General features: G+C 73.0%; 43 protein-coding genes (2 of these 43 only partly in view). 23 read left to right on the plus strand and 20 right to left on the minus strand.

From position 1 onward, the window contains the following. Positions 1–554: the 3' portion of a TerD family protein gene (locus ABD332_RS25525; RefSeq protein ID WP_425552283.1), read on the plus strand. Its footprint begins 19 nt before the window's first position; 554 of the gene's 573 nt are visible here — the last part of the coding sequence; its start codon lies off the left edge, out of view; the stop codon is at positions 552–554. A gap of 157 nt (positions 555–711) precedes the next feature. Here ABD332_RS25525 and ABD332_RS25530 read toward each other — a convergent pair whose 3' ends face one another. The 5 genes from ABD332_RS25530 to ABD332_RS25550 all read right to left on the minus strand — a co-directional run bounded on the left by ABD332_RS25530 (position 712) and on the right by ABD332_RS25550 (position 5448). Further along, entirely contained in the window at positions 712–1335 is a 624-nt protein-coding gene (locus tag ABD332_RS25530; protein WP_344504631.1) for a hypothetical protein, read from the minus strand. A gap of 5 nt (positions 1336–1340) precedes the next feature. Then, entirely contained in the window at positions 1341–2171 is an 831-nt protein-coding gene (locus tag ABD332_RS25535) for a carbohydrate ABC transporter permease (RefSeq protein ID WP_344504632.1), read from the minus strand. After that, a complete protein-coding gene (locus tag ABD332_RS25540; RefSeq protein WP_425552284.1) occupies positions 2168–3127 on the minus strand; it encodes a carbohydrate ABC transporter permease in 960 nt (319 codons plus the stop codon). The genes ABD332_RS25535 and ABD332_RS25540 overlap by 4 nt, the downstream gene beginning before the upstream one ends. A 10-nt stretch (positions 3128–3137) precedes the next feature. Next, complete coding sequence (locus ABD332_RS25545; RefSeq protein ID WP_425552285.1) at positions 3138–4385, minus strand: ABC transporter substrate-binding protein; 1248 nt, start codon at positions 4383–4385, stop codon at positions 3138–3140. A gap of 82 nt (positions 4386–4467) precedes the next feature. Beyond that, complete coding sequence (locus tag ABD332_RS25550) at positions 4468–5448, minus strand: LacI family DNA-binding transcriptional regulator (RefSeq protein ID WP_344504634.1); 981 nt, start codon at positions 5446–5448, stop codon at positions 4468–4470. A gap of 146 nt (positions 5449–5594) precedes the next feature. On the opposite strand from ABD332_RS25550, the gene ABD332_RS25555 reads away from it, so the two are divergent. The 7 genes from ABD332_RS25555 (at position 5595) to ABD332_RS25585 (ending at position 13665) form a co-directional block, all read left to right on the plus strand. Continuing rightward, on the plus strand, positions 5595–6800 hold the full coding sequence (locus ABD332_RS25555) for a Gfo/Idh/MocA family protein (RefSeq protein ID WP_344504635.1): 1206 nt from the start codon (positions 5595–5597) through the stop codon (positions 6798–6800). Then, the gene (gene uxaC, locus ABD332_RS25560) at positions 6793–8214 is read left to right on the plus strand and encodes a glucuronate isomerase (RefSeq protein ID WP_344504636.1); all 1422 of its coding nucleotides are present in this window, start codon (positions 6793–6795) and stop codon (positions 8212–8214) included. Before ABD332_RS25555 ends, uxaC begins: the two co-directional genes overlap by 8 nt. Beyond that, positions 8211–9503, plus strand: a complete 1293-nt coding sequence (locus ABD332_RS25565; RefSeq protein ID WP_344504637.1) for an enolase C-terminal domain-like protein — start codon at positions 8211–8213, stop codon at positions 9501–9503. Before uxaC ends, ABD332_RS25565 begins: the two co-directional genes overlap by 4 nt. Beyond that, on the plus strand, positions 9491–10795 hold the full coding sequence (locus tag ABD332_RS25570; protein ID WP_344504638.1) for a mannitol dehydrogenase family protein: 1305 nt from the start codon (positions 9491–9493) through the stop codon (positions 10793–10795). The genes ABD332_RS25565 and ABD332_RS25570 overlap by 13 nt, the downstream gene beginning before the upstream one ends. Continuing rightward, positions 10792–11808 carry a Gfo/Idh/MocA family protein gene (locus ABD332_RS25575; protein ID WP_344504639.1) on the plus strand — a complete coding sequence of 339 codons (1017 nt, stop codon included), beginning with the start codon at positions 10792–10794 and terminating at the stop codon, positions 11806–11808. The genes ABD332_RS25570 and ABD332_RS25575 overlap by 4 nt, the downstream gene beginning before the upstream one ends. After that, positions 11796–12140, plus strand: coding sequence for a cupin domain-containing protein (locus ABD332_RS25580; protein WP_344504640.1), 345 nt, complete (start codon positions 11796–11798; stop codon positions 12138–12140). The genes ABD332_RS25575 and ABD332_RS25580 overlap by 13 nt, the downstream gene beginning before the upstream one ends. Before the next feature lie 142 nt (positions 12141–12282). Next, complete coding sequence (locus ABD332_RS25585; RefSeq protein WP_344504641.1) at positions 12283–13665, plus strand: pectate lyase; 1383 nt, start codon at positions 12283–12285, stop codon at positions 13663–13665. A gap of 42 nt (positions 13666–13707) precedes the next feature. Here the strand turns inward: ABD332_RS25585 and ABD332_RS25590 are convergent, their stop codons facing one another. The 3 genes from ABD332_RS25590 to ABD332_RS25600 form a co-directional block, all read right to left on the minus strand. Further along, positions 13708–15039 (minus strand): FAD-dependent oxidoreductase, encoded by a 1332-nt coding sequence (locus ABD332_RS25590; protein ID WP_344504642.1) that lies wholly within the window; start codon positions 15037–15039, stop codon positions 13708–13710. A gap of 306 nt (positions 15040–15345) precedes the next feature. Next, complete coding sequence (locus ABD332_RS25595) at positions 15346–16320, minus strand: hypothetical protein (protein WP_344504643.1); 975 nt, start codon at positions 16318–16320, stop codon at positions 15346–15348. Further along, a complete protein-coding gene (locus ABD332_RS25600; RefSeq protein ID WP_344504644.1) occupies positions 16317–17333 on the minus strand; it encodes a nitronate monooxygenase in 1017 nt (338 codons plus the stop codon). Before ABD332_RS25600 ends, ABD332_RS25595 begins: the two co-directional genes overlap by 4 nt. A gap of 95 nt (positions 17334–17428) precedes the next feature. Here ABD332_RS25600 and ABD332_RS25605 point away from each other — a divergent pair, with 95 nt between their 5' ends. The 6 genes from ABD332_RS25605 (at position 17429) to ABD332_RS25630 (ending at position 26470) form a co-directional block, all read left to right on the plus strand. Next, positions 17429–18424: a LacI family DNA-binding transcriptional regulator gene (locus ABD332_RS25605; protein WP_344504645.1), complete on the plus strand. Its 996-nt coding sequence runs from the start codon at positions 17429–17431 to the stop codon at positions 18422–18424. 268 nt (positions 18425–18692) lie between these two features. Then, the gene (locus ABD332_RS25610) at positions 18693–20033 is read left to right on the plus strand and encodes an ABC transporter substrate-binding protein (protein ID WP_344504647.1); all 1341 of its coding nucleotides are present in this window, start codon (positions 18693–18695) and stop codon (positions 20031–20033) included. Positions 20034–20035: 2 nt separating this feature from the next. Then, positions 20036–20959: a carbohydrate ABC transporter permease gene (locus ABD332_RS25615; protein WP_344504648.1), complete on the plus strand. Its 924-nt coding sequence runs from the start codon at positions 20036–20038 to the stop codon at positions 20957–20959. Continuing rightward, complete coding sequence (locus ABD332_RS25620; protein ID WP_344504649.1) at positions 20959–21828, plus strand: carbohydrate ABC transporter permease; 870 nt, start codon at positions 20959–20961, stop codon at positions 21826–21828. The genes ABD332_RS25615 and ABD332_RS25620 overlap by 1 nt, the downstream gene beginning before the upstream one ends. A 35-nt stretch (positions 21829–21863) precedes the next feature. Then, positions 21864–24770 carry a CBM35 domain-containing protein gene (locus ABD332_RS25625; RefSeq protein WP_344504650.1) on the plus strand — a complete coding sequence of 969 codons (2907 nt, stop codon included), beginning with the start codon at positions 21864–21866 and terminating at the stop codon, positions 24768–24770. Between the two features lie 131 nt (positions 24771–24901). Beyond that, positions 24902–26470, plus strand: a complete 1569-nt coding sequence (locus ABD332_RS25630; protein WP_344504651.1) for a glycoside hydrolase family 13 protein — start codon at positions 24902–24904, stop codon at positions 26468–26470. Between the two features lie 263 nt (positions 26471–26733). Here the strand turns inward: ABD332_RS25630 and ABD332_RS25635 are convergent, their stop codons facing one another. Together ABD332_RS25635 and ABD332_RS25640 are read right to left on the minus strand one after the other, a co-directional pair. Further along, positions 26734–29397, minus strand: a complete 2664-nt coding sequence (locus ABD332_RS25635) for an RNA repair domain-containing protein (RefSeq protein ID WP_344504652.1) — start codon at positions 29395–29397, stop codon at positions 26734–26736. Between the two features lie 116 nt (positions 29398–29513). Then, entirely contained in the window at positions 29514–30026 is a 513-nt protein-coding gene (locus ABD332_RS25640; protein WP_344504653.1) for a GNAT family N-acetyltransferase, read from the minus strand. 104 nt (positions 30027–30130) lie between these two features. Here ABD332_RS25640 and ABD332_RS25645 point away from each other — a divergent pair, with 104 nt between their 5' ends. The 5 genes from ABD332_RS25645 to ABD332_RS25665 all read left to right on the plus strand — a co-directional run bounded on the left by ABD332_RS25645 (position 30131) and on the right by ABD332_RS25665 (position 38245). Next, on the plus strand, positions 30131–34285 hold the full coding sequence (locus ABD332_RS25645) for a helix-turn-helix transcriptional regulator (RefSeq protein WP_344504654.1): 4155 nt from the start codon (positions 30131–30133) through the stop codon (positions 34283–34285). Between the two features lie 28 nt (positions 34286–34313). Next, the gene (locus ABD332_RS25650; RefSeq protein WP_344504655.1) at positions 34314–35561 is read left to right on the plus strand and encodes a sensor histidine kinase; all 1248 of its coding nucleotides are present in this window, start codon (positions 34314–34316) and stop codon (positions 35559–35561) included. After that, positions 35558–36223 carry a response regulator gene (locus ABD332_RS25655; RefSeq protein WP_344504656.1) on the plus strand — a complete coding sequence of 222 codons (666 nt, stop codon included), beginning with the start codon at positions 35558–35560 and terminating at the stop codon, positions 36221–36223. The genes ABD332_RS25650 and ABD332_RS25655 overlap by 4 nt, the downstream gene beginning before the upstream one ends. A gap of 98 nt (positions 36224–36321) precedes the next feature. Continuing rightward, positions 36322–37299 carry an alpha/beta hydrolase gene (locus tag ABD332_RS25660; RefSeq protein ID WP_344504657.1) on the plus strand — a complete coding sequence of 326 codons (978 nt, stop codon included), beginning with the start codon at positions 36322–36324 and terminating at the stop codon, positions 37297–37299. A gap of 265 nt (positions 37300–37564) precedes the next feature. Beyond that, a complete protein-coding gene (locus ABD332_RS25665; protein ID WP_344504658.1) occupies positions 37565–38245 on the plus strand; it encodes a class I SAM-dependent methyltransferase in 681 nt (226 codons plus the stop codon). Here the strand turns inward: ABD332_RS25665 and ABD332_RS25670 are convergent. From ABD332_RS25670 to ABD332_RS25695, 6 genes are all read right to left on the minus strand, one after another. Further along, positions 38236–39534: an extracellular solute-binding protein gene (locus ABD332_RS25670; protein WP_344504659.1), complete on the minus strand. Its 1299-nt coding sequence runs from the start codon at positions 39532–39534 to the stop codon at positions 38236–38238. The two genes, ABD332_RS25665 and ABD332_RS25670, sit on opposite strands and share 10 nt — an antisense overlap. A 313-nt stretch (positions 39535–39847) precedes the next feature. Then, on the minus strand, positions 39848–41779 hold the full coding sequence (locus tag ABD332_RS25675; protein WP_344504660.1) for a vWA domain-containing protein: 1932 nt from the start codon (positions 41777–41779) through the stop codon (positions 39848–39850). A 54-nt stretch (positions 41780–41833) separates the two neighbouring features. Continuing rightward, on the minus strand, positions 41834–42514 hold the full coding sequence (locus tag ABD332_RS25680; protein WP_344504661.1) for a response regulator: 681 nt from the start codon (positions 42512–42514) through the stop codon (positions 41834–41836). Continuing rightward, positions 42511–43629, minus strand: a complete 1119-nt coding sequence (locus tag ABD332_RS25685) for a sensor histidine kinase (RefSeq protein WP_344504662.1) — start codon at positions 43627–43629, stop codon at positions 42511–42513. The genes ABD332_RS25680 and ABD332_RS25685 overlap by 4 nt, the downstream gene beginning before the upstream one ends. Beyond that, the gene (locus tag ABD332_RS25690) at positions 43626–44132 is read right to left on the minus strand and encodes a hypothetical protein (RefSeq protein WP_344504663.1); all 507 of its coding nucleotides are present in this window, start codon (positions 44130–44132) and stop codon (positions 43626–43628) included. Before ABD332_RS25690 ends, ABD332_RS25685 begins: the two co-directional genes overlap by 4 nt. Positions 44133–44278: 146 nt before the next feature. Then, positions 44279–46354 (minus strand): M4 family metallopeptidase, encoded by a 2076-nt coding sequence (locus ABD332_RS25695; RefSeq protein WP_344504664.1) that lies wholly within the window; start codon positions 46352–46354, stop codon positions 44279–44281. Positions 46355–46937: 583 nt separating this feature from the next. On the opposite strand from ABD332_RS25695, the gene ABD332_RS25700 reads away from it, so the two are divergent. Further along, positions 46938–48533 carry a bis-aminopropyl spermidine synthase family protein gene (locus ABD332_RS25700; RefSeq protein ID WP_344504665.1) on the plus strand — a complete coding sequence of 532 codons (1596 nt, stop codon included), beginning with the start codon at positions 46938–46940 and terminating at the stop codon, positions 48531–48533. A gap of 20 nt (positions 48534–48553) precedes the next feature. Here the strand turns inward: ABD332_RS25700 and ABD332_RS25705 are convergent, their stop codons facing one another. Continuing rightward, a complete protein-coding gene (locus ABD332_RS25705; protein ID WP_344504666.1) occupies positions 48554–49204 on the minus strand; it encodes a TetR/AcrR family transcriptional regulator in 651 nt (216 codons plus the stop codon). A gap of 104 nt (positions 49205–49308) precedes the next feature. Here ABD332_RS25705 and ABD332_RS25710 point away from each other — a divergent pair, with 104 nt between their 5' ends. Further along, positions 49309–51489: a glycoside hydrolase family 3 C-terminal domain-containing protein gene (locus ABD332_RS25710; protein WP_344504667.1), complete on the plus strand. Its 2181-nt coding sequence runs from the start codon at positions 49309–49311 to the stop codon at positions 51487–51489. Here the strand turns inward: ABD332_RS25710 and ABD332_RS25715 are convergent. Both ABD332_RS25715 and ABD332_RS60095 read right to left on the minus strand, forming a co-directional pair. Further along, the gene (locus ABD332_RS25715; RefSeq protein WP_344504668.1) at positions 51482–51910 is read right to left on the minus strand and encodes a protein phosphatase; all 429 of its coding nucleotides are present in this window, start codon (positions 51908–51910) and stop codon (positions 51482–51484) included. The genes ABD332_RS25710 and ABD332_RS25715 overlap by 8 nt on opposite strands. A 25-nt stretch (positions 51911–51935) precedes the next feature. Beyond that, positions 51936–54809 carry a serine/threonine-protein kinase gene (locus tag ABD332_RS60095; RefSeq protein ID WP_425552286.1) on the minus strand — a complete coding sequence of 958 codons (2874 nt, stop codon included), beginning with the start codon at positions 54807–54809 and terminating at the stop codon, positions 51936–51938. 291 nt (positions 54810–55100) lie between these two features. On the opposite strand from ABD332_RS60095, the gene ABD332_RS25725 reads away from it, so the two are divergent. After that, positions 55101–56528 carry a hypothetical protein gene (locus ABD332_RS25725; RefSeq protein ID WP_344504669.1) on the plus strand — a complete coding sequence of 476 codons (1428 nt, stop codon included), beginning with the start codon at positions 55101–55103 and terminating at the stop codon, positions 56526–56528. Positions 56529–56551: 23 nt separating this feature from the next. Here ABD332_RS25725 and ABD332_RS25730 read toward each other — a convergent pair whose 3' ends face one another. Beyond that, positions 56552–57154, minus strand: coding sequence for a TetR/AcrR family transcriptional regulator (locus tag ABD332_RS25730; RefSeq protein ID WP_344504670.1), 603 nt, complete (start codon positions 57152–57154; stop codon positions 56552–56554). 101 nt (positions 57155–57255) lie between these two features. On the opposite strand from ABD332_RS25730, the gene ABD332_RS25735 reads away from it, so the two are divergent. After that, positions 57256–57671, plus strand: the 5' portion of a protein-coding gene (locus ABD332_RS25735; protein WP_344504671.1) for a dihydrofolate reductase family protein. It continues 166 nt past the right edge of the window; the window shows 416 of its 582 coding nt (coding positions 1–416); the start codon lies at positions 57256–57258; its stop codon lies beyond the right edge, outside the window.

Raw genomic sequence — 57671 nt, forward strand, 5'->3', positions numbered from 1 at the left:
AGTCCGTCTCCCTCGTGAAGGGTGGCGGTGGCACGCTCACCAAGGTCCGCATGGGCCTGGGCTGGGACGCGATGAAGAAGAAGGGCCTGTTCGGCGGGTTGAAGACCCAGTCGATCGACCTGGACGCGTCCTGCCTGCTGTTCGACAGCGCCAACCAGCTCGTCGACCAGGTGTGGTTCCGCCAGCTGCGCAGCAACGACGGCGCCGTCCAGCACACCGGCGACAACGTCACCGGCGCGGGCGAGGGCGACGACGAGAGCATCATCGTCGACCTGGTCGCGCTGTCGCTGAACGTCCGCACGCTGGTGTTCGTGGTCAACTCGTTCACCGGGCAGAGCTTCGCCCAGATCGAGAACGCGTACTGCCGGCTGGTCGACGAGACGAACGGCGCCGAGCTGGCCCGCTTCGACCTCAGCGGCTCGGGCCCGCACACGGCGCAGGTCATGGCCAAGGTCACCCGCGACCAGCAGGGCTGGACGATGACCGCGCTCGGCACCCAGGCCTCGGGGCGCACGTTCCGCGACCTGCTCCCCGCGGTCGCCGGCCACCTCTGATCGAAACCTTCACGACGCCCGTTCCGCGAGACCGCGGGGCGGGCGTCGTGCGTTTCCGGATACCCCGCCGGAGGCCGGAAACGCCCGGAAACGGCGCCGCCCGTGCACGGCGGAATCCGTACACGGGCGGCGGCGGAAATGCGACAGGGAAAGCGATTCAGCCCCGCACCGGGGACGGCCCGGAAACCGTGATCTGCTCGGAATCCGGGGCCGGCTCGGAAAGGCGGCGGGCGGCGATCACGTGCACCGCGAACAACAGGTAGCCGACGAGCAGCGGGGCCGTCACGGGAATCATCGCGCCGATCACGGCGGCGATGGATGACACCCCGGCCACCATCGCCGCCGTGAGCGGTTGCCGCCACACGGTGCCCGCCGCCCAACGCAGCGCACCTGACCATGAACCGTGGTGGGCCAGATGCACGACGCCGAGAGCGCCGGCGGCGAGCAGTGCGGCGGCGACGGCGCCGGTCGCCACGAGCACGGGCAACCCGCCCGGGACCCGGCCTGAGGCGACGGCGCCGAGATTGAACAACAGGAGCCACGCGAGGGTGGCGGCCGCGACCGTGCAGACGGCGCCGGGCAGCAGCGAGCGCACGAACACCCGCCACAGCCGGGACGGCCGCACGGCGGAGCCCTCGATGACGTCGCGGACGGCGACCGAGCCCGCGTGCACGGCCGCGCCGGCGGTGAGCACCGGCAGGCTGCACACCGTGACGGCGATGCCGACCAGGGCGAGGTCGGCCGCCACCGTGACCGTCTCCGTGAACCCGCGACGCGCCACGGCGCTCACCCCTTCAGGCCGGAGGTGTTGATGCCCTCGACGAGCATCTTCTGGAAGGCGAGGAAGAACAGGAAGACCGGCAGCAGCGACAGGACCGACATCGCGAACATCGGCCCGATCTCCGACTGGCCCTGCGAGTCGATGAAGAGCCGCAGCGCGACCGGCACCGTGTACTTCGGCAGGTCCGACACGTACACCAGCTGGCGGAAGAAGTCGTTCCAGGTCCAGATGAACGAGAAGATCGCCGTGGTCACGAGGGCCGGGCGGCTCAGCGGCAGGATCACGTTGCGGAACACCCCGAACGTGGTGCAGCCGTCAATCTTCGCGGCCTCGTCGAGCTCGCGGGGGATGCCGCGCATGAACTGGACCATCAGGAAGACGAAGAACGCCTCGGTGGCCAGGAAGTGCGGCAGGATCAGCGGCAGGTACGGGAACTCGCCGCCGACCAGGTCGAGCTGCCGGAACACGATGAACTGCGGGACGATCAGCACGTGGCCCGGCAGCAGCAGCGTGCCGACCATGACCGCGAACCAGGTGGCCCGCCCGCGGAAGCGCAGCCGGGCGAAGGCGAAGGCGGCGAGCAGGCAGGACAGCGCGTTGCCGACCACGACCAGCAGCGACACGATCGTGCTGTTGAGGAAGAACCGGCCGAAGCTGGTGTCGAGGTGCGACCAGCCCTTCGGGTAGTTGCCGGGGGTGAACGACTCCGGGATGACCCCGGCGTTGCTCAGCATCTCCGGCTGGCTCTTGAGCGAGCTGCCGAGCACCCAGAACAGCGGGTAGAGGATGACCCCGAGCAGCGCGAGGATCACCACCGTGCGCAGGATCGACTTCATCGCTCATCCCCGTAGTGCACCCAGAACCGGCCCGTGCTGAACAGCACGACGGTGAGCAGGCCGACGGCGAGCAGGAACACCCACGCGAGCGCGGAGGCGTAGCCCATCTCGTAGTCGGTGAAGCCCTTGATGTACAGGTAGAGCGTGTACATCAGGGTCGAGTCGACGGGCCCACCGGTGCCGCCGCTGATGACGAACGCCGACGTGAAGCCCTGGAAGCCGTGGATCGTCTCCAGCACGAGGTTGAAGAAGATGACCGGCGACAGGATCGGCAGCGTGATGGACCGGAACTTGCGGAACGCGCCCGCGCCGTCGACCGACGCCGCCTCGTACAGCTCCACCGGGACCTGCTTCAGGCCGGCCAGGAAGATGACCATCGGCGCGCCGAACTGCCAGATCGCCAGCAGGATCAGCGTGCCGAGCGCGTAGTCGGGGTCGTTGACCCAGCCAGGCCCGGCGATGCCGAACACCGACAGCAGCTCGTTGAACGAGCCGTCCCGGCTGAACATCGACACCCAGACGATCGCGAGGGCGACGCTGCCGCCGAGCAGCGACGGCAGGTAGAACAGGCTGCGGTACAGCCCGACGCCGCGGACGGCCTTGTTGAGCAGCAGCGCGACGCCGAGCGCGGCGCCGAGCTTCAGCGGCGTCGCGATGACCGCGAACAGCACCGTGACCTGCACGGCGTGCCAGAACGTCGGATCCTCGGTGAACATCCGCTGGTAGTTGTCGAACCCGACCCAGTTGAGCTCGGACCAGTCCGACAGGATGTCGTAGTCGGTGAAGCTCAGCACCAGCGACATCAGCATCGGGATGGCCGTGATGGTGGCCAGCCCGACGAGCCACGGTGTCAGGAAGAGATAGCCGGCGAGCCCTTCACGACGGGGGCCCCGCGGTTCGATGCGGGGCCCCTTCGCCGCTCGGTGCAAAGGTGCCGGCGCGGTGGTCAGCGCCACTGGAAGAGCCTCACTTCGAGATCGCGGACTTCGCGGCCGTGATGAAGGCCTCGGCGGCCTGCGCGGGGGTGGCCTTGCCGGCCTGCACCGACTCGGCGGCCTTGATGAGCTCGGAGCGCAGCGTGCTGTGCCCCTTCAGCGGGACCTGCGGCGAGGGCCCGAACGTCTTGCCGAGCGTGTTCTCCACCTCGATGGAGGTCTTCATCGACGCGTCGGTGACGGTGCCCAGCACCGAGGCGCGGATGTCGAGGTTCGGCGGCAGGCCGCGGTCGGTGCCGAGGACCTTGCCGACCTCCGGGTCGTTGGCGAGGAAGTTGATGACGTCGACCGCCACGTCCTTCTTGTCACTGCCCCGGTAGACGGAGAAGTAGAGCGCCGCGCGGGCCCACTGCGCCTTGGGGTCGCCGGGGTACGCCACGACGCCGAGCTCGTCCTTCGTGTTCTTCTGAAGCTCGGGCAGCTGGTTCACCCACACCCAGGAGGTAAGCGCTTTCCCGGTCACGACGAGTTGCTTGGTGATGTCTGTGGCGTTGCCCTCGCGGATCACGTCGGCGGTCGGCGTGGCCTTGCGGTCCCGGGCGCCCTTCCACAGGTCGAACCAGGCGGTCACGTCCTGCGCCGTGAAGCCGAGCTCCTTGTCCTTGTACAGGTCCTTGTTCTGCTGGCGCAGCCAGATCCAGAACGCCTTGTAGTCCGCGCTCGGGTCCTGCGTGCCGGGGACCTTCGTGGCCGTGGTCGCCGTCGCGGCCCAGTCGACGAACGCCTCCCACGTCATGCCGGTGGTCGGCAGCGGCTGGTTCGCCGCGGCGAGCTTGGTCTTGTTGAACACCAGGCCCTGCGTGTTCTCGCCGAACGCGACGCCGGCGAGCTTGCCGTCCACGACGCCGTACTTCCACAGGCTCTCGGGGAACTTCGACGTGTCGAGCTTGTTCGACTTCTGGTACGACGTCAGGTCCAGCGTGACGTTGCGCGACGCGTACTCGGTGAGGAAGTTGTCGTCGATCTGGAAGATGTCGGGTGCGTCGTTGCCCGCGGTGAGGGTGGCGAGCTTGTCGAAGTACCCCTGGTTGGCCTGCCACGTCTTCTTGAACGTGACGTTGGGGTGCTTCTTCGTGTAGAGCGCGAGCGCCTCTTCGGTGAGCTTGGCACGGGCGTCGCCGCCCCACCAGAAGATGCTCAGCTCGACGGGCTTGGTCGAGTCGACCGCTGGTGCCTCGCCGCCCTCGTCGCCGCAGGCGGCGAGCGGAGCGAGCAACACGGCTGCGACGGCGGTTGCCAGAAGTCTACGGCGGGGTGTTCCGGACATGGGGTGTCACTCCCTGACGGTGGAAGTCTCGGGATCAATGTGGGTTGGGCCCGGTCGAGTCGCGCACGATGAGCTCCGTCTGGAGCGTCACCAGCGCGTTCGTGCGGCGTTCGTCGTCGTGCTGCAGGAGCATGTCGACGGCCGCCCGCCCGGCGGCCGCGGTCGGGGTGGAGACCGTGGTCAGCTTGGGGCGGATCAGACGGCTGAGCGAGATGTCGTCGATGCCGACGACGCTGAGCTCACCCGGGACGCTGACGCCCCGGTCGTGGAGGGCTTCGAGCAGTCCGATCGCCATGAGGTCGTTGTAGGCCAGCACGGCGGTCGCTCCGGTGGCCAGCACGGCGTCGCACGCGGCGGCGCCGGCGGCCTCGGTCGGTTGGTGCGGTCCGAGCACGTTCAGGTTGGCCCCGGCGGCCTTCGCCGCGGCCGTCGCGGAGCGCCGGATCTCCCGGTTGGTCCATGAGCCACGCGGCCCGCCGAGCAGGGCGAGGTCGGTGTGGCCGAGACCGACGAGGTGCTCGATCGCGGCCTTCGCGCCGTTCGACACGTCCATCACCACCGCGGGGAGCCCGTCGACGGCCCGGTTCACCACGACCAGCGGCACCTCGCGGCGCAGCTTCTCGATCAGGTCGTTGCTCATGCGCGGGCTGCACAGCAGCACGCCGTCGACCTGCTTGGCGAGGGCCTGGACGAGCTGCTCCTCCATGACCGGGTCCTCGTTGGTGTCGGCGACGAAGAGGTGGTAGTCCCGCTGCCGGGCCTGCGACTCCGCCGCCTTGATCAGTGGTGGGAAGAACGGGTTGGCGATGTCGGCGACGATCAGGCCGATGTTGTGCGTCCGCCCGGTGATGAGCGCGCGGGCCGCACGGTTGGGCCGGTAGCCGAGGCTCTCCGCGGTGGACAGCACCCTGCTCCGGGTGTCGGGGTTGACCAGATGCGGTGCTGAGAACGTGCGCGACACGGTGGAGACATGGACGCCGGAGGCGCGGGCTACATCTCGAATAGTGGCGGGCACGGAGTCATTAATGCAAACGGTTGCTGCCATGTCAACGCCTGTGAATGCAGAAAATCCAGGGGTATTGACCCGACGTGCGGCGGTGGAGCACAGTATCGCTGCAACCCTTTGCAGTCGCCTGCAGCAGTTCCAGGGAGCGACAACCGATGCACACCCGCTACGCGATCGTCGGCACCGGATCGCGCGCTGAGATGTTCACGCGCGCACTCACCGGGCCGCATCGCGACACCTGCGCGCTCGTCGCGCTCGCCGATCCGGAGCCGCACCGCCTCGCCGTGCACAACGCGCGGCTGCCGGCGCCGGTCCCCACCTACCCAGCCACCGAGTTCCGCCGCATGCTGCACGAGGAGAAGGTCGACGTCGCGATCGTCACCACCGTGGACCGGGTCCACGACGAGTACATCGTGGCCGCTCTGGAGTCCGGCTGCGACGTGCTCACCGAGAAGCCGATGACGGTCGACGCGCAGCGCTGCGCCAGAATCCTCGACGCGGTGCGGCGAACGGGCCGCCGCGTCCGGGTGACCTTCAACTACCGGTACAACCCACTCCATGAAACTTTCAAGCGACTGATCGCGTCGGGCGAGATCGGCGAGGTCGGATCCGTGCACTTCGAGTGGCTGCTCGACGTGCGGCACGGCGCCGACTACTTCCGCCGCTGGCACCGCGACAAGGCCAACTCCGGCGGCCTGCTCGTGCACAAGTCCGGGCACCACTTCGACCTGGTCAACTGGTGGCTCGACGACGAGCCCGCCGAGGTCTACGCGCAGGGCCGGCTGTTCTTCTACGGCGAGGCCGGCGCCGGCGCCGGCGCGCCCCGGGACCGGTTCGCGCTCGGCAGCGACCCGCACCGCGACGAGCTGTACACCGGCACCAGCGACGGATACCAACGCGACCAGGACGTCTTCGCGCCGGGCGTCACCATCGAGGACGACCTCGCCGTCCTCGTCCGCTACGCGCGCGGCGCCACGATGACCTATCACCTGACCGCCTACGCCCCCTGGGAGGGCTACCGGGTGATGTTCAACGGCAGCAAGGGCCGCCTCGAGCTGGAGGTGGTCGAGAGCGACCACGTCGCGGCCGGGGCCACCGGGCTCATCAAGGGCGACGAGCCGGGCCGGGCCACGCTGCGCGTCCATCCACATTGGAGCGAGCCGCGCGAGATCCCGATCCCTTACGAGCGGGAGGGCCACGGCGGCGGCGACGCCCGCATGCTCGCCGACCTGCTCGGTGCGGGCCCACCGAGCGGCGTCGCCGCAGCCGAGGCCGAGGACGGCGCCCGCGCGCTGCGCATCGGCCTGGCCGCCAACGAGTCCATCGCCCTCGGACTGCCCGTCAGGATTCGCAATGACTAAAACGCTGCTGCACGACGACCAGCTGCTGCCCGCCGAGCCCGGCCTCCGGTCGATCGCGCGGGAGCTGTACCGGCACGCGAAGGACCTCCCGCTCATCAGCCCGCACGGCCACGTCGACCCGGCGATCATCGCCGACGACCGGCCGTTCCCCGACCCGGCCAGGCTCATCGTCGTGCCCGACCACTACGTGACCCGGATGCTCGCCAGCCAGGGCATCGCCCCGCACGAGCTCGGCGTGCCGACCGTCGACGGCAGCCCCACCCAGACCGACGGGCGCACCATCTGGCGGCTCCTCGCCGCCAACTGGCACCTGTTCCGCGGCACCCCGTCGCGGCTGTGGACCGAACGGGTCCTCTGCGACGTCTTCGGCGTCACCGTGCCGCTGCGCGTCGACACCGCCGACCTCGTCTACGACCTGCTGTCCGAGCGTCTCGCCGACCCCGCGTTCCGGCCGCGGGCGCTGTTCGAGCGGTTCAACCTCGAGGTCCTCGCCACCACCGAGTCGCCGCTGTCGGACCTCACCGCGCACGCCAAGCTCGAGGCCGACGGCTGGGGCGGGCCGGGCGGGCGGGTCATCACCACGTTCCGCCCCGACGACGTCGTCGACTTCGAGTGGCCCGGCTGGGCCGGCCGGATCGAGCAGCTCGGCGTGACCACGTTCCCGCAGTTCCTGGAGCGGCTGCGGGAGCGGCGGCAGGCGTTCATCGCGGCCGGCGCCACCTCCAGCGACCATGGCCACCCGACCGCGGCGACCCTGGCGCTACCGGTTGCGCACGCCGCCGCGTTGTTCAACAAAGCCCTCACCGGCAAGGCCGACAGCCGCGACGCCGAGCGCTTCCGCGCGCACATGCTCGTCGAGTTCGCGCGGATGTCCGTCGAGGACGGCCTCGTCATGCAGCTGCACCCGGGCGCGGTCCGCAACCACAACACCGCCCTGTTCGCCCGGCACGGCCGCGACGTCGGCGGTGACATCCCCTCGCCGACGGAGTACGTGCGGTCGCTGAAGCCGCTGCTGGACGCGTTCGGCAATGACCCGCGCTTCCGGGTCGTGCTGTACACGCTGGACGAGACGGTGTTCACGAGGGAGCTCGCGCCGCTCGCCGGCGGCTACTCCGCGGTGTTCCTCGGCGCGCCCTGGTGGTTCCTGGACAGCCCCGAAGGGCTGCGCCGCTTCCGGGAGACGGTCACCGAGACGGCCGGCTTCGCCAACACCGCCGGGTTCGTCGACGACACCCGCGCGTTCTGCTCCATCCCCGTCCGGCACGACGTGGCACGCCGCGTCGACGCCGGGTTCCTGGCGAGGCTCGTCGCCGAGCACCGCCTGCCCCTGGACGAGGCCGCCGAGACGATCGCTGACCTCGCCTACCACCTGCCCAAACGCGTCTACGCGCGCACCGTCGGAGGAGTTCGATGATCACCGGGTTGACCGTCCACGACGTCAGGTTCCCCACCGCCGCGGCGGGTGACGGGTCCGACGCGATCAACCGGGGCGACTACTCCGCCACCTACGTCGAGCTCACCACCGCCGAAGGCGTCACCGGCACCGGGCTCACGTTCACCAACGGCCGCGGCAACGAGATCACCTGCGCCGCCGTGCGGGCCCTCGAGCACCACGTCGTCGGCCACACCGTCGAGGAGCTGTGCACCGCCGAGGGGTCCCGCACCCTCACCGCCGACGTGCAGCTGCGCTGGCTCGGCCCGGAGAAGGGCGTCATCGCCCTCGCCGCCGGCGCCGTCCTCAACGCCGTGTGGGACCTGCGGGCCCGCCTCGCCGGCAAGCCCCTGTGGCAGCTGCTGGCCGAGCTGCCGACCGCGGACCTCCTCGCCGCCGTGGACTTCCAGCACATCACCGACGCCCTCACCCGCGACGAGGCCGCCGCCATCCTCGACAAGGGCCTGCCGGAGTACGAGGAGCGCCTCGCCCACGCGCGCGCCGCCGGCCTGCCCTCCTACACGACGTCGGTCGGCTGGCTCGGCTACCCGGACGACAAGGTCCGCGCGCTGACCCGGCAGGCCGTCGCCGACGGCTGGACCGCGGTGAAGATGAAGGTCGGCGGCGCCATCGACGACGACGTGCGCCGCGCCCGGATCATCCGGTCCGAGATCGGCCCCGACGCGCTGCTCATGCTCGACGCCAACCAGGTGTGGGACGTCGACGAGGCGATCGCCAACCTCGGCCGGCTCGCCGAGGTCGACCCGTACTGGATGGAGGAGCCGACCCACGCCGACGACGTCCTCGGCCACGCCCGCATCCAGCGGGCCCTCGACGGGATCACCGGCGGCCGGTGCCGCGTCGCGACCGGCGAGGTCGCCGCCAACCGGGTCATCTTCAAGCAGCTGCTGCAGGCCGACGCGATCCGCGTCATGCAGATCGACGCGTGCCGGGTCGCCGGCGTCGGCGAGGTCCTCGCCGAGCTGCTCATGGCGGCGAAGTTCGGTGTGCCGGTCTGCCCGCACGCCGGCGGCGTCGGGCTGTGCGAATACGTGCAGCACCTCGCGTTCTTCGACTACCTGCGGATCACCGGCAGCATGGAGGGCCGGATGGTGGAGTACGTCGACCACCTGCACGAGCACTTCACCGACCCGGTCACCGTCGTCGACGGCCGCTACCGGCTGCCGGTCAACCCCGGGTACAGCGTCGAGCTGCGCCCCGAGTCGATCGCCGAGTTCTCCTTCCCGGACGGGCCGGCATGGCGCGCCTGAGCCTCTCGATGCCCCTGAAGGTCGAGCCGCTCGTGCGGCCCGGCGACGTGGGCGCCGGCATCCTCCACTTCGGGCTCGGCGCGTTCCACCGGGCGCACCAGGCGGTGTACATCGAGGACGCGATCGCCAAGGGCGGCGGCGACTGGGGGATCGTCGGCGTCGCGCCCAGCTCCCGGAACGTCCTGGAGGCGCTGCGCGCGCAGGACATGCTGTACAGCGTGCTCACCGTCGACGGGCCGGACGCGAGCGCCCGGGTGGTCGGCGCGTTCGACAGCGTGCTGCACGCCGGGTCCGAGCCGGGTGCCGTCCTCGGCCGCATCGCCGACCCGGCGATCAAGGTCGTCACGTTCACCGTCACCGAGAAGGCCTACGCGCCCGGCTCCGCCGTGCTCGACCTGCTGGTGCGGGGGCTGCGGCTGCGGGAGACTCCGCTGGCGCTGGTCAGCTGCGACAACCTCAACGGCAACGGCGAGCTGCTGCGCGGCCTCGTCGGCGACGCGCTGCAGGACCCCGACGTCATGGAGCTGCTGAGCTTCCCGGGCACGATGGTCGACCGGATCGTGCCGGCCAGTACACCGGAGACCCTGGCGACGGTGGAGTCCCTCATCGGTGCCAGGGACGAGGCCGCCATCGCCGCCGAACCGTTCCGGGAGTGGGTCGTGCAGGACGACTTCCCGGGCGGGCGGCCCGCGCTGGAGCTCGCCGGCGTCACCCTCACCACCGACACCGCACCCTACGAGCTGCGCAAGCTCCGGGCGCTCAACAGCGTGCACTCCGCCCTGGCATACCTGGGCGTCCTCGCCGGCGCGCAGACCATCGACGCCGCCCTCGCGCTGCCCGGCTACCGCGCGGCGATGGAGGCGTTCATCGAGTCCGACATCGCGCCGACGCTGTCGCTGCCCGTTCACGAGTACGGGCAGCAGGTCCTCGGCCGCTTCGCCAACAGCGCGCTGCGCTACCGCACGCTGCAGGTCGCCGGGGACGGCAGCCAGAAGCTCCCGCAACGCCTGCTCGGCACCGTCGCCGACCGGCGCGCCGCGGGGGAGGTGCCGGTGTACGCCGCGCTCGTCCTCGCCGCCTGGATCCGGTTCGTCGGCGGCCGCGCCGACGACGGCACCGAGCTGCCCCTCAACGACCCCTTGGCCGACCGGCTGCGGGGTGCGTCCACGGAGCAGCGGCTCACCATGCTGTCCCCGGGGCTCGCCGACGACGCGCCGCTGCGCGCCGAGATCGAGCGGTGGCTGCGCGACCTGGAGCGGCACGGCGCCGCGGCCACCCTGGCGGCGCTGTGAGCGCCACCCCGACGATCGCGCTCATCGGGGCGTCCGGCCACGGGCGGCGGCACCGGCAGAACATCGCGGCGCTCGGTGACCGGGTCCGTCTCGTCGCCCTCGGCGAGGTCCAGCCGATGTTCGGCGAGGAGCTTCCCGTGTACGACGACCACCGGCTGCTCCTCGCCGAGCACAAGCCGGACTACGTCGTCATCTGCACCCCGCCGCACACCCACCTGGGGATCGCGCTGGACGCCGTGCACGCCGGCGCGGACCTGCTGCTGGAGAAGCCGCCGGTCCTCGACGTCGCCGCGCACGAGCGGCTGTCCGCGGCGCTCGCCGCGACCGGGCGGCGCTGCCAGGTCGGGTTCCAGGCGCTCGGCTCGCCGACCCTGCCCGCGCTCGCGGCGCTGGACCTCGGCGAGCTGAGGCACATCGCGGTCGCCGGCGCGTGGTGGCGGCCGCTGTCGTACTGGACGCGTTCACCGTGGTCCGGCCGGCGCGCCGTCGACGGGGCCCTCGTGAACCCGTTCGCGCACGCGCTCATGCAGGCCCTCGCCATCGGCGGCGTCCGTCCACCGTGGACCCTGGAGCTGGAACGCTTCCGCAGCAGGGACATCGAGGTCGAGGACACCGCCGCGCTGCGGCTCACCCCCGCGGAAGGGCCCGTCGTGACGGTCGCGGTCACCCTCGCCTCGACCGAGTTCATCGCCGGCGACATCACCGTCACCGGCACCCGGGGCACCGCCCACGTGGTGTACCCGGAGGACCGCCTCGACGGCGCCGTCCTGCCGGGCAGGGTGTCGCTGCTGGAGAACCTGCTCTCCGGCGACCCCTTGCTGGCGCCGCTGTCGCGGACCCTGCCCTTCACGACCCTCGCCGAACAGATCATGGCCGCACCCGACCCCGTGCCGCTCGCCGGCGTGGCCCACGACGACGGCGTCGCCCTGCCCGGCATCGCCGACCTCGTGCGCGCCGCCGCCGCGCGGCACGCACTGCTCAGTGAAGTAGGAGACCTGCCATGCGCAAGCTGACCGTCGCCGACCTGCCCGACGGCGGGACCCCCGCCACCCTCGCCGCGATCGGCGCCGGCTGGGGTCCCGTCATCCGCGGCGGCATCAGCCGCTACGACGACGCCGGGCACCGCACCCACGCCGAGTCCGACCGGCACACCCACGACGTCCCCGAGATCTTCACCATCGTGCAGGGCAGCGGCCACGTCGAGATCGACGGCGCGCGGGCGGACACGTTCCGCGCCGGTGACCTGCTCATCATCCCGCCCGGCGAGGACCACCACCTCGTCAGCGACGGCGACGTTCCCCTGGTTTTCACGTGGATGCACCTCGGGAGCCTTGACCAGGCATAGGTGTCGGTCTACGTTGCTACTAGGAAGGCGCTTTCCTGAGCGTTCCGTACAGCGCGCATCGGCTGACCCGCCCAGTCCGCCCACAGAGCCGTACACCCCGTGCACGCGACGCCCCCACCGATCTCCTTTCCGGAGGCATCGCATGGAACCATCCCGCAAGCACCGGCGCCGCCGGTGGCCGATCCTGGCCGCCGGTGTCGCCGCCTTCACCGCCGTCGCCGCGATCAGCATGCAGGTCGCGTTCGCCGCGACGCTGTTCAGCGACACGTTCGCTGACGGAAACACCAACGACTGGTCGAAGTCCGGCGGCACCTGGTCGGTCGTCGACGGCGCGATGCAGCAGAGCAGCGCGGGCAGCGAGAACGCCCGCAACTTCGCCGGCAGCACCTCGTGGACCAACTACACGGTCACCGCCCGGGTGAAGCCGCAGTCCCTGGCGTCGAACGGGTTCGTCGGGCTGCTCGCCCGCGCGAAGAGCTCGACGACCTTCTACCGGCTGGCGCTGCTGCCCGGCAACTCGGTGCAGCTGCAGGCCGTCAACAGCGGCTCGGTCACGGTCCTCGGCTCCGCCAGCCGCACGGTCAGCACCGGCAGCTGGTACACCCTCGGCATCACCGTCTCGGGCAGCAGCATCACCGGCAAGGTCGACGGCGCCACCATCGCCACCGGCACCAGCTCGGTGGCGGCGACCGGCCGGATCGGTGTGCAGACCGGCTACGCGTCGGCGTCCTTCGACGACGTGACGGTGACCGACGCCGCCGGACCTGGAACCAGCAACAGCCCCACCACGCCCGTTCCGACGGTCTCCGACACCCCGCCGACGTCGTCGTCCCCGCCGCCGCCCAGCAGCGGCTGGCCGACGAAGACCGGCGACGCGAGCGTCAGCGGCACCATCCCGGTGTCGGGCACGCTCGACGGTGGGATGAAGCGGTACTGCTGCATCGGTGACGGCGGGCAGAGCGAGAGCCAGGACCCGATGTTCGAGCTGGCCAACGGCGCGACCATCAAGAACGTGATCATCGGCGCGCCGGCCGGTGACGGCATCCACTGCCTCGGCACGTGCACGATCCAGAACGTGTGGTGGGAGGACGTGGGCGAGGACGCCGCGACGTTCCTCGGCACGGGCGGCGGCACCAGTTACGTGATCGGCGGCGGCGCGAAGTCGGCCAGCGACAAGGTGTTCCAGCACAACGGCAACGGCACGGTCAACATCTCCGGCTTCTACGTCGAGAACGCCGGCAAGCTGTACCGCGCCTGCGGCAACTGCACGAACTCCTACCAGCGCAACGTCGTGGTCAGCGACATCATCGTGAAGTCCACGAAGGTGATCGCCGGCATCAACACCAACTGGGGCGACACCGCGCGCTTCAGCCGCATCACGGTGGTGGGCGACAGCTCCCACAAGACGATCATCTGCGACAAGTACAAGGGCGTGCCGAAGGGCAGCGAGCCGAGCCACATCGGCAGCGGCCCGGACAGCACCAACTGCCTGTACAACCCGGACACCGACATCATCTGGGCGTGACCGGTCGGCGGAGGGGCCCCGTGCGGGGGCCCCTCCGTCTGGTTATGCGGAGACCTTCTGCCGCTGCGGCACCTGTACCGCGGCCGGTCGTTTGCGTCCGAACCACAGGGCCCGCGCGACGATGCCCGGGGCGAACAGGGCCGGCGGCGCCTGCATCAGGTTCGCCACCTGCAGGAACCGGCGCCCGACCGCAGCGCTGCGGCCCGACGCGGTCTGGATCTTCGCCACGTACGCGTTGAGGAACCGGGTCTTGCCGGTCCGCTCGCCCTGGACCTCCGGGTTGGCGAGGTCCGCGCCGACGGCGATGTCCCACGGCACGTCGACGACCTTCGCCGCCTTCGCGTAGAACCGGCGCGGCAGCCCCGCCCGGCCGGCCCGCAGCGCGTCGCGCAGCTCGATGGCCTCCGCGGCCGCGACGGTCATGCCCTGCCCGTAAGCGGGGTTGAAGGCGCAGATGGCGTCGCCGATCGCGACGAAGCCGTCCGGGAGGCTGTCCATCCGCTCGTACCGCCGCCGCACGCTCGCCGGCAGCCGCATCCGCAGCGGCGGGCCGAGCGGCTCGGCCGTGCTGAGCAGCTCGTGCACCCGCGGGTCGGCCAGCTTCGCGGTGAACTCCGCGTAGGCGTCGGGGTCGGTCGGCGGCGCCTGGCCCGCGCCGACACCGAGCAGCGTCACCATCCACCGGTCGCCGTCCGCGGCGATCGCGACCGCGCCGAACGGGCGGCCGGCGTTGGGGGAGTTGACGACGGCCGCGAAGTCCTCCCGGCCGGGGACCCGGCGGTAGTCGCGGGACACGTAGACCGTGAGGGGGTCGACCCGCTCCTCGGCGGGCCGCTCGAACCCGAGCGCGGCGAGCCACGTCGGGCCGCGGTTGCCGCGCCCGGTCGCGTCGACGACGAGGTCCGCGGCGATGTCGTGCTCGCTGCCGCCGGCCGGCAGGACCTTCGCGCCGGTGACCTTCCGGCCGTCGAAGAGCAGGCCGGTCGCCTCGTGCCCGTCGAGGATCACGACGTTGGGCAGGGCGCGGACCCGGCGGCGGACCCCGGCCTCGATCAGCGGCCGGCTCACGCACAGCCCGGCCAGCCCCGACGCGACCCGGGGCATCGGCCGGTCGCCGGTGACCCACACGCAGTCGCGCATGAGGTCGACCGGGATCGCGCCCTCGGCGGTCAGCTCGGTGACGATGCCGGGGAAGAGCTCCTCGAGCACCTGCCGGCCCCTGGCCAGGAGCCCGTGCGAGTGCTCGCCCTGCGGCACGCCCTTGCGGCCGGCGGCGCCGGCGGGCAGGGTGTCGCGGTCAAAAATGGTGACGTTCGCAAATGATTCGCTCAGGACACGCGCGGCGAGCAGCCCGGCCATACTTGCTCCGAGCACGACGGCATGACCGGACCGGTCCTTGGGTGACAAGGGATCCTCCGGAGATGTGTGGTTGGCTGTGCGCTCACCGTAGCCACGGCGATTCCATCCACGGAAGCCTTCGTCACCGTCCGCAACGGGACAGTGGCCGCGCTCACGACCATGTATCAGCCCGTACGCTGCACGTTCGCCGCCCGCCTGTCGCGCACCTGACCACCGAGAGCATCCGTCGGGGACCCGAACTCACCGCGCGCCTCCGATGCGGGCCGGGACCAGCGGCGGGCCCTCCGGTGCGGACCGGGACCCGCCGCGCCTGCGGTGCGGTCAGAGCAGCCGGCGCAGGGCCGGGGCGAGGAGGCGGGCCATGGGACGGTCGTCGGGCTGGGCCAGCGCCCAGTTCATCGCGCCGAGCATCCGGTGCGGCGGCGGATCCCCGGCGACCGCGGCCATGATCTCCTCGGCGGGGTAGGCGGCAAGCAGCCGCCGGCCTGTCTCGCCGCCGGGGCCGAACGCCGGGATCGGCACGGGCAGGGCACCGAGCCAGTCCAGGATCTCGGTCAGCGTCGCCCCGGCCGGTGGCGCCGGGTCGTCGGGTCCGGTCTCCTCCGGCACCAGGTCGAGCTTGAACGCCAGGGCCATGAAGAAGCCCGAGAGCTGCCCGGGCACGCCCCACCCGACGAGCCGCAGCCGCAATGCGGTCGGGTCGGCGACGTCGAGATGGTTGTGGAAGCGCTCCGCCTCCCAGGCGACGCTGCCGTGGCCGTGCAGGCGGGCCGTGCCGAGCAGCGCGCCGCCGGCGTCGTGCAGGGTCAGGGTGAGGTTGCCGAGGCAGCGGCAGATGCCGCCGGTGTACCGGCCGGTGGTGGTCTCCCGGCGCAGCGCGTCGAGCTCGGCGGGGTCGGTGACGACGGCCAGGACACCGCCGTCGCCTGCAACACCGTCGCCGGTGTCGGACAGGACGCGCACCGATGCGGTGGCGGGCCACACGCCGGCGAGCCAGCCGGTGACCGCCGCGAGCCGCCGCGGTGGCACCACCGTGCCGACGCTGTATTCGCCGTCGGGCAGGTCCGCGGAAGGATCCCACACGAGGCGGGTCCCGTCGCCGACAGCGATGGCAGCGACCAGCCACGTGGGGTGCGGACTGCCGTCGTGGTACTCGTCGTGCCAGGCGAACCGCTCGCGGACCTCAGCGGCGCCGTGGACCACGCCCCGCTCGTCATCGGCGACACCCAGTGCGTCGAGTGCCGCGGCCGGCGGACCGTCGTGCCAGGTGGGGACGGGGGAGTCGGGCGCGGTCACAGCGACGCCGTCAGGGTGGCGATGACGGCGGCGGCGGGGCCGGTGGCCGCCTGGCGGTGCCCGGTGCCGGCCCACAGGTGCACGCGGTCCGTGTCGCCGGCCGCGGCGGCGGCCCTGCGCAGCGGGGCGGTCAGGTGGTGGACCTGCGGGTAGCCGAGGGGCGCGGTCGCGTCGTGCCGGTCGATGAAGCCGTTGCGCAGCGCCCGCGCCGGCCGGCCCGTGAACGCGCGGGTCACCACCGTGCCGTGCGCCGGCCACCCGGAGGCCGACTCCAGGGCGGCCCGGTGCGGGGCGGAGGTGCCGGCCTCGTCGGTGCGCAGCAGGGCCGTGCCGACCATGGTGGCGGTGGCGCCCGCGTGCAGGGCGGCGGCGACGTCCGCGGAGGTCGCGATGCCGCCGGCGGCGACGACCGGCAGGGGCACGGCGGCCCGGACCGCCGCGACCAGGTCGGGCAGCGGCACCGGCCCCGTTGGCGGCGCCGACGGGGACAGGGTCGCCGAGTGGCCGCCCGCCGCGGGCGCCTGCACCACGAGCGCGTCGACGCCCGCCGCCGCGGCCGCGGCGGCCTCCGGCGGGGTGGTGACGGTCTGCAGGACGAGCGTGCCGGCGCGGCGCAGTGCGGCCACCGTGGACGGCGACGGGATGCCGAACGTGAAGCTGACCGCCGGGACCGGGTCGGTCAGCAGCAGGTCGAGCTTCTCCGCCCAGTGGTCGTCGTCGGCGCCGGCCGGCACCGCGGGCGCCAGGTCGTACACGGCGAACTCCGGCGCCAGCTCGTCCGCATACGCCGCCAGGTCCCCGACGGGACCCTCGGGCGGGGCGAAGAGGTTGACGCCGAACCAGCCGCCGCCAGCCCGGACGGCAGCCCGGACGGAGGCGATCCGCGACGCCAGGGCCGCGGGGGTCAGGTAGCCGGCGGCGAGGAACCCGCCGCCGCACGCGGCGAGCAGTGCGGGGGTGCCGGCGCCGCCGGCCATCGGCGCGGCGAGGACCGGCCCGGGAATCGAGGTCACGTGCCAATGTAACAACTTTCGTGACTACCCTCAGTTGTGCAAGTCGTTGCAAGAGCGGATGGTGTTTTTGCATGACCGTTGGTTAGACTGCTGGCGTGGTCACGAGACTGTCGAAGGTCGCGAAGTACGCCGGCGTGAGCGAGGCGACGGTCAGCCGGGTGCTGCACGACAGGCCCGGGATCGCCGCCGCGACCAGGGATTCCGTGCTGACCGCGCTGGACGTGATGGGCTACCAGCGGCCGTTCCGGCACCGCAGCGAGATGGCCCGGCTGGTCGGCATGGTGCTGCCCGACTTGCACAACCCGATCTTCCCCGCTTACGCGGAGGCGATGGCCGGCGCGCTGTTCCGGCAAGGTCTGGTGCCGGTGCTGTGCACCCGGACCTCCGACGGCGTCTCCGAGGCGCACTACATCGAGATGCTGCTGGCCAGGCAGGTCGCGGGCATCGTGTTCGTCGCCGCGAGCTACGCCGACGCCGGGCCCGAGCAGGCCGAGGCGCTGCGGAAGCGCAAGCTGCCGCTGGTGCTGATCAACCCCGCGGACGAGAACCGGGACGTGCCGCGGGTCGGCGTCGACGACGCGATGGCCGTCGACCTGGCCCTGAGTCACCTGCAGAGCCTCGGCCACCAGCGGATCGGCCTGGTCGTCGGGCCCGGCGGGCACGTGCCGTCGGACCGGAAGGTCGCCGAGTTCCTGGCCCGGGTGAAGGGCCCGTCGCGCAAGCTGGTCGCCCGCACGATGTTCTCGATGGAGGGTGGTCAGGCGGCCACGAACGGCCTGCTCGCGCAGGATGCGACCGCGGTCGTGTGCGCCAGCGACGCCCTGGCGCTCGGCGCCATCCGCGCGGCCCGCAAGCAGGGCCTGGACGTGCCCGCCGACCTGTCGGTGATCGGGTTCGACGACTCGGCGTACATGGCCTACACCGACCCGCCGCTGACCACCCTGCGCCAGCCGATCGAGACGATCGGCGCGGCCGCGGTCACGTCGCTGGTGGCCCAGATCGACGGGCGCAAGGTCGCCCTCGACGAGCAGCTCTACGACCCGGAGCTCATCGTCCGCGACTCCACCGGGCCGGTGAAAAACCGGGTCTGACCTGCGGGAACAGCTACATTTGCAAGACTACGCAAGCGAAGTGGCGAGTTCTTGCATTGGATTGCAAGAAGCTATGGACTTTCTGATGTCCATGGCCCTACTCTCGTCTCCACGCGCCGGTGACAACGGCGCGGACCTCACACGTCGTGAGCGCATCGCGAGCGAGCGCGCCGCCAGCGCGTCGCGTCGCACGTGCGCCGCCAGCGCGTCGTGAGCGAGCAGCCACACCCCCTCGGGCCCGCCGCCCGCTCGTGGAGAGAGAGGCACCATGAAGCGCGTCGCCATAGCCGCCGCCCTGGCAGCATCACTATTTTTGACTGCATGCGGTGACAAGTCGGACGAGACGGAGGCGGCCGGCGGGCCGGTGACGATCACCGTCAACGGCATGCCCGCCGCCACCGACGAGTACAACCGGGCCAACTTCGAGAAGGACGTCAAGGACTTCGAGGCGAAGCACCCCAACATCAAGATCGACGCCAAAGAGGGTCAGATGGACCCGAAGACGTTCAGCGCCAAGCTCGCCGGTGGCCAGCTCGAGGACGTCTTCTACGTCTACTTCACCGACCCGCAGAACCTCATCGCGAAGAAGCAGGTCTCCGACATCACGCCGTACCTGGGCGAGGTGCCGGCGATCAAGGACGTCCGCCCCGTCCTGATGCAGGTCTTCAGCGACGCCAAGGGCAAGGTGTACGGGCTCCCGTCGGCCAACTACTCCCTCGGCCTGATCTACAACCGCACCCTGTTCCAGCAGGCCGGGCTCGACCCCGACAAGCCGCCGGCGACCTGGGCCGACGTCCGCGAGGCCGCCAGGAAGATCACCGCGCTCGGCAACGGCATCACCGGCTACGGCGACTTCAGCAAGAACAACACCGGCGGCTGGCACTTCACCGCCGAGCTGTACTCCGTCGGCGGCGACGTCGCGGTCAAGGACGGCGAGACCTGGAAGGCCGGCTTCAACAACGCCCAGGGCAAGCAGGTGCTGCAGCAGCTCAAGGACATGCGGTTCACGGACAAGTCGATGGCCGAGAAGCAGGCCCTCGAGTACGCCGACCTGCTGACCCACATGGCCTCCGGCAAGCTCGGCATGATGATCGGCGGCACCGGCGACCTGCCCAACATCGTCAACCAGTACAAGGGCAAGTACGAGGACTACGGCCTCGGCGTCATCCCCGACGGCAAGGCCACCCTCGGCGGCGGCGACGGCTACATGTTCAAGGCCGGCCTCTCGCCCGCGAAGATCAAGGCCGGCCTGCAATGGCTCGCGTTCCGCAAGCTCGACCCCGACCGGGTCGACGCCGACAAGGCCCTCGACAAGGAGAAGAACCAGCCGGTCGGCATCCCGGAGCCCAACATCTGGACCGGCGCGTCGGAGCAGAAGCTCATCGCCGCCAACACCAAGTACGCCAACGTCCCGGCCGCGAACTACAAGCCGTTCAACGCGGCCAGCTCCGGCGTCCCGCTGAAGGTCGAGCCGCCGAACGCGCAGCAGCTCTACGCCGTGCTCGACACCGCGATGCTGAAGGTCCTCACCGACCCGAACGCCAACATCGACCAGCTGCTCAAGGACGCCGAGACCCAGGCCAACCAGATCCTGGCGACAGTCAAGTAACGATGGCGACGATCACCCCGGTCCGTCCCGCGCCGCCTGTGAACAAGGCGCGGGACGGGCGGATCAAGCGCAGGATCGCCGACAACGCCACCGCGTACACGTTCCTGGCGGCGGGTCTGCTCTGCTTCGGCCTGTTCAGCTGGTGGCCGCTCATCAAGGGCATCATCCTCGCCTTCCAGCAGGACAACTTCGTCACCGAGCCGGAGTGGGTCGGCCTGAGCAACTTCCAGGCCGTGCTCGACGACCCGCTGTTCTGGACCGCGTGGAAGAACACGCTGTTCTTCACCGCCCTGGCGCTGGTGTTCGGCTACCTGGTCCCGTTCGCGGTGGCGATCGTCGTCCACGAGCTGCGCCACCTGAAGGGGTTCTTCCGCTTCGCCGTCTACCTGCCGGTGATGCTGCCCCCGATCGTCACGGTCATCCTGTGGCAGTACTTCTACGACCCCGGCAACGGGCTGTTCAACGCCGCCCTGTCGGCGCTGCACCTGCCCACCTCCGGATGGACGCAGTCACCCCGGATGGTGATGGTGTCGCTGGTACTGGTGAGCACCTGGGCCAACATGGGCGGCGCGACCATCATGTACCTCGCCGGCCTCGCCAGCATCCCGGGCGATCTCTACGAGGCCGCGGAGCTCGACGGCGCCGGCGTCTGGAAACGGATCCGGCACGTGACCCTGCCGCAGATGCGCTTCCTCCTGCTGGTCCTGCTCCTGCTGCAGATCGTCGCGACGATGCAGGTGTTCATCGAGCCCTACCAGCTGACGGGCACCACCAACCCCGACTCCATCACGGTGATGGTGCTCATCTACCGCTACGCGTTCACCGTCAACAACGACTTCGGCATGGCCGCCGCGATGAGCGTGCTGCTGTTCGTCGTGCTGGGCGCGTTCTCCGCCGTGTACCTGCGACTCACCCGGAAGTCCTGATGCGTTCTCTCGTCTCCGACAGCGAGCTGCGCCGCCACCCGGTGCTGTACCGGGTCGTGCTGCTCTCCCTCGCGGTGCTGTTCGTCGTGGTGTTCGTGTTCCCGCTGTACTGGATGGTCACCGGCGCCGTGAAGACGCCGGTGGAGCTGGCCCAGCCGGTGCCGACGGTCGTCCCGCACAGCTGGCACCCGGAGACGTACCTCGACGCGTGGCGGAAGCTCGACATCGGCCGCTACCTGCTCAACACGGCGTTCTACGCGCTCGGCGGCTGGCTCTTCCAGCTGATCGTCGACGTCGCCGCCGCGTACGCGCTGTCGAAGCTGCGCCCGCGCTTCGGCAAGCTGATCCTCGGCGGGATGCTGGCGAGCCTGATGCTGCCGGCGGCGGCGCTGCTCGTGCCGAGCTACCTGACCGTCGCCGACGTGCCGCTGCTGCACGTCAACCTGCTCAACACCCCGTGGGCGCTGTGGCTGCCCGGCGCGGCCAACGCGTTCAACATCTACGTCCTGAAGCGCTTCTTCGACCAGATCCCCGACGAGCTGCTCGACTCCGCCGGCATCGACGGCGCCGGGCGGCTGCGCATGCTCTGGCACGTGGTGCTGCCACTGTCCCGCCCGGTCCTCGCCGTGGTCTCGATCTTCGCGGTCATCGGCGCCTGGAAGGACTTCCTGTGGCCGCTGCTGGTGCTGCAGGACCCCGGCAGCCAGACGATCAGCGTCGCGCTGAGCCGGCTGGCGTTCAACGGCTACGTGACCCCCAACGAGATGTTCGCCGGCCTGGCCATCGCCAGCATCCCGATGGTGGTCGTGTTCGCCGTCTTCCAACGCAGCATCTTGAGCGGCCTGTCCGCGGGCGCGCTCAAAGGCTGAAATAACACACCCCTCACCACAAGGAGATCGGTTCGATGCTCCGACGATCCCGCCTGCTCGCGATCGGGGCCGCCACCCTGGTCGCGGCAGCCTCCATCACCCTCGCCGCCACGATGCGTGCCGAGGCCGCCACCACCACCTACCAGGCCGAGTCCGCCACCCTCAGCGGCGGCGCGGCCGTCGCGACCGACCACAGTGGATACACCGGCTCCGGGTTCGTGGCCGGCTATGTCGACGGCAACCAGGGCAACGCCCGCACCACGTTCAGCGTCGGCGTCTCCGGTACGGCGCAGCGCACGCTCACCCTCCGCTACGCCAACGGCACGGGCTCCGCCAAGACCCTGTCGCTGTACGTCAACGGCACCCGCGTCACCCAGGTGAGCCTCAACGCGACCGCCAACTGGGACAGCTGGGGCACCCGCGTCGACACGGTGTCGCTGAACAACGGCACCAACTCCGTCGCGTACCGGTTCGACAGCACCGACTCCGGCAACGTCAACCTCGACAGTCTCGTCGTCGCCGACATCCCGGCGCCGCCGGCCGGCACCTACGAGGCCGAGTCGGCGGCCCTGTCCGGCGGCACGACCGTCGCGACCGACCACAGTGGATACTCCGGCACCGGGTTCGTCGGCGGCTACACAGACGGCAACAAAGGCAGCGCCGCGACCACCTTCAGCGTCAGCCGGTCCGGTGCGGGCTCGTCGTCGCTGACCCTGCGCTACGCCAACGGCACAGGGTCGGCGATGACGCTCTCCCTGTACGTCAACGGCTCCCGTCTCACCCAGGTCTCGCTGCCCGCGACCGCCAACTGGGACATTTGGGGCACCCGAGCCGACACGGTGACCCTGAACAACGGGACCAACAGCGTCGCGTACCGCTTCGACGGCACCGACTCCGGCAACGTCAACCTCGACAACCTCGTCGTGGCGAGCGTCGCCACGTCGCCGACCCCGTCGACGTCCACCCCACCGGCGTCCGGCGGGGCGGAGCTGGAGACCGCGTTCCTGTCCGGCGGAGCCACCACGGCGACCTCGATCGGCGGGTACACCGGCACCGGCTACGCGACGGGCTTCACCGCCGTGGGTGCCCGGGTCATCCGTACCGTCAACGTCACCGACGCCGGCAACGCGGCCACCACCCTCCGGTACACCAACAGCACCGGCGGCACGAAGACGCTGTCCACCTACGCCAACGGCGTGAAGGTCGGCCAGATCTCGCTGACCGCAGGCAGCGGCTGGCTCACCGCGGCGCAGACCCTGCCGCTGCGGGCCGGTCTCAACCTGATCGGCTACCAGTACGACAGCGGCGACTCCGGCAACGTCGCCCTCGACAACGTCGCCGTCGCCGGCTCGACCGCCCTCGCCGCGCGCGGCGCGACCGTCGCGTACACCGAGTACGAGGCGGAGAACGGCAGCGGCAACGGGGTTGTGCTCGGCCCCGACCGTGCCTATCTGACCGTCGCCGCGGAGGCGTCCGGCCGCCGGGCGGTCCGCCTCGACAACGCCGGCAAGTACGTGCAGTTCACGCTGACGAAGCCGACCAACTCCCTGGTCGTGCGGGCGTCGGTGCCCGACAACGCGGCCGGGACCGGCACCAGCGCCAACCTCGCCGTCTACGCCGGCGGCGCGAAGGTCAAGGACCTGCCGGTCAGCTCCACCTACAGCTGGGTGTACGGCGCCTACCCGTACAACAACAACCCCGCGGGCGGGGAGGCGCACCGCTTCTTCGACGAGTTCCGCACCACGCTGCCCAGCTACCCGGCCGGCACCGTGCTGAAGCTGCAGAACGACGGCGTCACCCCGATCACGGTCGACCTCGTCGACACCGAGGTCGTCGCGCCGGCGCTGGCCGCGCCGTCGAACTCGCTGTCCATCGTGGACTACGGCGCGGTCTCCGGCGGCGGCGACGACACCGGCGCGTTCAACTCGGCGGTCGCCGCGGCCAGGTCGCAGGGCAGGACGCTGTGGCTGCCGGCCGGCACCTGGGACATCACGTCCCGGATCAACGTCGAGAACGTCACCGTCCGCGGCGCCGGCATGTGGCACACCACGGTCCGCGGCGCGAACGGCAAGGGCGGCTTCTTCGCCACCGGGCCGCGTGTCCAGCTCGCCGACTTCACGATCGCCGGGGACGTCCGGTACCGCGACGACACCAACTTCGACGCGGCCCTGGAAGGCAACTTCGGCACCGGCTCGCTGCTGCACAACCTGTGGATCGAGCACACGAAGGTCGGCCTGTGGGCGTCCAGCGGCACCGACGGCCTGTACGTCGCCGGGCTGCGCATCCGTGACACGTTCGCCGACGGCGTCAACCTCAACGGGGACCTGCGCAACACCCGCGTCGACCAGAGCGTCCTGCGCAACACCGGCGACGACGCGCTCGCCATGTGGTCCAACAGCGCCCCGGTCACCAACAGCGCGTTCACGTTCAACACCGCGCAGCTGCCGATGCTCGCCAACACCGCCGCCATCTACGGTGGCAACGGCAACCGGATCGAGGACAACCTGTTCTCCGACACGGTCTACGCCTCCTCCGGCATCGCGGTCAGCACGTGGCACGGCGCGCAGCCGTTCGCCGGCACCACGAGCGTGCAGCGCAACACGCTGACGCGCACCGGCGGGTACGAGCGCAACTGGGGCTCCTCGATCGGCGCCCTGTGGTTCTACGCCGAGGCCCGCGACATCACGGGAACGTTCACCGTCAAGGACGTCGACATCCTCGACAGCTCCTACCAGGGCCTGCTCATGACGTGGCAGCGCACCATCTCGGGCATCACGTTCGACCACGTCAGGATCGCCGGCGCCGGCACGTACGGCATCGAGATCTCGGCGGCGGGCAGCGCGACCTTCAACTACGTCACGGTGTCCGGCGCCGCCTCGGGCGGCCTCCTGAACAACACCGGCTACACGCTCGTGCGTGGCCCCGGAAACTCCGGCTTCTAACGCAGTCACCAGCTTCGGTGCGGCAGCGCCGCAGGCCGGCCGGGGGGCCCACCCCGGAGCCCCCCATGCGACGCTGCCGCGCCGCACTACAAGCAAACCGATCAACCGACAAGAGAAAGCGGGGACCTCCAGTGTCCACAGCAGACACCCGATGGTGGCGCGACGCGGCCATCTACCAGATCTACCCCCGGTCCTTCGCCGACCACAACGGCGACGGCGTGGGCGACCTGGCCGGGGTCCGGGCCCGCCTCGGGTATCTGCGGGACCTGGGGGTCGACGCGATCTGGTTCAGCCCGTGGTTCCCGTCCCCGATGGCGGACGCCGGCTACGACGTCGCGGACTACCGTGACATCGACCCGGCGTTCGGCACCCTGGACGAGGCCACGGCGCTGATCGGTGAGGCGCACGCCCTCGGCATCCGGATCATCATCGACGTCGTGCCCAACCACACGTCCGTCGCGCACGCCTGGTTCCAGCGGGCACTCGTGGACCCGTCCTACCGGGACCGCTTCTGGTTCCGCGACGGCCGGGGTGACCTGCCCCCGAATGACTGGGGCTCCATCTTCGGCGGGCCCGCCTGGACGCAGGTCGCCGACGGGCAGTGGTACCTGCACATGTTCGACGCCGGCCAGCCCGACTTCAACTGGGACAACCCGATCGTCCGCGAGGAGTTCGAGGACATCCTGCGGTTCTGGTTCGACCGCGGCGTCGACGGCATCCGCATCGACTCCGCCGCGATGGTCGCCAAGGACCCGGCGCTGCCCGACTTCGACCCCGCGTCGCCGCCGGACCCGCACCCGTGGAACGACCGCGACGAGATCCACGACATCTACCGCGCCTGGCGCCGCGTCGCCGACAGCTACCCCGGCGGCCGCGCCCTCATCGGCGAGGTCTGGCTCGCCGACCCGCACCGCTTCGCGCAGTACCTGCGCCCGGACGAGCTGCACGCCGCGTTCAACTTCGACTTCCTCGGCTGCCCGTGGGACGGCAAGGCGCTGCGCCGCTGCGTCGACGAGACCCTCGACGCGCACGCCGCCGTCGGCGCGCCCGCCACCTGGGTGCTGTCCAACCACGACGTGACCCGCCACGTGACCCGCTACGGCCGGGCCGAGACCGGCTTCGAGCACCACCTGCGGCAGACCCGGCACCTCGCCCCGACCGACCTGGCCCTCGGCACCCGCCGGGCCCGCGCCGCCGCGCTGCTCACCCTGGCGCTGCCCGGCTCCGTCTACGTCTACCAGGGCGAGGAGCTCGGCCTGCCCGAGGTCGAGGACCTGCCGGCCGCGGCCCGCCAGGACCCGATCTTCGCCCGCACCGGCGGCGCCGACCCGGGCCGCGACGGCTGCCGCGTCCCGCTGCCGTGGTCGTCCCCACCGGCCGCGCCCGGCTGGCTCCCGCAGCCCGCCGGCTGGGCCGCGTACACCGTCGAGCGGCAGTCGTCCGACCCGTCGTCGATGCTCAGCCTGTACCGGCGGGCCCTCGCCGTCCGGCGCGCGGAGCCCGGCCTCGGCGACGGCCCGATGGCGTGGCTGGACGCCCCGGCGGACGTGCTCGCCTTCACCCGCGAGGGCGGCTTCGCCTGCGTCGTCAACCTCTCCCAGACCCCGGCGCCGCTGCCACCCGGCACGGTCCTGCTCGCCAGCGGCCCCCTCGACGGCGACCTGCTGCCCCCGGACACGTCGGTCTGGCTGCGACTGTGACCCTTCCTGACGGCCGCCGCCGCGCGGCTGTGACGCTTCCCGATGTCGCCGCCGCGCGGCTGTGACGCTTCCCGGCGTCGCCGCCGCGCGGGTGTGACGCTTCCCGGCGTCGCCGGCGCGCGGGGGTGACCTGGACGTGCGCCGTCGCGCGGCGGTGACCTTGGCGGGCGCCGCCGCACCGGTGGCGCCCGTAGGACGGTCGGCCAGGAGCGCAGCTGCCGCAGCTCGTCGTGCGTCGGCCCGGCTACTTCCGCGACGTGGCCCTACGCAGGCTGGACGAGGCGGGCGGGCAGGCCGGACTCGGCGACGGCCGCTCGCAGGGCGTCGGGGTCGCCGCCGTCGACGCCGAGGGCGGCGGCTCGGGGGTACGGACGGACCCTGGCGCCCGCGTCCTCCAGGGCGAGGACCAGGCCCAGCACGCGGCCCTCGACGTCGCCGGTGAGCAGGACCCGGCGCTCGTGGGACTGGGAGCCGCCGCGGCCCTCGAAGGCGTCCTGGAGCACGGCGGCGGTGGAGCGGGTCATCGTGCGGGTGGTGTTCACGCCCGGCGGGGCGGGGGAGTAGACAGGCCAGTAGGCGTGGCGCTCGCCGCGGCGGGGGCGGCGCGGGTGGCGGGCGCAGTGCCGCAGGAAGCCGGCGAGGTCGGTGACGTGGTGGGCGCGGGCCTCCGCGACCAGCACCGCCCAGGTGAACCCGCCGACGAGGCCCCACGCGGCGCCGTCGAGCTGGCGGGCGCGGGACCAGGCGCGGACCGCGGTGAGCAGCGACCGGAACGCGGGGTCCGCGGCGGGCAGCGCGTCGGCGTCGCGGATCGCGAGCACCGCCCGCAGGTCGGCGTCGTCGAGGGACCCGAGGTCGAGGTCCGACAGCGGGTCGACGGTGACCCGCTGCACGTCGACGCCGACGTCGGCGACCGTCGCACGGACGACGGGGACGACGGTGCCGGCGAGCCTGGCGCCCGGCAGGAGATCGGCGAGGTCGGCGAGGGCGCCGGTGGTCTGCCAGACGAGGTCCAGGTCGGTCGACGGGCCGCCGACGCCGAGCCGCACCGACCCGGCGACGTGCAGCCGCCCGCCCGGGTCGACGGCCGCGCAGGCCTCGGCGACCGCGTCGAGGGCGACCTGGTGCGAGGGCGACGGCAGGGCGCTCCACGCCGGCATGGGCGCCGCCGAGGGGGAGGGCGCGGGGGCTGGCGCAGGTCCTAAGGGCACGCTGCGCCGGACCTCGAAGGGTTCGTCGCCGCGCCGGCTGATCAGGTCGACCGCCGACACCGTGAACTCGACCGGGTGCCACGCCGCCTGCCAGCGCTCCACAGTGGACGCCACGTCGGGCCCGGTGAGCTTCGCGACCGTCAGGTGCGGCGTGAACCCGCCACGGCTGTCCTGCTCGGCGCAGCCCGGGAACCGTCGCGCCAGCGCCGCCTGCAGCTCCAGCAGGGGCTCGGCCGGGTCGGGCGCCAGCCACACCGTGGTGCTGCCGCGGTGCGCGAACGTGCGGAACCGCGACAGGCGGATCCGCAGCGGCCCGAGGCCGGCGACCGCCTCGCGCACCGCCCGCTCGGCCTCGGCGAACGAGGCGTCGGGGACGAAGCCGTACACCAGGTTGATGTGCGGCATCCAGCGCCGGAACGACGGGTCGTGCGCCGCACGGATCGCCTGCAGCGGCGCCCACACGGCGGGCGGCGGGCGCAGTACCAGCGCCGACGTGTGCACGGAAGCGGCGGTGACCACAGTGGACGGTGCCGCGTCCTGCAGCAGCGCGGTGACGCCGAAGTGGTCGGAGACGAACCGTTCGCCGTCGAACGGCCGGTCGCCGAACCGCTCCACGGCGAGGGGGACGAGCCCGCCCGGGGTGCCGGAGCGGATCAGGATCCGGTCCAGGCGCAGCGACCGCCCGGTGCGGGACGCGACCGCGGCGAGGGGGTTGACGGCGGGGTCGAACGTGAAGCCGGCGTCGTGCGGGTGCAGCGCCCGCCACGCGTCGGTGTAGCCGGCGACGTCGGGGCGGGTGTCGTCGCCGAAGTTGACGTCGGCGAGGAGGACGGCGCCGCCGAGGTCGCCGCGGGAGAGCCGCTCGTCGATGATGCGCAGCTGGTGCTCCCGGCGCTGCTCCGCCCCGGCGGTGTGGTCACTGGTCAGGTGCGCGGCGACGAAACCGACCTGACGGCCGTTGAGGCCGACCTTGCCGACGATGGTCCGCTTGTACGTGCTGAGCCGGTGCACCTCGATCGTCATCGGCCACCGCGACAGCAGCACCGTGCCGTAGCCGGCGTCCGGGTCCGGGCCGGCGGAGACGTGGTAGCCGGCGCGGACCCACTCGGCGTTCAGCAGCGCCTCCCACAGCGCCGCGGTGACCTCGTGCAGCGCGACGACGTCGGCGTCGAGGCCGGCCAGGAGCTCGACGCACGCGGGGATGCGCAGCAGCGGGTAGGTGAGGTCGCGGTCGTACGCGTCGGAGAGCACGTTGAACGTGGCCACCTGCAGCGCGTCGGCCCGCACGTCGCCGGCGGGCCCGGCGGGGACCCACGCGCCGGTGGACGGGTCGAACCGCAGGCACGCGGACGCGTCGAACGCCACCTGCCGGCGCGGCCCAGCGGCGGGCACGGCGGCGGGCCCAGCGGCGGGCCCTGCGGCAGCGGCGGGCACGGTGGACAGGTCCTCGGCGGGCGTGTCGCCGGTGCCGAAGACGAGGTCGATCCGCGCCTGCCGGTCCCAGACGACGCGGTTGCCGGCTTTCACGTACCGCACCCGGTGCCACGGCACGTCCCCGCCGGCGACGAACAGGGACAGCGGCGTCTCCCTGACCCCGGCGCCCCGCTCCTCGTAGCCGACCACGAACCGTGTCGCGTCGAGGGTCGCGTCGAACCGGATCCGGGACACGACATCCTGGACGGGGCGCAGGCCCGCGGTGCCACGCCCCTTCGCCATGCCCGGATCGTAGGCGCCGCCGGCAACCACCGGCCACCGGTTAACCGACCCGTCGGCGACGAGCGCGGCCCGCAGCCCGTCCGGCTGGCCCCCGTTCGGGCGTGCGTCCAGGCCGCTCAGCCGAGCCGGACCTCGACCGCCACCGTTGTGGCGGCCGGGGTCGCCGGGGTGGTGCGGGCGTCCGGGAACAGACGGCCCAGCAGCCGCAGCATCGGGGTGTTGGCCGTGAGCACGTCCGCCTCGACGACGCGGTAGTCGAGGGCCTCCGCGACGGTCACCAGGTGCCGCAGCAGCGTCCGGCCGACGCCGCGGCCCTGCGCCGCGTCGACGACCTCGACGGCGACCCCGGCCCGGTCCGGCCCGGTCGCGACGAGATGACCGAGCCCCTCGGCGACCCACCCGGCGGGCCCGATCCGCTCGGCGACGAGCGTGATCCTGCGCCGGCCGTCCACAGCGGACAGTGCGGCCCGGTTCGCCGGGGTCAGGCTGGTCATCGCCGTGTGGTACCGCAGATACCTGGACCGCACCGACAGGCCGTCGAAGACGTCCTGCAGCACGTCGACCTCCCCGCGGGCGAGGGGCCTGACCCGCAGGCGTCTGGCATCGGGGAGCGGAGTCACGTCGGGCATGCCCCCAGCATCGCGACCCGGACCGGTCCGGTGGATCCGTAGAACTACCGGCACCCGCCGGTAACCATGTGTCGGAAAGCCGCCCGGCCGCGATAGCATCCGCCGTGGACTCGGTGCTGGCGCGGGCCGTCGCGGCCCTGCACGTCGACGGTGACCTGCGCACCGCCCGGGCCCTCTTCGAGCAGGCATGGCAGGAGTCCCCGGGCGACCCGGAGGCCGCCCTCGGCCTCGCCGGCCTGTGGGTCCACGAGCACCGCGACGCCGCCGCTGCCGCCCTCCTCGACCACCGTCTCACCCAGGCCCTCGCGCTGGCCCGGGCCGGTGCGCCGGGGCCGCTGCGGCTGCGGCTGGAGGCGCGGGTCGCCGCGGAGGCCGGCTACCGCGACGGCGACCCGGACGCGGTCCTCGCCGTCGCGGACGCGGCGCGGGCGCTCGGCGACCCGGTCGCGCTCGCCGAGGCGCTCAGCCTCGCCCACCACTGCCTGCTCGCGCCAGGGCAGGCCGCGACCCGGCAGCGCCTCGCGCGGGAGCTGCTCGGCGTCGCCGCCGGCACGGGCCGCCGCGGTGACCTGCTCATGGGCATGCTGTGGCACACGGTCGACCTGTTCCTCGCCGGTGACCTGCTGGCCGAGCGGCGGCTGACCGCGCTCACCGACGCGCTCGGCGAGCGTGACCACCTCGCGGTCGGGTACGTCGCCGCCGCCGTCCGGGTCATGCTCACCATCCGCGCCGGCCGGCTCGACCACGCCGAGTGGCTCGCCGCGGCCTGCGCCGACCGGGGGCGGGAGGCCGGCGACGAGGACACCGAGGGCTGGCACGGCGGGCAGCTCATGGCGATCCGCTGGTTCCAGGGCAGGATCGCGGAGCTGCTGCCGATGTTCGGCGACCTCGCCCACGCCGCGACGCTCAGCGCCATCGACCGGTCGCCCCTGGCCGGGCTCGCCGTCGCCGCGGCCGCCGCCGGTGACCGGGCCCGCGCCGCCGCCGTCCTCGCCCGGCTCCGCGGCGACGGGCTCGCGGCGCTCCCCCGCGGCAGCAGCTGGCTCGTCACCCTGTACGGCGTCGTCGAGGCCGCGAACCTGCTCGGCGACGCCGGTCTCGCCGCCGAGGCGGCCGGGCTGCTCGCCCCGCACGCCCGGCTGCCGATGACCGCGAGCCTCGCGATCGCCTGCTTCGGCGCCACCGAGCACGCCCTGGGCGTCGCCGCGCTCACCACCGGCGACGCGGACGCGGCCGTCGCGCACCTCCGGGTCGCGCTGCGCGACAACCAGGCGCTCGGGCACCGTCCCGCCGCGCTGCACACGCGCCGCCGGCTCGCGGAGGCGCTGCTGCGCCGCGACCTGCCCGGCGACGCCGACGACGCCCGCGAGCAGCTGGACACCGCCGCCGCGGAGGCCGCCGACCTCGACGTCGCGCCCGCCGGCGACGAGATCCTCGGCCGTGACGCCGAGCGCGCGCGGCTGCTGCAGCTCGCGTCGGAGGCCCGCGACGGGCACAGCCGCGGCGTCGTCGTGCGCGGCGCGCCCGGCATCGGCAAGACCACCCTCCTGGACGATCTCGCCGTCTCCGCGCACGGTTTCCATGTCGTACGGGCGGCCGGCGTCGAATTCGAGGCAGACCTGCCGTTCGCGGCGCTCGCGGCGCTCACCCGCCCGCTGCTCGCGCTGCTGGACCAGCTGCCACCCCCGCAGGCCGCCGCGCTGCGAGCGGCGTTCGGGCTCGCCGACGACGCCGGGCCCACGACCGTGATGGTCGAGCGCTTCGCGGTCGGTGCCGCGACGCTGTCGCTGCTGGCCGCCGCCGCCGACGAACGCCCCCTGCTGTGCCTCGTCGACGACGCCCACTGGCTCGACCACTCGTCGGCGCAGGCGCTGCTGTTCGCGACCCGCAGGCTCCTCGCCGAGCGGGTCCTCATCGTGTACGCGACCCGGCCCGGCACCGGGTTCACCGCCCCGGGCACCGCCACCGTCGAGCTCGGCGGCCTGGACGGCGAGGCCGGTGCCGCGTTGCTGCGCCGCTGTGGGATCGGCTCCGCCGCAGTCGCCGAACGGATCCTCACCGCCACCGAAGGCAACCCCCTCGCGCTGCGCGAGCTCGCCGACGCCCTGTCCGACGACCAGCGGGCCGGCCGCAGCCCGCTGACGGAGCCGCTGCCGACGACGGACCGGATCGAGCGCGCGTTCACCGACCGGGTCGCCGCCCTCGCCGCCGGCGAGCAGGTCGCGCTGCTCGTCTGCGCGGCCGCCGGCACCGGCACCCCGGCGCTGCTCGCGCGGGCCCTCGCCGGGCTCGGCCTGCGGCCGTCGGCCCTGGACGCCGCGATCCGCGCCGGCCTGCTGGCCGAGACCGGCGACACGGTCCGCTTCCGCCACCCGCTGGTCCGCTCCGCCGTCTACCACCGGGCGCTGCCCGGCCAGCGCCGCGACGTCCACGCCGCGCTCGCCGGCGCGTGCGTCACCGCCGACGACGCCGACCGCCGCGCCTGGCACCTCTCGCTGTCCCTGGCCGGCCCCGACGACGCCGTCGCCGACGCCCTCGCCGAGACCGCGGGCCGGGCCCGCCGCCGCGGCGGCCTGGTCGCCGAGGCCACCGCGCTGGAGCGGGCCGCCGCCTTCACGGTCGACGCGGAGCCGCGCGGGGAGCGGCTCGCGAACGCCGCCCGCGCCTGGGTGAGCATCGGCGCCGTCGAGCACGCTGTCGCCCTCCTCGACGACGCGCTGCCCCTCGCCACCGGCGCCCACGGCCGCCTGGAGGTCCTGTCCGCCCGCGCCTACCTGGCCATGCTCCGCGGCGACGCCGAGGACGCCTTCGCCGCGATCGCCGCCGAGGTCGACCGCCTCGGCGCCGACCTCCCTCCAGACCTGGCGCTGCGGGCGGCGCGGACGCTGAGCCTCGCCATGAACGGGCCGAATCGCCGCCTCGACGTCGACGGGATGCTGCGGGTCTCCACCCGGGCCGCCGCCATCGCCGGCGACGTGGTGCCGCACCCGGACCTGCCGAAGATCTCGATCCGGCTGGCCCACTCCGGGGTCCTCGCCGCGCGGCCGGAGGAGGCGCTGCTCGCCCGCCGCTGCGTCGCCGCCTGCCTCCGCCACGCCGACGGCTCGGCGGCGGAGCTGGGGGAGGTGATCGGGTGGCTGGAGGACCACGGCACGGCGGCCCGGCTGTTCGACCACGACGTGGAAGGGGCGCGGCGGCTCGACGACGTGTCGCTGCTCGCGTACACGCTGCCGTTGCGGGCCAGGCTCAGGCTCCGGGCCGGGCGGGTCGCGGCCGCGTACGCCGACGCGCTCGAAGGCGTGGAGCTCGCCGAGACGATGGGCCTGCCGGTCAACACCGCCGAGGCGCTCACCGCCCTCGCCCAGGTCGAGGCCGTCGTCGGCCGGCACGACGACTGCGCCGGGCACGCGGCCGCCGCGCTCGCCCTCGCCCCCGGCCACCTGGCCGTGGAGGCCCACGCCAGGGCGGCGCTCGGCGTCGCCGCCCTCACCGCCGGCCGCCACGACGCCGCGGTCGCCGAGCTCGGCCGCGCCGACGACCTGCTGCGCGCCGGTGGGGTCGTGGAGCCCGCGTTCCTGCCGGTCGCCGCGGACCTCGCGGAGGCCCTGGTGAAGACCGGCCAGGCCCGCGCCGCGCACCTCGTCGCCGACCGGCTCGCCGCCGCGGCCGGGCTGCGGCGCCTGCCGGGCCTGACGGCGGTCGCGGCCAGGGTCTCGGCCCTCCTCGCCGACGACAGCGCCGCGTACGAGTCCGCCCTGGTCGCCTTCGACACCACCGTCCCGCCACCCGGCGCCACGCCGGATGCCGCCCCGGGGTTCGCGGTCGGCGGGCTGCTGCCGGTGGAGCTGGGGCGCACGCACCTCGCCTACGGGCAGTGGCTGCGGCGGGCGCGCCGCCGCGGGCCGGCCCGGGAGCAGCTGACCCGGGCGCTGGAGCTGTTCGCCGCGGCGGGCGCGGACGCGTTCGCCGAGCTGGCCCGCGCCGAGCTGGCCCCCTCCAGCACCCGCGCCACCGCTTCCGGGCCGGCCGCGGCCGCCGGCGCGCCCGCCGGGACCGAGCAGCTCACACCGCACGAGTGGCGGATCGCGTACGCCGCGGCCGAAGGGCGGACCAGCCGGGAGATCGCCGACCGGATAGTGCTGTCGGTCCGCACCGTCGACTACCACCTCGGCAACGTGTACCGGAAACTCGGCATCCGCTCCCGCCGCGAACTGATCCAGCTCCTCGGCGGTGCCGCCGTCAGCCCACCGCCACGGTGAGGCCGCGCCGCGCTGTTACGGTTTCGGGGTGCGGAGCGTGTGGAAGGTCGTGCTGCGGGACCTCCGCACGTTCCTGATCGGCCCCGACCCGCCGGTGCGCCCCCGGACCCGGCTCGGCAGGTCCCTGCCGACGATCGGGGTCGTCGTCGCGATCCTGTGCGGGCTCGCCAGCTACGAGTACCTGCGCGGCAACGGCCCGCACGTCGGCTCCCTGTTCCTCGCCCTCGACGCCGCCCTCATCGTCGCCCCGATCGGGCTCGTCGCGACCCGGCCGCTGCTCGCGTGGCGGGTCGCGTGGCTCGTCGCCGTGTACACGTACCTGGCCGTCGACATCGACCAGGGCACCCCGTGGCCGTGGTCGCCGGTGCAGATGTTGTCGTATCCGGTGCTGCTCGCCGTCGTCGCGGTCCGGCACCGCCGCGGCGTCCTGGTCTGGGTCGGGCTGTCCGCGACGCTGCTCGTGGTCGGGACCGTCAGGTCCCAGAACATCGCCGGGCTGCTGCTCGCCGTCACCGCGATCCTCGTCATCGGCGACCAGGTCCGCCGCCGCCGGGAGGTGCAGGCCGCGCTCGCCCAGGAGGAGGAGCGCACCGAGCTCGCCCAGGCCCGCCGCGCCGTCGCCGAGGAGCGCAACCGGATCGCCCGCGAGATGCACGACGTCGTCGCCCACCACATGTCGCTCATCGCCGTGCGCGCCGAGACCGCCGTGTACCGCATCGACGGCGTCCCACCGGCGGTCGCCGAGGAGCTCGCCGCGATCGCCGGCACCTCCCGCGAGGCGCTGGTCGAGATGCGCCGCCTGCTCGGCGTGCTGCGCAGCACCGAGACGCCGCTCGTGGAGCCGCAGCCCGTCCTCGACGACCTCACCCGCCTCGTCCACGACGCCCGCGAGGCCGGCGTCGACGTCACGTTCGACCCGCTGCCGGGCGCGACGGTGCCGCCCGCGGTCGGGCTGGCCGCCTTCCGCATCGCCCAGGAGGCCCTCAGCAACGCCCGCCGCCACGCCGCCGGCGCGCCCGTCCACATCGCCCTCACCCTCGGCCCGTCGGCACTGGACCTGTCCGTGCGGAACACCGCCGGCGACCCGTCCTCCGGCGCGCCTTCCGGCGCGGGCTCCGGTGACGCTGGTGACGCGGGGGACGCGGGCGGGGAGCGGCACGGGCTGCTCGGCATGCGGGAGCGGGCCACCGCGATCGGCGGCACGTTCGAGGCCGGCCCCGACGCCGCCGGCGGCTACACCGTCCACGCCACCCTTCCCCTGGAGGTCACGCCGTGATCCGGGTCATGATCGTCGACGACCAGGCGATGGTCCGGCAGGGGTTCGCCGCCCTGCTCGCAGCCCAGACCGACCTCGTCGTCGTCGGCGACGCCCCCGACGGCGCCCAGGCCGTCACGATGGCCCGCGAGCACGCGCCCGACGTCGTCCTCATGGACATCCGCATGCCCGTCCTCGACGGCATCGAGGCCACCCGCCGCATCCTCGCCACCGCCCCCGGCACGCACCGCCCGAAGGTGGTCATCCTCACCACGTTCGACCTCGACGACTACGTCTTCGAGGCGCTGCGCGCCGGCGCGTCCGGCTTCCTGCTGAAGGACGCCCCCGCGGCGGAGCTCGTCAACGCCGTCCGGGTCGTCGCCGCCGGCGACGGCCTGCTCGCCCCGTCCGTGACCCGGCGGCTCATCGAGCAGTTCGCGGCCCGCCCGAAGCGCACCGGCCAGGAGCCCGGCCGGCTCGCCGCCCTCACTCCCCGCGAGACGGAGGTGCTGCGGCTCGTCGCCCGCGGCCGCTCCAACGCGGAGATCGCCGAGGACCTCGTCGTCGCCGAGCAGACCGTGAAGACCCACGTCAGCCGCGTCCTCACGAAGCTCGACCTCCGCGACCGCGCCCAGGCCGTCGTCTTCGCCTACGAGACCGGCCTCGTCAGCGCCGGGGCGTAGGGTCGTCCCCGTAGTACCGGGGTACTACCCCCGGACGCCCGGCAGATGGTCCCGCAGAGTGACGATCCGCCCGTAGCCCCGCACCTACCTTCGGCTGCATGCTTCGCAGGTTGTTCGCGCTGCCGCTGATCGCGGTGCTCTGGTCGGTGTTCGGCCCCACGCAGGCCACCGACCTGCCGCCCGTCGGCGTCCACAGCGCCCGCTTCGCGAACGGCCTCGCCGTCGAGGTCGTCGGCGACCCCTCGACCGCCGCGACGGTCGTCGTCCTGGTCCCGGGCGTGGCCACCACCGCCACCAACTTCGACCGCGGCCTCGGCGGCGTCCAGCGCCGCGCCCCCGCCTGGCAGGCCAGACAGCTCGCCACCCGCGCCGCCGACCTGCACCAACCTCCGTCCGCTGCTTCGCCTGCCGCTTCGACCGCCGCAGGGTCGGTGTCGCCCGGGCCTTCGTCCGGCGCTTCGCCAGCGGGTTCGTCTGTTGCTTCGCCCGCCGCCGGGTCGGTGTCGCCCGGGCGCTCGGCCGCCACTTCCGGGGCGGCGGCGTCCGCGGGGCGGCGGGGCGGGGTCGCGGTGATCGCCTGGCTCGGGTACCACCCGCCGGGCGGAGTCCGGCTCGACGCGGTCCGGGAGGATGCCGCGGCGAGCGGGGCGGACGCGCTGCTGCGGTTCCTCCGGGACGTGGACGCGCCGCGGATCGTGCTCGTCGGGCACAGCTACGGCTCCACCGTCATCGGCCTGGCGGCGGCGCGCCTCGACGCGGGGACCGGCGGCAGGGTCACCGACATCGTGGCGCTCGGCAGCCCCGGCATGGGCGTCGACCGGGCCGCCGACCTGCGCACCACCGCCCGCGTCTGGGCCGGGACCGCGCCGGGCGACTGGACCCGCCGCCTGCCCGGGCTCCGCATCCTCGGCGCAGGGCACGGCACGCACCCGACGGACCCCGCGTTCGGGGCGACCCCGCTGCCCGTCGAAGGCGTCACCGGTCATGACGGCTACTTCGTCCCCGGCACCGCCTCCCTGGACGCCCTCGCCGCCCTCGCGAACGGAGACCTCGATGCCGCCGCCCGCCACTCCTGACGCCCGCCACTCACAGCGATCGCGGGCGGAGACCTGGGTGCCGCCCGGCTCGCCTGATGCCCGGCCCTCGCAGCGATCGCGGGCGGAGACCTGGGTGCCGCCCGGCTCGCCTGATGCCCAGCCCTCACAGCGACCGCGGACGGAGACTCGGGTGCCGCCCGGCAACAACGACGCCCGGCTCTCACCACAATCGCGGATGGAGACCTGGGTGCCGCCCGGCTCGCCTGATGCCCGGCCATCACAGCGATCGCGGGCGGAGACCTGGATGCTGCCGCTCGACACGCTCGTCAGCTGGTACCGGACGTACGCCGACGACCTCCGCGCCGCCCGCGACGCCCAGCGCGAGCTGCTCGCCCAGCGGCCGATGCGGCCGCGGCTGGACGACCTCGAGGCTGAGATCAGCTACCTGACGATCCGGGCGCTGCGCCCGCGGGCCGTGCTGGAGATCGGCTCCGCCCGGGGCTGGTCCACGACGTGGCTGCTGCGCGCGCTGGGGGACAACGGCGTGGGGGAGCTGCATACGTTCGACCTCACCGCCGACGCCGCGGCGGCGGTGCCGCGGGAGCTGGCCGCGGACCGGTGGCGGTTCACCCGCGGCGACGTGCGCGACGGGCCGCTGCCCGACGACCCGGGCTTCGTCCTCGTCGACGCCGCCCACACGGCGCGGTTCGCCCGCTGGTACACCACGACGCTCTTCGAACGGCTCCGTCCGGGTGCCGCCGTGGCCGTCCACGACGTGTTCCACGGCCGGCGCCCGTGGCCGGTCAGCGAGGGCGCCGTCGTGCTCGGTTGGCTGCGGCGGCACGGCATCGGGCACCTGACGGCGTCGCCGGCCGCCGACCCGGACACCCACGACCGGCTCGTCGGGCTCAAGCACAAGCTGCGGCTGGCCGCCCCCGTGCACGCGGCGGCGTCGGCGAACCCGATGCTCTTCGCCTACTTGTAGCCCTGTAAAGCCCGTTGCAGGCGGGGTTTCGCGTCCGCGGGCAGCCGGCCGCCGTCGGCGAGGGCCTCCCGCACCACCTGCCGGAACGTCTCGGAGAACTGCGCGTAGTGCGCCGTCACGGGCCGGCTGTGCGCGGACCGGATCGCGTCCAGCAGCGTCGGCGCGTAGCGGTACAGCTTCACGACCGCCGCGTCCCGGTACACGATCTCCCGGGTCGCGGCGAACCCGCCCCGCTCGAACAGCAGCTGCTGGCTGCGCTCGCCGGTGAGGAACTCGATGAGCGCCCGCGCCGCCGCCGGCCGCTTGCTCTGGCCGGCCACGGCGAGGTTCTGCCCGCCGAGGGCGCTCGGGCCCGGCAGGTTCGCCACCCCGAACCGGACGGCGTCCGCGGCGTCGGCGCCGGCCGGGTCCACCGGACCGAGCGCCCGGTGCGCGACGGGCCAGTTGCGCATGAAGACGAGCCGCCCCGCGGCGAACGCCTGCGTCGTGGCCGACTCGTCGAACCGCACCGAGTCCGGCAGGACCACCTGCGGCGCCCCGGGGCGCAGACCCGTCGCCAGCCGGGTCAGGCCCGTCTGCGCCTCGGGGGAGTCGATGACGACCTCGCCGTGGCCGTCGACGACATCGCCGCCGGCGGCCCAGATCGCCTCGAGCGCGTTGACGGTGAGCCCCTCGTAGTCGCGCAGCTGCCCGGCCCACCCGGCGGCTGGAACGGTGGCTGGCCCAGTGGCGGGCGCAGTGGCGGGCCGCGCCAGGACGTCCTGGACGGTGTTGACCAGCTGCGACCAGTTCGCGGGGGCGGTCGTGACGAGGTCCGACCGGTAGTAGAGCAGCCCGGCGTCGGTGTTGAAGGGCAACCCCCAGAGCTTCCCCTTGTACCGGCAGGTGGCCAGCGGCGCGGTCAGGAACCCGGCGACGTCCTGGTCGCCCGGCAGCGCCCGGATGTAGCCGCTCGACGCGAACTCGGCGGTCCACGTGACGTCGAGGTTGAAGATGTCGACGCCGCCACCCTGATCGGCGCCGCCGCTCTGCGCGCGGGCGACCATCTCGCTGTGCTGCGCGTCGGCGTCGGCGGCGATCTCCTCGATCCTGGCCGGGTTGTCGGGGTGCAGCGCGTTCCACTGGTCGACCAGCGCCTGCCGCTGGTTGCCCTGACCGTCGTCGCGCCCGCTGAGGATCACGAGGTCGCCGCGTTCGAGGCCGCCGTCCCGGTCCAGCCTCGGCACCACGTACACACCGGCGAGCGCCGTGACGACCACCCCCGCCACGAACCCCGCGAGGACCCCCACCCACCCGAACAGGTCCCGGAACCTCCGCCGCCCACCGCCCGGCGGCGGAGGCGGCGGATCGTCCCCCGGCGGCGGCGGAGGGGGTGGCGGGTCGTCCCCGGGCGGGGGAGATGGTGGGTCATCCCCCGGCGGCGGAGGCGGCGGGTCGGTGCTGGGCGGGGTTGTCATGGTCGGGTGTCGCCTCCCCAGAGGTCATCGCCCGTCGATGGGGGCTCGGGGTGTGGTTTGATGCCGGCCGACGGACCGTGGTCCGGCTCACGGGGACAGCATGCCAGCGGGGTACGACAATTTCCGGGCCCACACTTGGAGATCGTCATGCGCCCGCGTCGCCTCCCCAGAGCAGCCCGAACAGCGCGACGAGCACGTCGTCGAGGGTGTCGGGACGCGCGTCGTAGCAGCCGCCACCGGTGTGGGCGATCACGTCGCGCAGGGCCAGGGTGCCGCAGCTCGCCTCGCCGATCGCGACCACGAACACCCGCACGCCCTTCCCCCGCACCTGGGTGTCCACTTCGGACGGTGTGAGGGCGGTGGTGTCGTTGCCGTCGGTGAGCACCACGAGCGAGGCGATCCGTTCACCGGGGTCGGTGGCGACGTCGCGGACCCCGTCGGCGACGGTCCTCAGCAGCGGCGTGCCGCCGGCCGGTCGTACGGACGCCATCGCGGCCGCGGCGGACTGCGCCCGGCCCGCGGCGGGCCCGATCGGCAGGAGGTCCCGGAACCCGCCGCCGCGGGCGTCGGCGGGGAACACCCGCAGCCCGAACTCGTCCCGGCCGCTCATCAGGTCCAGCGCGCCCGTCACCCCGCGGGACGCCAGCTGGAAGCGGGTCGTGCCGGCGCGGTCGACGGCGGTCAGCATCGACCCGGACGCGTCGAGGGCGAGCAGCACCCGCCCGGGCCGGTGCGCGGCGTCGTACAGGCGCAGAACATCGCCGATCGTCGAGGCGGACGGTGGCCGCCGGTCGAAGACCGCCCCCGCGTGCGCGCCGAACTGCTCGGTCAGCGGGTCGCCGACGGGGGACAGGCCGGGTGGCCGCAGCCCGGCCCGGATCAGCGCCCGGTGGCCGTCCTCGCCGCCGAGCCACGCGCCGAACCCCGCCGCGGCGGCCGCGGTCGTCGCCGCGACCCCGTCCCACGCGAGCCGGACGAACGGGTGGTCCTCGCTGATCGTGTCGTTCGGGTACCGCACGACCAGCGGCCGCTCCGGCCGGCCGCCGGCGGGGCACGCGAGGCCCTGGTTGTAGCGGACCACGGCCTGCTCGGTGGCGACGACGGCCACCGGAGCGCGGCCCGTGCCACCGTGGCACAGCAGGTCGGCGCCGGTGCCGAGCGGGTAGCCGCCGCGGTCGAGGGCCGCCTCGAGGCGCCGTTCGACGCCGCGGGCCGTCGCCGGGGTCGCGCCGAGGCTCGTGTACAGCGCGGCGGTGCCGAGCACCCCGGCGGTGGAGACCGCGGGGTCGGGTCGCACGACGTCCAGGCCCAGCCGGCCCGTCTCCGCCCACAGCTGCCGCCAGCTCAGGTCGCCCTCGAGCGCCGGTGACGAATCCGGCGGCGTGGCGAGGACGACGGGGGAGGAGCCGATGCCGCGCTGCTCCGCGACCGGCACCGTGACCCCGAAGCGGGCCGACGCGGCGACGGCGGCGGTCACGTCGAGGGCCGAGTCGGGCAGCCACACGTCGGCGCGCGGCCCGATGCGCTGCAGGGCGTCGTTGAGCCACCCGCTGGCGACCGCCGCGCGCGCCTCGGTGGGGCCCGCGCCGTAGACGTACAGGTCCGCGGTCGGGCAGCCGTGGTGGTGCTCGGCGGTGGCGGTCTCGTAGGCGTCGGCGAGGCGCAGCGCCGCCCCCAGCTGCTCGACGGACGTCATGACCCGCACCGCGGCGGGCTGCGGGCACCCGTAGAGGCGGCGGTGCAGCGCCTCGTACACGACGGGGATGACGAGCCCGGCGGCCACCGCGAGCACGCAGGCGACGCCGCCGGCGACCACGGTCCGCAGCCTGGTGCGGGTCCGCAGGAACGTCCACCCGAACCCGAACCACGTCAGCAGCCGCTCGAACAGCCCGGTGGCGAGGATGCTCGCGGCGCCGCCGATGAACGCCCCGGCGATCAGCATCACCCAGCGCCCGGTCGACTCGGGCGTGCCGGTCGACAGCTGCTGCAGCGAGATCCCGAGCCCGCCGGAGATGACCACGAGCACGGACACCAGCGGACGTGCCGCACGACGGTCGTCGTCCCCGTTGTCGGTCATGCGAGCGGCGCACCTCCCCAGAGGTCGACGCCAGTCTATCGCCTGAGCGCCACTTCAGCCGGTCAGACCGTGTTGGAACGCGTACCGCACCGCCTGCGCCCGGTCCCGCACCCCGGTCTTGGCGAACAGCCGGTTCACGTGCGACTTGACGGTCACCTCGGTCACGAACAGCCGCTTCGCGATCTCCCGGTTCGACAACCCGGCCGCGATCAGGCCGAGGACCTCCGCCTCGCGTGCCGTCAGCCCGTCCGGCAGCGGTTGCGGCGTCTGTACGACCGGCGCCGGCGCCTCCCTCGTCGCCGCGGGTCCGGCCGCGGGTCCTGTCGCGGCGGCGACGAGCTTCGCATGGACGACCGGGTCCAGGAACGACTGCCCGGCCGCCGCGGCCCGCACCGCCTGCGCGATCTGCGCCCGGCCGGCGTCCTTGGTCAGGTAGCCCAGCGCGCCGGCCCGCATCGCGCCGAGGATGTCGGCGTCGTCGGCGTACGTCGTCAGCACCACCACCCGCGTCCGCGGGTGCGCGGCCCGGATCCTGGCGGTCGCGGTGACCCCGTCGCAGCCCGGCATCCGCAGGTCCATCAGGACCACGTCGGGATCGTGCGCGGCGACCAGCTCGACGGCCCCGTCGCCGTCGCCGCTCGTGCCGACGACCTCGACGTCGTCGAGCAGGCCGAGGAGCACCTCGAGGCCTTCCCGGACCACCGTCTGGTCGTCGGCCACCACCACCCTGATCATCCGGGGATCCTCGCATCGACGAGCCACCCGCCGCCGTCCGGCGCGGCGGTGACGGTGCCGCCGGCGAGCCCGATCCGCTCCCGGATCCCGGCGAGCCCGTGCCCGCCCTCCGGCGGTTTCCGTCCCGCGGTCGCGTCGCCGTCGTTGCGGACCGTGAGCCGCACCCCGTCCGGCTGGTAGTCGACGTGGACGGTGACGGCGCTGCCCGGCGCGTGCTTGCGTACGTTGGTCAGGGCCTCCTGCGCGGTGCGGAACAGCGCCAGGCCCGGCTCGGCGGCGAGGGGCCGCGGGGTGCCCGTCACGGTCACGTCCGCGGGTGCGTTCAGGTCGGCGCGGTACCCGTCGGCGAGCGCACCGACGAGCTCGCCGAGCGGCACCGGGTCCCCGCGCAGCGCCCCGACGGCCCGGCGCGTCTCGGTGAGTCCGTCGCGGGCGAGCCGGCCGGCCCGCTCGACGAGCACGGCCGCGTCCGCCGTCCGGTCCTTCTCCAGCAGCGCCGCCGCCGTCTCCAGCTGCACCGACAGCGCCGACAGCGAGTGCGCGAGCACGTCGTGGATCTCCCGGGCCACCCTGGCGCGCTCGTCGAGGGCCGCGACCCGCTCCGCCTGGCGGGCCTGCTCCTCCCGCTGCCGCCGGACCACGCCGAGCAGCAGCACCAGCAGCAGCGACCCGGCCCAGACGAGCATCTCCCGCCAGCCCTCGCCCTGCGCCCACAGGATGAGCGTCAGCGCGCCGGCCGCGACGGCGGTGCCCGCCGCCACCTCCCTGAGCGGCAGCACCGCCACGGCGACGGTGCCGGCGGCGATGAGGTACAGCGGCGCGAACCCCCGCGTGTCCAGCGCCGCCACCGCCAGCCCGGCCGCCGCGCACACCCCGACGCCGGCCGCCTGCCGGGTGCCGGTCAGGAACGTCATCGCGATCCACCCGGCGGCGGCGACCGCGCCGAACCCGAGGACGGCGATCCCCCGGCCGGTGAGGTCCGGCCGGGGGTTGGTGTGCACCAGGGCGGCGCTCATGAAGACGAGGAACGCCATGCTGCGCGCCTGACGCCAGCGGGCGACCGCGGTGTCGGTGACCGTGAACACCGTGCCAGTCTCCACCGCTGTGGCGCTCACCGGTGGATCAGGTCGCGGCGGCTGCTGCGGTACCAGTCGCCGAACGGGACGCCGGTGGCGAGGCCGCGCCGGCCGATGACGGCCGCCTCACCGAGGAGGCTCAGGCCGAACATGAGCGGCAGCGCGGCGACGACGACGGCCGTGTCCGCGCCGAGCGCCGTCCCGGCCGCGCTCTCGGCGAAGCGGACCCCGACGACCACGAGCCAGACGACGACCGTCCACGCCGTGTAGCGGTACCAGAGCCGCCCCTGCCTGACGAAGACCCTGACCGTCAGGCCCCGCAAGATCCCGCCCGCGACGGCGAGCAGCGCGCCCGCCCCCAGGACGGCGCCGTCGAGGACCGGGTGCTGTCCGGACGTGTGTGCGACCTGGTAGCCGCCCACGGCGATCAGCAGCACCGGCGGCACCACGAGGTGGCGCACTTCGAAGGGTTCGCCCGTGAAGCGGCGGATCAGGACGTACACGATGGCGGCGGCGACCAGCAGGATCGTGGTGAGATTCATGTCGATGACGCTAGGTTCCGGGCCGGGTGGAGCGCCGCCATCCACGGGTGGAGCCCGGGTGGAGATCCGCCCACAGGAAAAGCCCGGGCCGGCGCGCGACCCGGGCTTCCTCCCTGGATGTTGCTGCTTGCGTCGTGCTGCGGTACTTAGTTGCTGAGGGTCACCGCGAGGTCGTCGAGGACGAACGACGTCTGCAGGGACGAGTCCTCAGAACCGCTGAACTTGATCACCACGGTCTGGCCGGCGAGCGCGTTCAGGCTGTACGTGCGCAGGACGTATCCGGACGCCTTGTTCAGGTTCGACAGGGTGCCCAGGGTGGTCGAGCCGGCCGTGATGGTCAGCTTGTCGTACGCGACGGTCGTGGTCGTCTCAGCCGAGTCGATGTGGATGTAGGCCGTCAGCGTGGCCTTGCACCCGGCTGGGATGGTCACCGACTGCTGGATCGCCTCGGTGTGGGTCGAGCCGTACCCGTCGAGCCAGGAGCTGTAGGTGCCGCCGTGCGCGGCCTGGCCCTGGCTGGCCCACTGGCCGATGGAGCCAGTGGTGCCGCTCCACGACGCGGTGCCCGACTCGAAGCCCGGGTTGAGCAGCTTCTGGCCGGAGCAGTTGCCGGTCGGCGGGTTGGAGGTCGGCGGGTTCGACGTGGTGGGCGGCGGGGTGGTGCCGCCGGTGCAGGTCGGGTCACCGGACTGCGCCGGGACGTTGACGGCCGTCCACGCGTTCTTGACCGCGTTGAACTCGGTGCAGCTGCCCGGGTACAGGTTCTTGGCCGCGGTCAGCGTCCAGGTGCGGTACTTCAGGTACGACGACGACGAGGTCTTCATCAGCATCGCGTTGTAGAAGATCTTCGTGGCCTTCTGGATGCCGATGCCGACGAGGCCGGTCGAGCCGTTGCACGTGGTGCTGGTCGGCTGCCCGTTGGTCGGGTTGGTGCCCTCGGCGAGCAGGTAGAACCAGTGGTTGCCGGGGCCGGCGGCCGCGTGGACCTCCTGCGACGGCGTGCTGCTGGAGTAGCAGTTGTCGTCACCGGCGAGCGACGGGTTGTACATGTAGCGGATCGGGCCGCTGCCGACCAGGTTGACCTCCTCGCCGACCTGGTAGTCGGCCGGGTCGTTCGGGTTGGCGGCGAACGCCTCGGTGGCCGCGCCGAACACGTCACCGACGAACTCCTGGGTGCCGTTGCTCGAGATGCCGCCCGGGGTCGTGTCGTCGATGCCGTGGCCGACCTCGTGGCCGACGACGTCCAGCGAGCTGATCCACTTGCCGGCGGTGTTCTTGCCGATCTGGATCTGCGTGCCGTCGTAGTACGCGTTCTGGTCGTTCAGGCCGACGCGGATCGGCCAGCCGCCGCCGCTGCCGTTGAAGCCGTTGCGGCCCAGCCACGACGACAACATCCCGAGTTCCTTCTGCGCCGCGTACAGGGCGTCGACGCAACCGGTCTCCCGGTTGGTGCCGTCGCCGTTGCCCCAGACGTCGTCGGTGCCCGTGAAGGTCGCGTTGCCGGTGGCGTTCTGGCAGGCGATGGTCGGGTAGCTCGGGTCCTTCATGCTGTACGTGCTGCCGGACAGCGACGTGTTGATGGTGACGTTGCCGACGATCCAGCCCGTGCCCGTGCCGTGCATGACCCGCTCACGCTTGCTGAGCACGGCGCCCGTGGTGGCGTCGACGTTCACGGTGAGACGGCTCGCGCCCTCCGCACCGGTGCCGTTGAGCGTCGTCTCGTACGCCAGCTTCGCCGCGCCGTCCAGCGTGTAGACGACGAGCTTGGTGCTCTCGACGGCGTTCACCGACGTGAGCAGCTTGCGCGCGGCCGCCTCGGCGTCCGCCGAGCTGATCTTCGCCGTCGTCGACAGGGTGCCGATCGACTGCGTCTGAGCGACCGACGTGAACCTGGTCGCGCCCGCCGCGTCCGTGACGACCACGAAGTCACCACCGACGACCGGCAGACCCTTGTACGTCCGCTCGTACGCGATGTACTTCGCGCTGCCGGACGCGGTCACCGACTTCTGCACGTAAGCGTCGTCGCTGCTGGGCTGCAGCACGCTCGGACGGCTGGACACGAACGTCTCGGCCGACTTGGCCGCGACGGCGTTGGCGGCCTCGACGCCTGTGGGCGCCGACGGCAACGCGGGCGAGGCTTGCACGGCTGCGGCGGTGCCGGCTGTTACCAGCCCGACCGCGAGCACTCCGGCCGCTGTAGCGAACCGTGGGGACAGCTTCAAGGGTGCCTTCTTTCCGGGGCGGCGCACTGTGCCGGGGGTGCAACGTCGGGTGTGCGCCGGAACCAATCGAGACACGCAAGCGTCGAATCACAGGAGCAACGGCCGGCGTGCGCGCGCCGATCGGCCAACCGCGAGCTTCATCGACTCTTGGCGATTTCAGGACGATCACACAGCCGGAATCGCCGGGACAAGACTTGATGCCCTCTGCCCACCCTTGCCGCCACCCTGTACTTCAACCCCACCGCCGCCCTGAAACACCACCGAAACGGTTTAACTGAATTCACGCCTCCGTCGTTGAATAACTGCAGGTCATTAACTTTTAACTCATCGATGACCTTTACCGGTCTTGCCCGCTGAGCCCCGCCCCGTAAGGTGAACGACGATGACGCCGCCAGCCGCCCCCTCCTCTTCGGACTCCCCGACGCCGCGGCCCACCCCCGGCGCACTCCCGTCCCCCGCGGCCGCGGCTTCACTGGATCCGGGCGCTGCTGCGCCGGATTCGGCCGCCACTCCGGCGGGCCCGGCCGCTGCGCGGGTGGCTCAGTCCGACGACGCCCCGGCGGGCCCGACGCCCTTGGACGCGGTGACCGACTTGGTCAAGTCCGCGGGCATCACCGCCCGCCGCCTTCGCGAGGCCCTCGTTCACCTGGCGACGACCCCGGCCACCCTCGACGACCTGATCCGCGAACATGCCCTGCCCCGCCGCACCGCCGAACAACTCCTCCGCGCCGCCGGCCCCGACCTCCACACCTCCCGCAACGGCGCCCTCCGCTTACCCGCCACCTACCGCACCCACTTCACTGCCCAGCCTCACCCCAAGCAGCCATATTCACCACTATCTCCGGATAAGCCGGTCGATCCGGCTGAATCACTCAAACCGGCCGATTCTGGTCTACCGGTCATCTCGTCCGGCCTGTCGGGCATCTCGGACGAAGACCTGATCGCCGACATGGCCCGCCTCATCGCCGAGGTCCCCACCGACCGCGCCCTCGACCACGTGTCCGCAACGGCCGAAACCGCGGCAAAACGGGCGCGCTGGCTGGACGAGACGTACGACCTGGCCGGCGCCCACCTCGTCTGCATCGGCGATCATGACCTGACCTCGCTCGCGGTCCTCGCGGTCAGGTCCGACGTGCGGGTCACGGTGGTCGACGTCGACGAGCGGCTGCTGGAGTTCATCGCGGGACGGGCGGCCGAGCGGGGGCACGCCGTCGAGTGCTGGCACGCGGACCTGCGGTTCGGGCTGCCCCCGGTCGTCGCCGAGTCCGCGGATCTCGTCTTCACCGACCCGCCGTACACGCCGGAGGGTGTGCAGCTGTTCCTCGGGCGGGGCGCGCAGGCGCTGCGGGACCGGGCCAACGGGCGGCTGGTCATGGCCTACGGCTTCAGCCCGCTCACGCCGGCGCTCGGGGTGAAGGTGCAGCGGGCGGTGCTCGACCTCGACCTCGCCGTCGAAGCGATCCTGCCGGCGTTCAACCGGTACCACGGCGCGCAGGCCGTCGGGTCCGCGAGCGACCTCTACGTGTGCAGGCCGACCGCGCGGACCTGGCAGGTGCTGGAGAAGCGGCTGAGCGGGGCGGCCGTCAACATGTACACCCACGGTGAGCACTCGCTGGAGGGCGAGGCGGTCGGGCGCGGGCCTGCGGAGCTGCTGGCGGGGCCGGTGCATTCGGTGCCGGACCAGGTCGACCTCACAGGCGATCCAGGCCCATGGCTCCTGCGGGTGCTGCTGGCGCTCAATGCTTCTTCCCTGAGCTTACAGGTCCCCAACAAATCACCCGACCTCATCGATGCGAAGAGTCAGGCCTCGCTACGCGCAGTCATCGCCGCCAAGTACACGCTGCGATACCGCCGTAGCACGCCGTCTCCGCGGCTCGCGATCGTCGAGGCGGCAGCGGTGCGTGACGGGTCGCGCACGGCGGTGGGATGGTTGCTGGGGCACGCGCACGGAAAGCTGGGCAATGTGCTTCGGGAAGGGCTCGTCCGGGAGCACGGCCTGACGAAGAACGAAGCCAGGGCGAAGGTCGCCGAGCTCGTCCCGCCGGCGTGGCTCGAGGCCCGGCTGCTCGACCTGCCCCGCTACGCGATCGCGGCCCTCGTCCAAGCCCTCACCCCCGAATCGCCGAACCACCCATCGCCGGATCACCCCGAGCCTACGGCGCGACCCGGCCAGCCCTGACCGGCACGACCCGGGACCTGTCAGTCGGGCAGTAGACCGTCGGCCGTCGCGGCCCAGAGCTGGACCAGGTCGGAGCCGGGGGAGCGCAGCCACTGCAGCTGCACCCCGTCCATGAGCGCGATGATCCGCCGCGCCGTCGTCTCCGGAGGGACGGTGGTGCCGGCGGTCTTCGCCAGGGCCGTGATCTCGTTCAGGATGCGCTGCTGCCGCGCGACGAAGTAGTCGTGCGCGGGGTGATCGGGGGTGAGCGACTCCGCCTGCAGCACCGCGAACAGCCGCACGATCTCCGGCTGCGAAGCGTTGCGCCGCACCACGGCCGCGCACACCTCCCGCAACGTCGCCCCCGGCGCACCGATGAGACCGGCAGCGCACGTGGAATCCGCGGCGCCGGTGGAACCAGGAGCGCCGGCGGAGCCTGAAGAAGGGCCGGCGAGCAGGGAGTCCAGGGCTCGGGCGTCCTCGGCGTCGCGGTGTTCGAGGATCGCGATGAGCAGGCCGTCCTTAGATCCGACGTGGTGCAGCAGGCCCGGCACGGTCAGGCCGCAGGCGGTCGCGACGTCCTGCATCGACAGACCCCAGAAGCCGCGCTCCGCCACGAGCCGCGTGGCGGCGGTGATGATCTGCCGGCGTCGTTCGGCCGCGGGCAGGCGGGTCCTGTCGTGCCGTGCCATCCCAGTCGTTCCCTCTTGTCGCATCGAGGCCCGTAGCGCTACCTTACCGGGTACCTATTACTTTACAAGTACTCAGTAGCGCGAGACCTGGGAGACGAGACGCCATGGACCTCGAGGAGAAGGCCGCCGTCACCAGCGGCAGCAGCTTCTGGCGCAGCACCGCCGTCACCGGCGTGCCCGACATCATGCTGACCGACGGTCCGCACGGGGTCCGCAAGGCCGCGCCGGGAGGCGGCATCCTCGACAGCGAGCCGGCCACGTGCTTCCCGCCCGCCGTCGCGCTCGGCTCGACCTGGGACCCGCAGCTGGCCAGAAGGGTCGGCGAGGCCCTCGGCGACGAGGCGCGCGCGATGGACGTCCAGGTCCTGCTCGGCCCGGGCATCAACCTGAAGCGCAGCCCGCTCGGCGGCCGCAACTTCGAGTACTTCGCCGAGGACCCGCTGCTCACCGGCGTCCTCGCCACCGAGTGGGTCAAGGGCCTGCAGAGCCGCGGCGTCGGCGCCTCGCTGAAGCACTTCGCGGTCAACAGCCAGGAGACCGACCGGATGCGGGTCTCCGCCGACGTCGACGAGCGCACGCTGCGCGAGATCTACCTGCGCGCGTTCCAGCGCGTCGTCACGCAGGCCAAGCCGTGGACCGTCATGTGCGCGTACAACCGCATCAACGGTGTCCTCGCCTCCCAGCACCACTGGCTGCTCACCGAGGTGCTGCGCGGCGAGTGGGGCTACGAAGGGCTCGTCGTGTCCGACTGGGGCGCCGTCGCCGACCGGGTCGAGGCGGTCCGCGCCGGGCTCGACCTCACCATGCCCGGCCCCGACCCCGACGGCGACCGCCGACTCGTCGAGGCGGTCCGCAGCGGACACCTGCCGGAGTCGACGCTGGACACCGCCGTGTCGCGGGTTTCCTCGCTGGTACGGGCAGCGCTCGCCTCCCGTACCGACGCGACCTACGACAAGGACGAGCACCATGCGCTCGCCCGTGAGGTGGCGGGGCGGGGCATCGTCCTGCTCAAGAACGACCTCACGAACGACGGTGCCGTGCTGCCGCTCGGCCGGCACGACGGCACGATCGCGGTGCTGGGCGAGTTCGCGCGGACGCCCCGCTTCCAGGGCGGCGGCAGCTCGCAGATCAACCCGACCCGGCTCGACAACGCCCTCGACGAGATCACCGCCCTGGCCGAGGGCCCCGTCACGTTCGCGTCCGGCTACGACGACGTCGACGCCGCGGTCGCCCTGGCCCGGGGCGCGGCCGTCGCGGTCGTCTTCGCCGGCACCGACCGCGAGACCGAAGGCGCCGACCGCGAGTCGATCGACCTGCCGGCCGCGCACGTCGAGCTCATCGAACGGGTCGCCGCCGCCAACCCGCGCACCGTCGTCGTGCTCTCCAGCGGCGCCGTCCTGCGCACCGGCCCGTGGGACGCGGCGGTGCCCGCGATCGTCGAGGGCTGGCTGCTCGGCCAGGCCGGCGGCGGCGCGATCGCCGACGTGCTGTTCGGCCGGGTCAACCCGTCGGGCCGGCTCACCGAGACGATCCCGCTGCACCTCGCCGACCACCCGTCCTACCTGGACTTCCCCGGTGAGGCCGGGCACGTCCGCTACGGCGAGGGCGTCCACATCGGGTACCGCGGCTTCGACGCCCGGAGCCAGCAGGTCGCGTACCCGTTCGGCCACGGCCTGTCCTACACCACGTTCGAGTACGGCCCGGCGACCGTCACCGCCACCGACGGCGGGCTGAGCGTGCGGCTCAGCGTCACGAACACCGGCGACCGCGACGGCCGCGAGGTCGTGCAGGCGTACGTCTCCCTCGCCGGCTCGCGGGTCCGCCGCGCCCCGAGGGAGCTCAAGGCGTTCGCGAGCGTGGCGATCGCCGCCGGCGAGACCGTCGAGGTGGAGCTGCCGATCGCCCGCGACGACCTCGCCTACTGGGACACCCGGCTGTCCCGCTGGGTGGTCGAGGGCGGCACGTACCAGGTGGAGATCGGCGCCTCGTCGCGCGACCTGCGCGTCTCCGCAACGGCCACCGTCACCGGCGACGACGCCCGGGTGCCGCTGACCGGCGAGTCGACGATCGCGGAGTGGCTCAGCGACCCGCGTGGCGCCCAGGCGCTCGGCGAGGTGTTCGCGGCCCTGGCCGGCAGCGGCGAGGCGGGCGTGATGGCGCACACCGCCGCCGACCCGGAGATGCTGACGCTGATGGGGAGCCTGCCGCTGGCGCGCCTGTCCGTGTTCGCCGGCGAAGCGTTCAGCCCCGCGGCCATCGAGAAGCTGTCCGCAGCGGTCAACTGAACCGTTTGACGAACCCCCGCTGCCACGGCGTCTCGACGGCGTGGCGGGAGTAGTGCCGGCGGACGTACGCGACAGCCTCGCCCGCCGGCACGCCGTCCAGCACCGCCAGGCACGCGAGGGCGGTCCCGGTCCTGCCGCGACCGCCCCCGCAGCCGAACTCGACCCGGCCCGTTCGCGCCTCCAGCAGCGCCGCGTCGAGGGCGGACCGCAGCTCGTCCCGGTCCTTCGGCAGACCGAAGTCGGGCCAGCGCACCCAGCGGGCCGGCCAGCTCGTCGGCGCCGGCTCGCGCCCGAGCGCGTACACGCCGAGCGTCGGCTCGGGCCCGTCGGGGATCGGCTTGGACAGCGGCCGCCCCCGGACGGTCAACCCCGACGGCAGCCGCAGCAACCCCGGCGTGTCCGCCGGCCACAACTCGCCCACGTTCCCCCTCTACCTGTGCTGGTCCCTACACGCGGGGGCGGAAGCTGGCGAACACCAGGTCGAGATCCGGACGGGCCGCGGCCCAGTCGGCGTCGGTGGTCTGCCAGTAGAACCCGTACGCCTGCGTCGGCGACGTCACCACACCACGGTTGTTGACATGCTGGCGCGCGCCCCGCGTGAACGTGAACTCCCAGTCCGCCGCCGTCACGAAGTACGGCACCGGCTGGATGTGAATCTCAACGTACCCGGGGAAGTCGCCGGACGCACGCCGCGAGTCCCGCTGCGCCTGCCAGTCCCGCACCGGGTCCGACTTCGGCTTGTCGGTCTGGTCGATGCCAAGCACCCGCCCGTTCCCGCGGAAGTACACGATCGAGCCGTCCTTGCTCTGCCGCCAGCCCGCCGGCACGTACACCGAGAACCCCGACGGATCGTGATAGTCGATCCACCCGGCGGGCAACGGCGGCAACTGCCCCGCCCCGTTCCCGCCACCGGGAGGCGAGGCGGGCACGGTCGCCGACGGCGTACCCCCCGCGGCCTCACTCGACGGCGCCACACTCGGCGACCCGGCCGGCGCGCTCGTCCCCCCGCCCGTCGCCGTCGCCCCCGCACCCTCCGAACTCGCCGGGGCCGCGGTCCGGTTGCTGTCATCCCCACCCGACCGCAGCACCAGCCACGCCGCCAGCACGACGATCACGAGCGCCCCCGCGACCGCCGCAAGGACCTTGGCCCGCGGTTTCGCGTCGGTACCGGCACCGCCCCCAACTGACGGCACATCCGGTTCGGGCTTACGTGTCGCCTTGTACGTGACGCCCGGCGCGCTCTTCCCGCCACCCGCCGACCCGGCCCCGCGCCCGTCCGCCTTGGCGGGCTGTCCCTGGACCTCCGGCTCGGCACGCAGCCGCGCGGTCTCCTGCTCCGAGTGGACCCGCTCGGCCGCCGGTGCCGCAACGACCTCCGGCTTCGTCTCGACGTGCGCCGCCTCGGGCTCCGCAACGACGTGCTCCGCCTCGGACTTCGCCTCTACGGGTTCCGCCTCGACGTGCCTCGCTTCAGACTCCGCCTCGATGTGCTCGGTCTCGGGCTCCGCCTCGACGCGCTTCGTCTCGGGTTCCGCTTCGGCCTGCTTGGTCTCGGGCTCCTCGTCGGCGTGCTCGGTCTCCGGCTCCGCCACGGCCGCGAACGCAGCCTCCGACTCGGCGCGCAATGCAGCCGCACTCCCGGACTCCGACGACGACCCGGCGCGCAGTCCGGCCGTGTCCTCAGGTTCCGGCTGCTCCGTCGCGGGGTCTTGCTCAGCCTCCAGCGCCGGCACGATCGCAGGCTCCGGCTGGCCTTCAGCTTCCGGCGCGGGCTCAAGGTCGGTCTCTTCTTCACCCCCGGTGACCATTCCGGCGGCGCTCACCGGCTCCGGCAGCGGCTCACTGTCCGGCTCGGTCGCGGACTCGAGCGTCGCCTCCGACGCCCGCACCGGCTCAGGCTCCGCCTCGGTCGCGTGGTCGGCCTCAGGCTCGGCGCCAGAGTCACCCACCGGAGCGAGCACAGCCTCCGGCTCGACCTCAGACTCGTCGGCAGGCGCGAGCTCAGTCTCCGGCCCGGCCTCGGCGTGCGGCTCGGGTTCCAGGTCCGCTGCGGTCTCAGGCTCCGTCGCCGGCTCGTCGGCAGGCTCCGTCCAGAGGTCACCCCCGACCGCCCGCGAACCGTCCGCCATCGCTTCCTGTTCGGCGTGCACCGCCTGGGGCTCGGGTTCCGGGTCCGCTGCGGTCTCGGGCTCAGCGTCCGTCGCCGGTTCGTCGGCGGGCTCCGTCCAGAGGTCGCTTCCGGCCGCCCCGGAACCGTCCGCCGCGGTTTCCTGTCGCGGGGCGGGCTCGGAGGTCGCCGGATCGTTCGGCAAAGGGTCGAGGTCGGCGGGCGCTGGCGGTGCCGACGCGAACTCCGCCGCTGGAGCGGGTGCCGGCACCGGGATCGGCGGCTGCACCACCGTCGGCGGGTCGAGCCGGGTGCGGGGCTGCACGACCGTCGGCGGCTCCGGGGCGGGGCGTTGTGCGGGGACCGGAGGGGCCGGACGCGCCGGCGCGGCGGGTGTCGCGGCCGGAGCGGACGCCGAGCGCCCCCAGCCGCCAAGCCAGGACCGGCGGCGGCGTTCGGTGGGCGCGGCGAGGACGGCCTGGAGGCGCTCCTCGGTCTCGGCGAACCCGGCCCGTGCCCGCGGGTCCTTGCGCAGCAGCCCACGCAGCGCGGGCGCGAGTGCCCCGGCCCGCTGCGGCGGGTCGAGCTCGTCCGACGCGAGCGCCATCAGCGTCTCCATGGCGGACCCGCGCCCGTACGGCGAACGCCCCTCCACCGCCGCGTACAGCGTCGCGCCCAACGACCACAGGTCTCCCGCGGCGCCCGCTGTGCCGTCCCGGGCGCGCTCGGGGGCGATGTACTCGGGCGAACCGAGCACCAGCCCGGTGCGCGTGACGTGACCGTCGCCCTCGATCCGTGCGATGCCGAAGTCGGTGAGCACGACCCGGCCGTCGTCGCCGAGCAGGACGTTGCCCGGCTTGATGTCCCGGTGGTGGACGCCGACGCGGTGCGCCGCCTGCAGCGCGGCGAGCACGGCGAGGCCGATCTCGGCGACCCGTCGCGGGGGGAGCGGCCCGTCGGCACGCAGCGTCTGGTCGAGCGACCGTGACGGCACGTACTCCATGACGAGCCACGGCTGCCCGTCGAACGCGAGCACGTCGTACACGCGGACGACATTCGGATGGGTGAGCCGGGCGGCCGCCCGCGCCTCCCGCAACGTCCGCTCCATCGCGACGTCCCGCGCGTTGTCGAGCAGCTCCGGCGGCAGGATGATCTGCTTCACGGCGACGTCCCGCCCGAGCGTCTCGTCGCGGGCCCGCCACACCCTGCCCATCCCGCCCGCCCCAAGTGGTTCAAAAAGGCGATATCGGTCGGCGACGAAGGCGGGCGCGGCGGTCATGCACAAAGGTGTACCCGATCGCTCACCCAAGCACGCAATCGGCACACCGGACCGCCCCCGGACCGTCGTGAGGATCACGACTGCCACCCGCGTGCAACCTGCCGCCACCGCCGCGGCAACCCGTCGCCCCCACTGCCCCCAAACCCGCCCGAACTGCTGACAACCGGCCCGCAACCGATCACCTACCGTTATCGACGGAACGGTTTGTACGGCTCGGAGGGATTTGTGCACCAGAACGTCTCGCACCTCGGCAGCACGGCGGGGACCCTGTTCCTCATCTGCTACGTGATCGCCGGTCTCATCACCGCCGCAGCCGGCTTCCTCCCCGGCAACGCCTCCCGGCTCCGCCTCGTGTGCGTCACCTTCGGCCTCGCGCTCGCCGGTTGGTCGGCCAAGGTCCTCTTCACCGGCGGCCCGATGCTCATCGGCCTGGCCGTCCTGCTCGCCCCGCTGTCGCTGACGGTGACCGCGATCATCGGCACGTGCCGTGCGTACAGCCGCCGCCGCGCCCCGACCCGCCTGTCCCGGCCACACCCGGCAGCCGCCAGGACGTACACCGAGCCCAACTCCCCGTTCCCGCCCGTGGTTCCTGTCCCCGTTCACGCACCTTGGCCTTCCACTCACCTTGCCCCGGCCGACCCGTTCCTGCCCTCGTCCGCTGCCCGTTCCTCCTCGCCCGGCGCCCACCTGTTCCCGGTTGGTGCTCACTCGGCCCCGGTTGCGGGTTCGGACCTGTCCTCGGCTGTCGTGACGCCGAACGACCCGGCCCCTGCCCACCGGGCCTCGACCGTCGCCCACCGCGCAGGCACCGAGGCTCCTGAGACGCCGATGCCCGCGCCCGCCGCCGGCCGCGGTTCAGCGCACGGCGCTCCGTCCGTGCACGCTGCGGTGCAGGCCGGCGCAGGGTCCACAGCGACGCCAGCAGCGCCGGCTGGTCAACGCCGCGGTCCGCGCCGTCTCTCGACGCCCGCCGCCCAGCCGCGGTTCCACGGGCACGCGATCGCCCCGCCGCCCGCGTTCCCGACGCCGCCCCGGTTCGCGCCGCAGCCACTGCACAACGTCCCCGCGCCGCAGCCGCACAGTGTCCCCGCGCCGCGCGCGCACAACGTCCCCGTGCCGCAGCCGCACAACGTCCCCGCGCCGCGCCCGCACAGCGTTCCCGCGCCGCAGCCGCACAGTGTCCTCGTGCCGCGCACGCACAACGTCCCCGCGCCGCAGCCGCACAACGTCCCCGCGCCGCGCCCGCACAGCGTTCCCGCACCGCGCCCCGCCCTGGACGACCACATCACCGCCCGGTTCCAGGCCTCCGCGAATCACCTCCAGCCGTCGCCATCGCACTCCTCTCGTTCGAGCCTTGCGCCCTCGCCGGAGCCCTTCGCTTCGCAGCACCCCTCAAGCGCGCAGGTGTGGGCCCGTGCGCATGCCTGGACGGGCGAGCAGCCCGCTGTGCACGACTGGACCGACTCGTCGCCGTCACGGCAGTCGTCCCGGCGGCTGCGGGGTGTCGTACCGTCGCAGAACCCCGACAGGATGACGCCCTCGCCGACGGTCGAGCCCTCGATGCGGATGGCGCTCGCCCCCGTGACCGATCCGTCGCCGTTGCAGCCCTCCTCGGTCCGTGCCCGTCACCGCGCGGGCGGGACGTCCGCCTGACCTGGCCGACCCCCCCTGACGCCTCAACCCTGGCCGACCACCTCCGCCCCGGCGGGCGGCGGGAACACGCGGTCGACCAGGCTGTCGACGAGCGCCTCCACCCCGTGCGGCCGCAGCACCTCGGGCACGGTGAGGTCGTCGACGATCAGGCCGAGCATGCCCAGATACAGCAGCAGCACCGAGCCGTTGTCGCCGGGCAGGCCCGCGTCGACGTGGAACGCGACATTCGCCTCCAGGTCCGCAGTGAAGAACCGGGTCAGCATGGTGTCGAGCTCGGGCCGGCGGGTCGCCTCCAGTCGTAACTCCAGCAGGGCGAGGTGGCTGCTGCGCTCCCGGCGGGTCCTGTCCAGTAACTGGTGCATGAGGGTCTTCACGAGATCGCGGGACGGTGTCGCGCGCATCGTCTCGGCAAGCTCCGCCGGGTCGGGCGTGAGCCGCTCGCGCACCCGGACCATGAGCTGCTCCAGCAGGTCGGCGCGGTTGCTGAAGTAGTTGGACGTCGTGCCGGTCGGCACCTCTGCCTGCTGGTCCACCGCGCGCAGTGTCAGCCCTCGCGATCCCTCGTCGGCCAGGACCTCGATCGCGGCGTCGAGCAGGGCGGTCCGTCTGGCGGGGTTCTGACGCATCGCTGAGTCCTTCCGTGCGGGGCTGGTTGACACCACTGCAAGCACAGTACTACATTCAAACCACTTCATCCACAGTGATTCAAACGAAGTGAGTGAGTGACATGCGAAAGCTGACCTACCTGGTCGCCGCCACGCTCGACGGCTTCATCGCCGGCCCCGACGGACAGTTCGACTTCCTCGGGTTCGAGGACGACTCGGCGGCGGCGATCATCGCCTCCTGGCCCGAGACCCTGCCCACGCACGCCCGGGTGCCGCTCGGCTTGGAAGGCGTGCCCAACAAGCGATTCGACACGGTCGTGATGGGCCGCGGCACCTATGAGCCCGGCCTCGCGATCGGCATCACCAGCCCCTATCGACATCTGGAGCAGTTCGTCTTCTCCAGGACGCTCACCGACGTCGACCCGACGGTCACGTTCCTGGGCGCAGACACCGATCCCGCCGAGCTCGTCCGGGACCTGAAGCGGCGCGAGGGGCTCGACATCTGGCTGTGCGGCGGCGGCGCGCTGGCATCGCAGCT

Origin of the sequence: Dactylosporangium maewongense, assembly GCF_039531485.1 — a bacterium.
Taxonomy (GTDB): domain Bacteria; phylum Actinomycetota; class Actinomycetes; order Mycobacteriales; family Micromonosporaceae; genus Dactylosporangium; species Dactylosporangium maewongense.

Excerpts from the sequence above, each read along its gene's own strand:
- ABD332_RS25615 (WP_344504648.1), top strand. The coding sequence starts at position 20,036 with ATGGCGACGATCACCCCGGTCCGTCCCGCGCCGCCTGTGAACAAGGCG.
- ABD332_RS25680 (WP_344504661.1), bottom strand. The coding sequence starts at position 42,514 with ATGATCAGGGTGGTGGTGGCCGACGACCAGACGGTGGTCCGGGAAGGC.
- ABD332_RS25535 (WP_344504632.1), bottom strand. The coding sequence starts at position 2,171 with ATGAAGTCGATCCTGCGCACGGTGGTGATCCTCGCGCTGCTCGGGGTC.
- ABD332_RS25625 (WP_344504650.1), top strand. The coding sequence starts at position 21,864 with ATGCTCCGACGATCCCGCCTGCTCGCGATCGGGGCCGCCACCCTGGTC.
- ABD332_RS25555 (WP_344504635.1), top strand. The coding sequence starts at position 5,595 with ATGCACACCCGCTACGCGATCGTCGGCACCGGATCGCGCGCTGAGATG.
- ABD332_RS25635 (WP_344504652.1), bottom strand. The coding sequence starts at position 29,397 with ATGGCGAAGGGGCGTGGCACCGCGGGCCTGCGCCCCGTCCAGGATGTC.
- ABD332_RS25640 (WP_344504653.1), bottom strand. The coding sequence starts at position 30,026 with ATGCCCGACGTGACTCCGCTCCCCGATGCCAGACGCCTGCGGGTCAGG.
- ABD332_RS25690 (WP_344504663.1), bottom strand. The coding sequence starts at position 44,132 with ATGAATCTCACCACGATCCTGCTGGTCGCCGCCGCCATCGTGTACGTC.
- ABD332_RS25570 (WP_344504638.1), top strand. The coding sequence starts at position 9,491 with ATGGCGCGCCTGAGCCTCTCGATGCCCCTGAAGGTCGAGCCGCTCGTG.
- uxaC (WP_344504636.1), top strand. The coding sequence starts at position 6,793 with ATGACTAAAACGCTGCTGCACGACGACCAGCTGCTGCCCGCCGAGCCC.
- ABD332_RS60095 (WP_425552286.1), bottom strand. The coding sequence starts at position 54,809 with ATGGGCAGGGTGTGGCGGGCCCGCGACGAGACGCTCGGGCGGGACGTC.
- ABD332_RS25665 (WP_344504658.1), top strand. The coding sequence starts at position 37,565 with ATGCTGCCGCTCGACACGCTCGTCAGCTGGTACCGGACGTACGCCGAC.
- ABD332_RS25565 (WP_344504637.1), top strand. The coding sequence starts at position 8,211 with ATGATCACCGGGTTGACCGTCCACGACGTCAGGTTCCCCACCGCCGCG.
- ABD332_RS25580 (WP_344504640.1), top strand. The coding sequence starts at position 11,796 with ATGCGCAAGCTGACCGTCGCCGACCTGCCCGACGGCGGGACCCCCGCC.
- ABD332_RS25620 (WP_344504649.1), top strand. The coding sequence starts at position 20,959 with ATGCGTTCTCTCGTCTCCGACAGCGAGCTGCGCCGCCACCCGGTGCTG.
- ABD332_RS25610 (WP_344504647.1), top strand. The coding sequence starts at position 18,693 with ATGAAGCGCGTCGCCATAGCCGCCGCCCTGGCAGCATCACTATTTTTG.
- ABD332_RS25675 (WP_344504660.1), bottom strand. The coding sequence starts at position 41,779 with ATGACCGACAACGGGGACGACGACCGTCGTGCGGCACGTCCGCTGGTG.
- ABD332_RS25585 (WP_344504641.1), top strand. The coding sequence starts at position 12,283 with ATGGAACCATCCCGCAAGCACCGGCGCCGCCGGTGGCCGATCCTGGCC.
- ABD332_RS25660 (WP_344504657.1), top strand. The coding sequence starts at position 36,322 with ATGCTTCGCAGGTTGTTCGCGCTGCCGCTGATCGCGGTGCTCTGGTCG.
- ABD332_RS25730 (WP_344504670.1), bottom strand. The coding sequence starts at position 57,154 with ATGCGTCAGAACCCCGCCAGACGGACCGCCCTGCTCGACGCCGCGATC.
- ABD332_RS25710 (WP_344504667.1), top strand. The coding sequence starts at position 49,309 with ATGGACCTCGAGGAGAAGGCCGCCGTCACCAGCGGCAGCAGCTTCTGG.
- ABD332_RS25705 (WP_344504666.1), bottom strand. The coding sequence starts at position 49,204 with ATGGCACGGCACGACAGGACCCGCCTGCCCGCGGCCGAACGACGCCGG.